57 protein-coding genes, 5 tRNA genes, 1 rRNA gene, 1 pseudogene and 1 riboswitch (1 of these 65 running past the window's edge) are annotated in these 57,671 nt (G+C 49.2%); of the genes and pseudogenes, 59 read left to right on the forward strand and 5 right to left on the reverse strand.

Annotated features, from left to right (window positions below):
- The first annotated feature begins 69 nt into the window (after positions 1-69).
- The 26 genes from rrf (at position 70) to FZ040_RS10605 (ending at position 20,687) form a co-directional block, all read left to right on the forward strand.
- Positions 70-186: ribosomal RNA gene (gene rrf, locus FZ040_RS10485) — 5S ribosomal RNA — on the forward strand.
- A gap of 6 nt (positions 187-192) precedes the next feature.
- A tRNA-His gene (locus tag FZ040_RS10490) sits at positions 193-268 on the forward strand.
- Between the two features lie 11 nt (positions 269-279).
- Positions 280-355 (forward strand) — tRNA-Trp (locus tag FZ040_RS10495).
- 7 nt (positions 356-362) lie between these two features.
- Positions 363-453 (forward strand) — tRNA-Ser (locus FZ040_RS10500).
- Positions 454-576: 123 nt separating this feature from the next.
- A riboswitch (purine riboswitch) is annotated at positions 577-680 on the forward strand.
- Positions 681-765: 85 nt separating this feature from the next.
- Positions 766-2,100: an NCS2 family permease gene (locus tag FZ040_RS10505; RefSeq protein ID WP_149171941.1), complete on the forward strand. Its 1,335-nt coding sequence runs from the start codon at positions 766-768 to the stop codon at positions 2,098-2,100.
- Between the two features lie 146 nt (positions 2,101-2,246).
- On the forward strand, positions 2,247-4,217 hold the full coding sequence (locus FZ040_RS10510; protein ID WP_149171942.1) for a methyl-accepting chemotaxis protein: 1,971 nt from the start codon (positions 2,247-2,249) through the stop codon (positions 4,215-4,217).
- Positions 4,218-4,460: 243 nt separating this feature from the next.
- Positions 4,461-4,772 carry a 50S ribosomal protein L21 gene (gene rplU, locus FZ040_RS10515; protein WP_033170341.1) on the forward strand — a complete coding sequence of 104 codons (312 nt, stop codon included), beginning with the start codon at positions 4,461-4,463 and terminating at the stop codon, positions 4,770-4,772.
- 3 nt (positions 4,773-4,775) lie between these two features.
- Positions 4,776-5,087 (forward strand): ribosomal-processing cysteine protease Prp, encoded by a 312-nt coding sequence (locus FZ040_RS10520; protein ID WP_149171943.1) that lies wholly within the window; start codon positions 4,776-4,778, stop codon positions 5,085-5,087.
- A gap of 14 nt (positions 5,088-5,101) precedes the next feature.
- Complete coding sequence (gene rpmA, locus FZ040_RS10525) at positions 5,102-5,398, forward strand: 50S ribosomal protein L27 (RefSeq protein WP_149171999.1); 297 nt, start codon at positions 5,102-5,104, stop codon at positions 5,396-5,398.
- A 182-nt stretch (positions 5,399-5,580) separates the two neighbouring features.
- Positions 5,581-6,861 (forward strand): GTPase ObgE, encoded by a 1,281-nt coding sequence (gene obgE / locus FZ040_RS10530; protein ID WP_149171944.1) that lies wholly within the window; start codon positions 5,581-5,583, stop codon positions 6,859-6,861.
- 23 nt (positions 6,862-6,884) lie between these two features.
- Complete coding sequence (gene yhbY / locus FZ040_RS10535; RefSeq protein ID WP_074515807.1) at positions 6,885-7,187, forward strand: ribosome assembly RNA-binding protein YhbY; 303 nt, start codon at positions 6,885-6,887, stop codon at positions 7,185-7,187.
- A 15-nt stretch (positions 7,188-7,202) separates the two neighbouring features.
- Positions 7,203-8,330 (forward strand): glutamate 5-kinase, encoded by a 1,128-nt coding sequence (proB, locus tag FZ040_RS10540; protein WP_149171945.1) that lies wholly within the window; start codon positions 7,203-7,205, stop codon positions 8,328-8,330.
- A gap of 21 nt (positions 8,331-8,351) precedes the next feature.
- Entirely contained in the window at positions 8,352-9,608 is a 1,257-nt protein-coding gene (locus FZ040_RS10545) for a glutamate-5-semialdehyde dehydrogenase (RefSeq protein WP_149171946.1), read from the forward strand.
- The gene (locus tag FZ040_RS14005; protein WP_187620306.1) at positions 9,605-9,763 is read left to right on the forward strand and encodes a hypothetical protein; all 159 of its coding nucleotides are present in this window, start codon (positions 9,605-9,607) and stop codon (positions 9,761-9,763) included. The genes FZ040_RS10545 and FZ040_RS14005 overlap by 4 nt, the downstream gene beginning before the upstream one ends.
- Before the next feature lie 4 nt (positions 9,764-9,767).
- Complete coding sequence (gene nadD, locus FZ040_RS10550; protein WP_149171947.1) at positions 9,768-10,391, forward strand: nicotinate-nucleotide adenylyltransferase; 624 nt, start codon at positions 9,768-9,770, stop codon at positions 10,389-10,391.
- Positions 10,388-10,972 (forward strand): bis(5'-nucleosyl)-tetraphosphatase (symmetrical) YqeK, encoded by a 585-nt coding sequence (gene yqeK, locus FZ040_RS10555; RefSeq protein WP_255448846.1) that lies wholly within the window; start codon positions 10,388-10,390, stop codon positions 10,970-10,972. Before nadD ends, yqeK begins: the two co-directional genes overlap by 4 nt.
- 31 nt (positions 10,973-11,003) lie before the next feature.
- Positions 11,004-12,038 (forward strand): LCP family protein, encoded by a 1,035-nt coding sequence (locus FZ040_RS10560; RefSeq protein WP_149171948.1) that lies wholly within the window; start codon positions 11,004-11,006, stop codon positions 12,036-12,038.
- Between the two features lie 29 nt (positions 12,039-12,067).
- A complete protein-coding gene (rsfS, locus tag FZ040_RS10565) occupies positions 12,068-12,397 on the forward strand; it encodes a ribosome silencing factor (protein WP_143558764.1) in 330 nt (109 codons plus the stop codon).
- Positions 12,398-12,408: 11 nt separating this feature from the next.
- Positions 12,409-13,284, forward strand: a complete 876-nt coding sequence (locus FZ040_RS10570; RefSeq protein WP_149171949.1) for a CvfB family protein — start codon at positions 12,409-12,411, stop codon at positions 13,282-13,284.
- Between the two features lie 114 nt (positions 13,285-13,398).
- Positions 13,399-14,349: a chemotaxis protein gene (locus FZ040_RS10575; RefSeq protein WP_149171950.1), complete on the forward strand. Its 951-nt coding sequence runs from the start codon at positions 13,399-13,401 to the stop codon at positions 14,347-14,349.
- Positions 14,350-14,458: 109 nt separating this feature from the next.
- Positions 14,459-15,499 (forward strand): ABC transporter substrate-binding protein, encoded by a 1,041-nt coding sequence (locus FZ040_RS10580; protein ID WP_149171951.1) that lies wholly within the window; start codon positions 14,459-14,461, stop codon positions 15,497-15,499.
- Between the two features lie 86 nt (positions 15,500-15,585).
- Complete coding sequence (gene rimO / locus FZ040_RS10585) at positions 15,586-16,917, forward strand: 30S ribosomal protein S12 methylthiotransferase RimO (RefSeq protein ID WP_149171952.1); 1,332 nt, start codon at positions 15,586-15,588, stop codon at positions 16,915-16,917.
- 14 nt (positions 16,918-16,931) lie between these two features.
- The gene (locus FZ040_RS10590; protein WP_255448847.1) at positions 16,932-17,414 is read left to right on the forward strand and encodes a CinA family protein; all 483 of its coding nucleotides are present in this window, start codon (positions 16,932-16,934) and stop codon (positions 17,412-17,414) included.
- Positions 17,411-18,991, forward strand: coding sequence for a DEAD/DEAH box helicase (locus FZ040_RS10595; protein ID WP_149171954.1), 1,581 nt, complete (start codon positions 17,411-17,413; stop codon positions 18,989-18,991). The genes FZ040_RS10590 and FZ040_RS10595 overlap by 4 nt, the downstream gene beginning before the upstream one ends.
- 28 nt (positions 18,992-19,019) lie before the next feature.
- Positions 19,020-19,658, forward strand: a complete 639-nt coding sequence (locus tag FZ040_RS10600) for a hypothetical protein (RefSeq protein ID WP_149171955.1) — start codon at positions 19,020-19,022, stop codon at positions 19,656-19,658.
- A gap of 135 nt (positions 19,659-19,793) precedes the next feature.
- Positions 19,794-20,687, forward strand: coding sequence for a hypothetical protein (locus FZ040_RS10605; RefSeq protein ID WP_149171956.1), 894 nt, complete (start codon positions 19,794-19,796; stop codon positions 20,685-20,687).
- A gap of 97 nt (positions 20,688-20,784) precedes the next feature.
- Here the strand turns inward: FZ040_RS10605 and FZ040_RS10610 are convergent.
- Both FZ040_RS10610 and FZ040_RS10615 read right to left on the reverse strand, forming a co-directional pair.
- Positions 20,785-20,860 (reverse strand) — tRNA-Gln (locus FZ040_RS10610).
- 84 nt (positions 20,861-20,944) lie between these two features.
- The gene (locus FZ040_RS10615; protein WP_255448849.1) at positions 20,945-22,624 is read right to left on the reverse strand and encodes a DUF4127 family protein; all 1,680 of its coding nucleotides are present in this window, start codon (positions 22,622-22,624) and stop codon (positions 20,945-20,947) included.
- Positions 22,625-22,787: 163 nt separating this feature from the next.
- Here FZ040_RS10615 and rsmD point away from each other — a divergent pair, with 163 nt between their 5' ends.
- Genes rsmD through FZ040_RS10630 form a run of 3 tightly spaced genes read left to right on the forward strand, consistent with a single transcriptional unit; the run spans position 22,788 to position 24,458 of the window.
- Positions 22,788-23,363, forward strand: coding sequence for a 16S rRNA (guanine(966)-N(2))-methyltransferase RsmD (gene rsmD / locus FZ040_RS10620; RefSeq protein WP_149171957.1), 576 nt, complete (start codon positions 22,788-22,790; stop codon positions 23,361-23,363).
- On the forward strand, positions 23,360-23,848 hold the full coding sequence (gene coaD, locus FZ040_RS10625) for a pantetheine-phosphate adenylyltransferase (protein WP_149171958.1): 489 nt from the start codon (positions 23,360-23,362) through the stop codon (positions 23,846-23,848). The genes rsmD and coaD overlap by 4 nt, the downstream gene beginning before the upstream one ends.
- Positions 23,849-23,855: 7 nt before the next feature.
- The gene (locus tag FZ040_RS10630; protein ID WP_255448850.1) at positions 23,856-24,458 is read left to right on the forward strand and encodes an ATPase; all 603 of its coding nucleotides are present in this window, start codon (positions 23,856-23,858) and stop codon (positions 24,456-24,458) included.
- Between the two features lie 123 nt (positions 24,459-24,581).
- Here FZ040_RS10630 and FZ040_RS10635 read toward each other — a convergent pair whose 3' ends face one another.
- Positions 24,582-26,066 carry an AcpB/EbpR/MafR family transcriptional regulator gene (locus tag FZ040_RS10635; protein ID WP_149171959.1) on the reverse strand — a complete coding sequence of 495 codons (1,485 nt, stop codon included), beginning with the start codon at positions 26,064-26,066 and terminating at the stop codon, positions 24,582-24,584.
- A gap of 176 nt (positions 26,067-26,242) precedes the next feature.
- Between FZ040_RS10635 and larA the strand changes: the two genes are divergently transcribed.
- The 17 genes from larA (at position 26,243) to FZ040_RS10720 (ending at position 40,378) form a co-directional block, all read left to right on the forward strand.
- Positions 26,243-27,517, forward strand: coding sequence for a nickel-dependent lactate racemase (gene larA / locus FZ040_RS10640; protein WP_149171960.1), 1,275 nt, complete (start codon positions 26,243-26,245; stop codon positions 27,515-27,517).
- A 19-nt stretch (positions 27,518-27,536) separates the two neighbouring features.
- Positions 27,537-28,259, forward strand: coding sequence for a D/L-lactic acid transporter LarD (gene larD, locus FZ040_RS10645; RefSeq protein ID WP_149171961.1), 723 nt, complete (start codon positions 27,537-27,539; stop codon positions 28,257-28,259).
- Positions 28,260-28,366: 107 nt separating this feature from the next.
- Positions 28,367-29,125 carry a nickel pincer cofactor biosynthesis protein LarB gene (gene larB, locus FZ040_RS10650; RefSeq protein ID WP_149171962.1) on the forward strand — a complete coding sequence of 253 codons (759 nt, stop codon included), beginning with the start codon at positions 28,367-28,369 and terminating at the stop codon, positions 29,123-29,125.
- A gap of 4 nt (positions 29,126-29,129) precedes the next feature.
- The gene (larC, locus tag FZ040_RS10655) at positions 29,130-30,341 is read left to right on the forward strand and encodes a nickel pincer cofactor biosynthesis protein LarC (RefSeq protein WP_149171963.1); all 1,212 of its coding nucleotides are present in this window, start codon (positions 29,130-29,132) and stop codon (positions 30,339-30,341) included.
- A 91-nt stretch (positions 30,342-30,432) separates the two neighbouring features.
- On the forward strand, positions 30,433-30,894 hold the full coding sequence (locus tag FZ040_RS10660) for an RpiB/LacA/LacB family sugar-phosphate isomerase (protein WP_149171964.1): 462 nt from the start codon (positions 30,433-30,435) through the stop codon (positions 30,892-30,894).
- A gap of 84 nt (positions 30,895-30,978) precedes the next feature.
- Positions 30,979-31,482: a YceD family protein gene (locus FZ040_RS10665; protein WP_149171965.1), complete on the forward strand. Its 504-nt coding sequence runs from the start codon at positions 30,979-30,981 to the stop codon at positions 31,480-31,482.
- A 42-nt stretch (positions 31,483-31,524) separates the two neighbouring features.
- Entirely contained in the window at positions 31,525-31,704 is a 180-nt protein-coding gene (gene rpmF / locus FZ040_RS10670) for a 50S ribosomal protein L32 (protein ID WP_033170368.1), read from the forward strand.
- A 139-nt stretch (positions 31,705-31,843) separates the two neighbouring features.
- Positions 31,844-32,404, forward strand: a complete 561-nt coding sequence (gene fapR, locus FZ040_RS10675; RefSeq protein WP_033170369.1) for a transcription factor FapR — start codon at positions 31,844-31,846, stop codon at positions 32,402-32,404.
- A gap of 15 nt (positions 32,405-32,419) precedes the next feature.
- The gene (gene plsX, locus FZ040_RS10680; protein ID WP_149171966.1) at positions 32,420-33,448 is read left to right on the forward strand and encodes a phosphate acyltransferase PlsX; all 1,029 of its coding nucleotides are present in this window, start codon (positions 32,420-32,422) and stop codon (positions 33,446-33,448) included.
- A 22-nt stretch (positions 33,449-33,470) separates the two neighbouring features.
- Complete coding sequence (gene fabK / locus FZ040_RS10685; protein WP_149171967.1) at positions 33,471-34,418, forward strand: enoyl-[acyl-carrier-protein] reductase FabK; 948 nt, start codon at positions 33,471-33,473, stop codon at positions 34,416-34,418.
- Between the two features lie 16 nt (positions 34,419-34,434).
- Entirely contained in the window at positions 34,435-35,379 is a 945-nt protein-coding gene (gene fabD / locus FZ040_RS10690) for an ACP S-malonyltransferase (protein ID WP_149171968.1), read from the forward strand.
- A gap of 1 nt (position 35,380) precedes the next feature.
- A complete protein-coding gene (gene fabG / locus FZ040_RS10695) occupies positions 35,381-36,124 on the forward strand; it encodes a 3-oxoacyl-[acyl-carrier-protein] reductase (RefSeq protein WP_149171969.1) in 744 nt (247 codons plus the stop codon).
- 42 nt (positions 36,125-36,166) lie between these two features.
- Positions 36,167-36,397 carry an acyl carrier protein gene (locus tag FZ040_RS10700; RefSeq protein WP_033170374.1) on the forward strand — a complete coding sequence of 77 codons (231 nt, stop codon included), beginning with the start codon at positions 36,167-36,169 and terminating at the stop codon, positions 36,395-36,397.
- 84 nt (positions 36,398-36,481) lie between these two features.
- Positions 36,482-37,426: an NAD(P)H-dependent flavin oxidoreductase gene (locus FZ040_RS10705; RefSeq protein ID WP_149171970.1), complete on the forward strand. Its 945-nt coding sequence runs from the start codon at positions 36,482-36,484 to the stop codon at positions 37,424-37,426.
- Between the two features lie 46 nt (positions 37,427-37,472).
- A complete protein-coding gene (fabF, locus tag FZ040_RS10710; RefSeq protein ID WP_149171971.1) occupies positions 37,473-38,717 on the forward strand; it encodes a beta-ketoacyl-ACP synthase II in 1,245 nt (414 codons plus the stop codon).
- 12 nt (positions 38,718-38,729) lie between these two features.
- The gene (gene rnc / locus FZ040_RS10715; protein WP_149171972.1) at positions 38,730-39,446 is read left to right on the forward strand and encodes a ribonuclease III; all 717 of its coding nucleotides are present in this window, start codon (positions 38,730-38,732) and stop codon (positions 39,444-39,446) included.
- A 125-nt stretch (positions 39,447-39,571) separates the two neighbouring features.
- Positions 39,572-40,378 carry an MBL fold metallo-hydrolase gene (locus tag FZ040_RS10720; RefSeq protein WP_149171973.1) on the forward strand — a complete coding sequence of 269 codons (807 nt, stop codon included), beginning with the start codon at positions 39,572-39,574 and terminating at the stop codon, positions 40,376-40,378.
- Between the two features lie 43 nt (positions 40,379-40,421).
- On the opposite strand, the gene FZ040_RS10725 is transcribed toward FZ040_RS10720, so the two are convergent.
- Entirely contained in the window at positions 40,422-40,859 is a 438-nt protein-coding gene (locus FZ040_RS10725; protein ID WP_255448856.1) for a MarR family winged helix-turn-helix transcriptional regulator, read from the reverse strand.
- A gap of 236 nt (positions 40,860-41,095) precedes the next feature.
- On the opposite strand from FZ040_RS10725, the gene FZ040_RS10730 reads away from it, so the two are divergent.
- From FZ040_RS10730 to FZ040_RS10780, 11 genes and pseudogenes are all read left to right on the forward strand, one after another.
- Positions 41,096-42,307: an efflux RND transporter periplasmic adaptor subunit gene (locus tag FZ040_RS10730; protein WP_255448852.1), complete on the forward strand. Its 1,212-nt coding sequence runs from the start codon at positions 41,096-41,098 to the stop codon at positions 42,305-42,307.
- 12 nt (positions 42,308-42,319) lie between these two features.
- Entirely contained in the window at positions 42,320-45,508 is a 3,189-nt protein-coding gene (locus tag FZ040_RS10735) for an efflux RND transporter permease subunit (protein WP_149171975.1), read from the forward strand.
- Positions 45,509-45,654: 146 nt separating this feature from the next.
- Positions 45,655-46,698 carry a recombinase RecA gene (recA, locus tag FZ040_RS10740; protein WP_149171976.1) on the forward strand — a complete coding sequence of 348 codons (1,044 nt, stop codon included), beginning with the start codon at positions 45,655-45,657 and terminating at the stop codon, positions 46,696-46,698.
- 90 nt (positions 46,699-46,788) lie between these two features.
- On the forward strand, positions 46,789-47,223 hold the full coding sequence (locus tag FZ040_RS10745; protein ID WP_149172003.1) for a regulatory protein RecX: 435 nt from the start codon (positions 46,789-46,791) through the stop codon (positions 47,221-47,223).
- Between the two features lie 131 nt (positions 47,224-47,354).
- Complete coding sequence (gene guaA, locus FZ040_RS10750) at positions 47,355-48,887, forward strand: glutamine-hydrolyzing GMP synthase (protein WP_149172004.1); 1,533 nt, start codon at positions 47,355-47,357, stop codon at positions 48,885-48,887.
- A 79-nt stretch (positions 48,888-48,966) separates the two neighbouring features.
- Positions 48,967-49,043 (forward strand) — tRNA-Pro (locus FZ040_RS10755).
- Positions 49,044-49,192: 149 nt separating this feature from the next.
- Positions 49,193-49,792, forward strand: a pseudogene (gene bla / locus FZ040_RS10760) (class A beta-lactamase); the annotation flags it as partial.
- 262 nt (positions 49,793-50,054) lie between these two features.
- A complete protein-coding gene (locus tag FZ040_RS10765; RefSeq protein WP_149171977.1) occupies positions 50,055-50,411 on the forward strand; it encodes a cupin domain-containing protein in 357 nt (118 codons plus the stop codon).
- A gap of 218 nt (positions 50,412-50,629) precedes the next feature.
- Positions 50,630-51,484 carry an ACI family class A beta-lactamase gene (blaACI, locus tag FZ040_RS10770; protein ID WP_149171978.1) on the forward strand — a complete coding sequence of 285 codons (855 nt, stop codon included), beginning with the start codon at positions 50,630-50,632 and terminating at the stop codon, positions 51,482-51,484.
- Positions 51,485-51,978: 494 nt separating this feature from the next.
- The gene (locus FZ040_RS10775; protein ID WP_222930961.1) at positions 51,979-52,704 is read left to right on the forward strand and encodes a J domain-containing protein; all 726 of its coding nucleotides are present in this window, start codon (positions 51,979-51,981) and stop codon (positions 52,702-52,704) included.
- A 13-nt stretch (positions 52,705-52,717) separates the two neighbouring features.
- Positions 52,718-54,274 carry an ABC-F family ATP-binding cassette domain-containing protein gene (locus FZ040_RS10780; RefSeq protein WP_149171979.1) on the forward strand — a complete coding sequence of 519 codons (1,557 nt, stop codon included), beginning with the start codon at positions 52,718-52,720 and terminating at the stop codon, positions 54,272-54,274.
- 67 nt (positions 54,275-54,341) lie between these two features.
- On the opposite strand, the gene FZ040_RS10785 is transcribed toward FZ040_RS10780, so the two are convergent.
- Positions 54,342-55,190 carry an AraC family transcriptional regulator gene (locus FZ040_RS10785; RefSeq protein ID WP_149171980.1) on the reverse strand — a complete coding sequence of 283 codons (849 nt, stop codon included), beginning with the start codon at positions 55,188-55,190 and terminating at the stop codon, positions 54,342-54,344.
- Positions 55,191-55,447: 257 nt separating this feature from the next.
- On the opposite strand from FZ040_RS10785, the gene FZ040_RS10790 reads away from it, so the two are divergent.
- The gene (locus FZ040_RS10790) at positions 55,448-56,815 is read left to right on the forward strand and encodes an MFS transporter (RefSeq protein WP_149171981.1); all 1,368 of its coding nucleotides are present in this window, start codon (positions 55,448-55,450) and stop codon (positions 56,813-56,815) included.
- 90 nt (positions 56,816-56,905) lie between these two features.
- Positions 56,906-57,671, forward strand: the 5' end (the start) of a protein-coding gene (locus FZ040_RS10795) for a metallophosphoesterase (protein WP_255448853.1). The gene runs 2,150 nt beyond the window's last position; the window shows 766 of its 2,916 coding nt (coding positions 1-766); the start codon lies at positions 56,906-56,908; its stop codon lies off the right edge, out of view.

The raw sequence follows: 57,671 nt of genomic DNA on the forward strand, positions 1-57,671 counted from the left end.
AAGAGCTAAAATGTTTGACATAATATCTTCTGTATAGTTTTGAGTGGACATAGTTCATTCAACTGAATATCCGGTAACGATAGCTATGTGGTTCCACCTGTTCCCATACCGAACACAGTAGTTAAGCACATAAACGCCGAAAGTACTTGTCTGGAGACGGACTGGGAGGATAGGTAGTTGCCGGTTTTAATGGCGGCTTTGGTGAAGCGGTTAACACACTGGATTGTGGCTCCAGCATGCATGGGTTCGATCCCCATAAGTCGCCCCATTTTAACTATTAGGGGTATAGCTCAATTGGTAGAGCAACGGTCTCCAAAACCGTAGGTTGTGAGTTCGATTCTTACTGCCCCTGCCATATATATGGAGTGGTACTCAAGAGGCTGAAGAGGACGGTTTGCTAAATCGTTAGGCTGGGTAACCGGTGCGGAGGTTCGAATCCTCTCCACTCCGCCACTTGCGAATTAAAGCTCTGATTTTTCAGGGCTTTTTTTTATGCAAAAATGGATATATATTATAGTAATTATTAGAAAATTGCCGGTTATTTTTCAAATTGACATAGGTCTTTTTCTTTGTTATTCTTTTAACTGTCATATTACTTGTATAAGCCCGCTGATACGGTGCGGGCGTTTCTACCAGGCAGCCGTAAACTGTCACAGTCTACAAGGGAAATTGCGCATGATTATTTATGGGATTATTAATCATTGGAGTCTTTTCTTTTTGGGCTGAGCATTTATGGAAGCCCAGAAAGAGGAGGCTTTTATTTTTATGCAAGCACAAACGGGTCAGCCGACCTTCCTGGAGCGTTTCTTTAAAATCCGGGAGAAGCAGTCAACAGTTAGGACAGAAATCCTTGCTGGTTTTACGACATTTATTGCCCTGTCGTATATCATGTTTGTCAATCCGAATATTTTAGCTGATGCAGGTATTCCAAAAGATGCTGCGATTGCCTCGACAATTTGGATTGCTGCGCTCTCGACGATGGTAATGGGTGTTTTTGCCAATTACCCGGTAGCCTTAGCTCCGGGCATGGGACTTAATGCCTTCTTTGCTTATTACGTTTGCGGTGTTTTGCATTTGCACTGGACGGTAGCATTGGGAGCGGTTTTCTTCTCGGGTGTTTTATTTTTGCTGCTGACAATCAGTCACATCCGTCAGGCTATCATCAATGCGGTGCCGCAGAACCTCCGCGTTGCCATTGGCGTTGGTATTGGTCTGTTCATTGCCTTCATTGGTTTGAAGGGCACAGGGCTTATTGTAAGTGACCCGGCGACTTTTATCACGCTTGGCCATGTAACGAATCCGACTACGGCCCTGTCGATGTTTGGTCTTGTTGTCACGGGTGCACTTATGGCCCGTAATGTTCAAGGTTCGATTCTGATTGGTATCGTACTGACGACGCTGCTTTCCATGGCTATGGGATATTCGCCGGTTCCGCATTCGTTTGCTGATGTCATCAGCCCGTCCCTGCCGCATATGGGTGAGACGTTTGGCCAGCTCGATATCGCCGGCGCCTGGAACTACGGAATCGTTTCAATTATCTTTACGTTCACGGTCGTAGAGCTTTTCGATAATATGGGAACGCTGATTGGTCTTACATCAAAAGCCAAGATGGTAAAGCCAAATGGTGAGATTGAAAACATCGACCGCGCCTTGACTACGGATGCAGTTGGTACGATTTGCAGTTCGATTTTTGGTACTTCGACGGTTACTTCCTATATTGAAAGTGCAGCTGGTATCGCCGCTGGCGGCAAGACTGGTCTTACGGCGGTTACGGTTGCCGTTCTTTTCTTGATTTCGCTGTTGTTTGCACCGCTTATTGGCTTGGTTCCAGGCTTTGCAACTGCTCCGCCGCTAATTCTGGTCGGTGCTTTGATGATGAGCGAAGTTGGCAAGATTAATTTCCAGGATTTCACGGATGCGCTGCCGGCATTTTTGACCATCATCATGATGCCGTTGACGTCTTCTATTGCCAATGGCTTTGCTTTTGGTTTTATCAGCTTTTCCTTCATCAAGACTTTAGGCGGTAAATGGCGTGAGGTCAGCCTGATTATGTGGCTGGTCAGCATCGCATTCCTCATCAATTTGTTTATGCGGGCATGATAGTTAAAACTCCGTTGGGACTTTTCGTCCTGACGGAGTTTTTTTATTCTTCCTTTGAGTCGCTAGGATTTTAAATAAATATGGCGAATAAGATAATTAGCAAAATATATTCTTGTACAAAGGATGTTTAAAGGGGGAAAGTGTATATGGGGTTGAAGAAAAAATTTATGTTGTTGTCGGGAATAATGGGATTCCTGATGGCAGTAGTTGCTATTGTGGGCTATTGGATGGCCAGCAGGGAGCTGCAACAGAGTGTAGACAGTGAGCTTAGAGCTACCGTTTCCCGTGAAGCTATGGAGCTTGATGGCTGGCTGAAGGAAAAAAAGGCTTTTGGTGTGGCTACGACAAACTATATGACCAGCCTGAACGGCAATTATGACATTATGCACCGCAAGGAGACACTCGGTACGACGATTACCGATAAGGAAATCCTTGAGATGACAGGTGGTACGGAAGACGGCTGGTGGGTTGGCTACTATACGGGAGATAAGACTGGCAAGCGTGACCCGCGTCAGCGTCCGTGGTATAAAGAAGCAAAAGCTCAGGATAAAGCCTTGTTCACGGAAGCGTATGTAGCTGCCAGCACGGGAAAACTGGTTGTCTCCGTAGCGGCTCCGGTTAAGGCAGATGGTAAATTCATCGGTGCAACTTGCGTAGATATTACGCTCGATGCGATTACGGATCAGGTTAATAAGATGAAGTATCATGGCGAAGGCGCTGGCATCGTCATGGAGAAGAGTGGCAATATCCTCGCAACTTCGGGGGCAGGAGAACCTATGAAGAGCTTTAAGGATATTGATGGCCTTGGCAATCATTTTGATGAAATGGTCAAGAACGGCGAAGGGTATTTCGAGACGACGATTAATGGCGAAGAAAAAGTGTTTGCCTATCAGACGGTACCTTCTACTGGCTGGATAATGGGAATTTCTGTACCGACCTCGTTTGTGTTTGCGCCATTGCGTCATTTGAAAATCATCTTTGCAATACTTACGGTGATTGGACTCCTGCTGGCACTGGGAATTTGCCGTTCTTTTGCCGGCCGTATCGTAACGCCGGTTTCCCGGCTGGAATCTCATGCAACGCAGCTGGCTGATGGCAATTTGTCAATGAAAAAACTGCCTGTGGAGTCATCTGACGAGATTGGCGCTTTGACATCTGCCTTCAATACAATGAGTGAGAATTTGCGCAAACTCATCACGAAGATGGCAGCAACCAGTGAGCAGGTAGCGGCTTCTTCGGAGGAGCTGACGGCAAATGCACAGCAATCAGCGGAAGCTTCGGTGCATGTAGCTGAAACGGTAGCCGATGTTTCAAACAGCATGGAACAGCAGCTAAGTGATATCGATGGCGCCAAAAAAGATGTCGATAAAGTTTATGCTGACGTATCGGTTATGGCTGAGAAGGCACAGACGGTTACGGAGACCTCCAATCGCACGGCCGAGGCTGCACAAAAAGGTTCGCAGCTGATGGAAAATGCGGTAAACCGCATGGGCAATATCGAGCGCAGCGTTATCGCATCGGCCGAAGTGGTCCAAAAGCTCGGCGAAAACAGCAATCAGATTGGCCAGATTGTAGAAGCGATTTCGTCGATTGCCGAACAGACGAATCTCCTGTCGCTCAATGCAGCTATTGAGGCTGCCCGTGCTGGCGAGCATGGAAGGGGATTTGCCGTTGTAGCGGAGGAAGTGCGCAAACTCGCAGCTGAATCGCAGGAGTCGGCTGAACAGATTAAGGCGCGGATTGCTTCGATTCAGAAGGATACCTTTGAGGCCGTCAACGCTATGCAGTCTGGCACAGACGAAGTGAAAATTGGTACGGATGCAATCCGTGAGGTTGGCGAGCAATTTGAGGGAATTCTTTCCATGGTCAATGGAATCAAGTCGCAAATGGGAGAAATCAATGCTTCGGTAGAAAAGGTTTCCACGGGAGCCAATAACATTGTGGCGGCCGTGGATTCGATTGATACAATCAGCCGCAAGACTTCGGACCATACGCAGGTGATTTCGGCAGCTGCCGAAGAACAATCGGCTTCTAATGAAGAGATTGCGGCAGCATCGCAGGCCCTGGCAAATATGGCTACGGATATGCAGTCGGCTATTGGAAAGTTTAAACTATAAGCAGGATTACACAAACAGGCAATCGTTTGATTTGCCTGTTTGTTTTTTCGTGGAAACATGTGCAGGTAACCGCGAGTTTTTGCTTGACATCACCTAGGGGCTATGATAAACTTTTCTACTGTAGATGCATTGTGCGTCTATTGGGCTTTATGCCCATCCCCAACCGCACAGCGGGGTTCCTAAAATCAGCTGGCGAGTTCAGCTGTACCGCAGCTGGCGAGTAATCTATAGGGAGGTGTTTTTATGTACGCTATTATCAAAACTGGTGGCAAGCAGTACAAGGTTTCCGAGGGTGATGTAATCACGGTTGAGAAGCTGGCTGCTAACGAAGGTGAAGCTGTTGTTTTTGACGAAGTCCTGACGGTTGTCGAGGGCGCTGATGTCAAAGTCGGCAAACCGGTTGTTGAAGGTGCCAAAGTAACGGGTAAAGTCGAGGCTCAGGGCAAAGATAAGAAGATTCTTGTTTTCAAATACAAGGCTAAATCCAACTATCGTAAACGTCAGGGGCATCGTCAGCCGTTCACGAAGGTTGTTATCGAGAAAATCGAAGCTTAATGCATGATTGAAATTCGTGTTTTTTCAAAATCAGATGGGAAGATAACTGGTTTTTCTGTATCCGGCCATAGCGGCACGGCAGAGCATGGCCAGGATATTGTCTGTGCGGGAGTTTCCTCGCTTACGCAGACGGCACTTTTGGGCATAATGGAGTACCTGCATCGCGAAGTCGATTATGATGTTGCGAGTGGAAAGCTCTTGGTAGAGCTCAAGTGCGATCCCGATGATCTCACGGAAGCAATTTTGCAGTCGATGCTTCTAGGACTGATAGAGATTCAGAAGCTCAGTCCGGAGGCTGTTCGTATCCTGAAATAACGGAGGTGAATATGATGTTCGTTTTTGATTTACAGTTATTCGCTCACAAAAAGGGTGTTAGCTCCACGCGTAATGGCCGCGACAGCGAGTCCAAACGTCTGGGCGTCAAGGAGCATGCCGGCACGGTCGTAACGGCTGGCAGCATCCTCGTCCGTCAGCGTGGTACGCATTTCCACCCGGGCCACAATGTTGGTATCGGTAAGGACGATACGCTGTTCGCAAAGGTTGCCGGCAAGGTAGCTTTTGAGCGCAAAGGCCGCTACAACCGTCAGGTTAGCGTCTACACGGCTGAAGAACAGGCTGCTATGTAAGCCAAGATATATAGGTACCTGCGCATTCTTTTGGTCTGCGCAGGTATTGTTATATTGAACATATAGTAACGGCGTTAAGTTGCGTTGTGGTGCATAAAGGTAAGAGCCGGTATTGAACACAATGCCGGCTTTTACTTTTATTCATCACAAGGCAGGAAAGTGTAAGGAAAAGGAGGCAAATCATGCAATTTATTGATCGCACGAAGGTCATTTGCAAAGCTGGTGATGGCGGACATGGAAAATCTGCATTTCGCCGCGAGAAATTCGTGCCGAATGGAGGTCCGTCTGGCGGCGATGGCGGCCGCGGCGGAGATGTGATTTTTGTTGTCGACCCGAATATGAATACGCTGCTGGATTTCCGGTTTCATCGTAAATTCAACGGCAAGAACGGTGAAAATGGCGATATCAAGAATCAGTATGGAGCCAATGCGCCAGCATGTTATGTAAAGGTTCCCGCAGGAACTATCGTAAAAGATGAGGAAACGGGAGAAGTTTTGGCGGATCTCACCGAAATCGGCCAGGAAGCTGTTATCTGCAAAGGCGGCCGCGGGGGACGCGGCAATGCGAAGTTTGCCAATTCCGCGAACCGCGCTCCGACGTTTGCCGAGTTTGGTGAACCGGGTGAAGCACGCAATCTGATTTTGGAGTTGAAACTTTTGGCCGATGTTGGCTTGGTCGGGTATCCGAGCGTCGGTAAGTCGAGCTTGGTGGCCAGCTGTTCCGCTGCCAGACCGGAAATTGCGGAGTATCACTTTACGACGATTACGCCGGTTTTGGGCGTTGTAAAGACCGACTATGAGAAGAGCTTTGTCATGGCGGATATTCCGGGTCTTATCGAAGGGGCCGCTGACGGCGTTGGCCTCGGTCATGATTTCCTGCGCCATGTAGAACGCACGAAACTGATCCTGCACATTGTCGATGCATCGGGGCTTGAAGGCCGCGATCCGGTAGAGGATTATTATAAAATCAATGCTGAGCTGAAAAAATACAGTGAGAAGATTGCACGCCGTACGCAGATTCTGGTGGCCAATAAGATGGATATTCCTGAAGCTGCCGAAAATATTCCGCGGCTTAAGAAACTGGCCGAAGAAGAAGGCTTGAAATTCTTTGAGATTTCTGCCGCAACCCGTCAGGGCGTTGCCGAACTCATCAGCTATGTTGGTGAATGGCTGGACAATTATGTGGAAGAGCCAGAGACGGAAGATGACGTAAAAGTCTATGATGAAAATGCGGAAGACCCGGAGAAAGTGACGATTTCGCGAGACATCAGCGGCGATTTCGTCGTATCGGGCAAATCGCTGGAGAAGCTCGTGGCGATGACGAACTTCCTCAATGATGAGGCAGTTCGCCGTTTCCAGTATATCTGGCGCATTAAAGGTATTGACAGTAAGTTGAAGGCCAAGGGAATCAAAGAAGGCGATACGGTTCATATCGGTGCTATGGAATTTGAGTTCCGCGAGTAAGAGAAAATACAGGAGGATATATTTTGCTTAGAAATTCATTGACCGGCAAGCAGAAGAGTTTTCTGCGTTCGATGGGTCATAAACTGGAGCCGGTAGTCATGATGGGCAAGGAAGGCGTTACGCCATCGGTTGTTCAGGCTGCCCGCGAGGCCATTAAAAAGCGCGAGTTAATCAAGGTCCGCGTTTTGCAGAATTGCCTGGAAGAACCGGAAGATGCCATCACGATGCTGGCTGAGCGCGCAGATGTCAATCTCATCCAGATTATTGGACGTAATGGACTGCTTTACAAGAAAAACTTTGAGAATCCGAAAATCGAACTGCCGTAAAACGGGGGCGAGCCTATGAACGCAAGAGAGCGGCTGCGCGAAGCAAAGCGCATCGTTGTCAAGGTGGGAACCAGTACGCTGGCACATGAGACTGGCAAGCTGGATCTCTACCGCATTGACCATTTGATCCGCGAGTTAGCGGATCTACGCAACCAAGGTAAGGAAATGGTGTTGGTTTCTTCGGGAGCCATTGCCGCTGGCCTGGGGAAACTGGGACTTTCCAAAAAGCCGGATTCGATTCCGGAAAAACAGGCTATTGCTGCAATTGGTCAGGGTGTGCTCATGCATATCTACGAGAAATTGTTTGCCGAATACGGGCAGACGATGGGGCAGGTCCTTTTGACCAAGGAGAATTCTGTCCGCCATCATCAATATATTCATTCGCGCAATTCGCTTTTAGCGCTGCTCTCAATGGGAGCAATTCCGGTAATCAATGAGAATGATGCCGTGGCCGTTGATGAGATAAAGATTGGCGACAATGACAATCTTTCTGCAATGGTGGCTACGCTTATTGATGCCGATGCGTTGATTATCCTTTCGGATATTGAGGGACTTTATACGGCGAATCCGTCGACGAATCCCGATGCAAAGCTCATTTATGAGATTCCGGAAATCACGCCGGAAGTGGAGCAGATTGCTGGTGGTGCCGGTTCAAGACTGGGAACTGGCGGCATGATGACCAAAATTCAGGCCGCCCAGATTGCCATGAGTGCCGGCGTTACGATGGTTATTGCTTCCGGGTCAAGAGAAGGCGCTATTCGCGGTATTTTGGCTGGCGAGCAAATTGGGACGGTATTTCCGGCGCGGGAATCGCATCTGCGGGTACGCAAAAGCTGGCTGGCCTTTGGCAAGCGGCTGGCAGGCGAAATCGTGGTGGACGATGGCTGCGCAGAGGCTATGTGCGAAAACGGCTCGAGTCTATTGGCTGCCGGTGTCCTGGAATGTGAAGGCGATTTTTGCGAAGGCAATACCGTACGCGTGCTTAATACAAAGCGGCAGGAGATTGCCCGTGGCATCGTGAATTATAAAGCAGATATTCTGCGAAAGTTGTTGGGGCATAAAACGGAAGAATTTGCCACCTTGGTAGATGGCGATATTCCTGAAGAAGTCATTCATCGAGACAATATGGTTTTGATGGTCTGATTACCAGAGGAGGAATTTTGGATGGATATCGAAGCAGTGATGAGAACAAAGGCAGAAGAAGCCCGCAAAGCCAGTCGTAAATTGGGCGTATTGTCGACTAGCGTGAAAAACAAGGCGCTCATGGCCATGGCGGATGTGTTGGAAAAGCGCAGCGCCATGATCCTGGCTGCCAACGAGCAGGATCTGGAAGATGCGCGTCAAAAAGGGTTAAAACGCTCCTATCTTGACCGGCTGATGCTCAATGAGACGAGGATTCGTCAAATGGCAGAAGGACTTCGCCAGACGGCTGCTCTGCCCGATCCTGTTTGCCAGGGCAACTATTCGACCATCCGTCCCAATGGTTTGGAGATTCGCCGCGTGCGCGTTCCTCTGGGCGTCATCGGCATTATCTACGAGGCGCGGCCAAATGTGACTGCTGATGCAGCCGGCCTTTGCCTGAAATCAGGCAATGCCGTTATCCTGCGCGGTGGTTCTGAGGCAATCCGTTCCAATACGGCAATCAGCTCCCTGCTGGCCCAAGCTGCGTATGAAAATGGAATCCCCGAAGGCGCACTGCAATTCGTTGAGATTACCGACCGGGCTGCGGTAGACGTCATGACGCATTTATCCGGTCTGCTCGATGTAATCATTCCGCGCGGTGGTGCCGGACTCATTAACCATATTGTGAAAAACAGCTCGGTACCTGTTATTCAGACGGGAACTGGTGTCTGCCACACTTTTGTGGATGATTCTGCGGATCAGGATATGGCCATCCGCATTGCCGTTAATGCCAAAACGTCACATCCATCGGTATGCAATGCGATGGAGACACTGCTTGTCCATGAGGCGGTGGCGGATGAATTCCTGCCGAAGCTCGTGGAAGCAATGCAGGCGAAGAAAGTCGAGCTGCGTGGCTGCGCGAGCTGCCAGGCAATTTCGGAGGCTTTCCTGCCAGCGGCTGAGGAAGACTGGTCTACGGAATATGGCGATTTGATTTTGTCTGTCAAAGTCGTAAGGGATATTGATGAGGCAATCGCCCATATCAATCAGTATAATACGGGCCATTCGGAATCGATTGTGACGCGTAATCTTACCAATGCGCACCGGTTCCAGCGGGAAGTGGATGCTTCGGCGGTATATGTCAATGCTTCGACGCGGTTTACGGATGGTTTTGAATTTGGGTTCGGGGCTGAAATCGGCATCAGTACCCAGAAACTTCATGCCAGAGGGCCGATGGGGCTGGAAGAACTTACCAGCATGAAGTATCTCATCTATGGAGAGGGGCAGATTCGCGAATGAACAGCCTCTACGGCTATATTCGTACGGTAAAACAGTATCTGGCTACGCCGAAAGGGAGTCATGATGCCAAAGATTATGGAAGGGCTGTCCTTCTGATTGTAATGACCATTGGGGTTGTGCTGGCAATCCTCATGGGGATGAAAGGGAGGCTTTGATGCCATGGACGATGCGTTGCAGCCGGTTCGTCGGATCGGCATTATGGGAGGAACGTTCGATCCTATCCATATAGCACATCTGGCAATTGCCGAACAGGTCCGGGAAGCTTTTGCGCTTGACCTGGTCCTGTTTATCCCCGCGGCGAATCCGCCGCATAAACAGGGGCGCAAAGTGGTTCCGGCCTATCATCGTTTGATGATGACCCAGCTGGCAGTCTGTTCGAATCCTGGGTTCCATGTATCGAAACAGGAATTGGAGCGGAAAGGGCCGTCTTATTCCCTGCTGACCGTACGGGAACTGCAGGAACGGTATGGCGCCAATGCGGAATTGTATTTCATCACTGGCTCGGATACCATCAATGAACTGCACACCTGGTATCATATCGACGAACTGCTGGCAAGTTGTCATTTCGTCGGGACAACGAGACCGGGGGCTCCTGTAGATAAGGAAGATTTGCGGAAGCGCTTTGGCCAGCTTGCAGAAGAAAAGATTCATTTTTTGGCTGTGCCGGAACTTGAGATTTCTTCGACCGATATCCGTGAGCGGGTCCGTGACGGCAAAAGCATTAAGTACTTGGTGCCGGCGGCAGTGGAAGCATATATAATAAAAGAAGGTTTATATCGATGAGTTTTGGCATGAGTTATGAAGCCATGAAGGAAGAGCTGGCAAAGCGTCTCAAGCCGGGGCGGTTTGCCCATTCGGTGGGTGTGTCAGAGACTGCTGTATTTCTGGCGGAGCGGTTTGGTGTGGATAAACAGCAGGCCCGGGTGGCTGGCCTTTTGCATGATTGTGCCCGGGAATTTGCCAATGAAGATATGATTGACGAGGCGCAAAAGCGCAATATCGTCATTGGCCCTGTCGAACAGGCGATGCCGCTGCTGCTGCATGCTTATATCGGGGCAAAACGCGTCCGGGAAATCTATCAGGTTGAGGATGCAGAAGTGGAACAGGCAATCTGGCGCCATACAGTTGGCGGCTCAAAGATGACGGATTTGGATAAAATCATTTGGTTCGCAGACATGATTGAGCCAGGCCGTGATTATCCGGGCGTGGAGAAACTGCGGCAGTTAGCCGCGGAAGCGCCATTAGATGATATGATGCTGGCAGGATTCAGCCAGTCGATTCAGTTTGTAGTGGCCAAGGGCCATCTGATTCATCCGGATACGGTGCTGGCACGAAACGAGCTGCTGCTGAAAAAAATCCGGTAAGGACTGGAGAATAAGCAAAGAAGGAAAGCCTATGGGAAAGGAACAGTATACGAGTACGCGGGAAAACATCCTGCGCAAACGAAAAATACAGGCCAGACGACGGCGTAAGGCTTTGCTGCGTTTGTTTTTCCTGTTGGTGTTTCTTGGCGCCATTATGGCAGGAATATTGTACGTCGGTTATACGGTGGTTTCCTGGGGCGGCAGGATTTATCAGGAATACCAGGATATGTATGCCGGATATACGGAACGCCAGCAGGAACGGCGTGGCGAGATAGACCCCAGGTTTGACGGGTATACGAATATACTGGTCATGGGGCTGGATGATGGTGCCGATGAAACCGGGGGGCAGGAAAAACGAGCCGATACGATTCTGTTGATAAGCCTTGAGAACGATACGGGCAAAGTTCGTTTTATCAATATTCCCCGGGATACTTGGATAGAACTGCCAGAACGTGGCGGCCAGATGAAACTTAAAAGTGTTTATGCCCTGGGCGGACCGTCGATGATGGTGCGCCAGGTGAGCAGTTTACTGGGGGTGTCGGTTCATCAGTATATAGCACTTGATATGGCCACGTTTGCCAAGCTGGTGGATGTACTTGGGGGAATAGACCTTTATGTGGAAGGCAATATGGAATATGAAGACCCCGAGGCGGGGCTTTCGATTCATATCCGGCAAGGCTACCAGCATTTGGATGGTGAACATGCAGGGCAGTATCTGCGTTACCGCAGTGAAGAACTGGGTGATGTAGGCCGGGTACAGCGGCAGCAAAAATTTGTCAAGGCGATGTACCAAAAGCTATTGCAGTTTGAGACCATACCGAAGCTGCCAGCCGTGGCGGAGATTTTCAAACAACAGATGGAGACCAGTGCCGAGATTTTTGATTCGGCGCATCTGGCTAACGTGCTGCGGAGCATGAGCAGTGACCCCCCTGTCAGCATCATGCTGCCAGGCGCGGTGGCGGAAGGTGATGATACCATTTGGGTTCCGGACGAAGCGGCGATACAAAAACGCATGCAGGAGCTATTTCCTGCTGAGACATTAGAGCAGGCGAAGGATAATGACTAAGAGGAGGAATTATTTTGACGATTAAGGAAATGACGAAAGTCATCTGTGAAGCAGCCAGCGACAAAAAGGCACGTGATATTGTAGTAATGGATATGCAGGGATTGACGTCGTCGACTGATTATTTTGTGATTTGTTCGGCCAATACGGCAACGCAGGTCCGGGCAATTGCCGACAACGTAGAGGAAGAAATGGATAAAGCGGGAATTTCCTTCGACCATAAGGAAGGCTATCGCGAAGGCGAGTGGGTTCTCATGGATTATGGCGATGTCGTCGTTCATGTCTTTATGCAGGAAGCCCGTGAATACTACGCCTTGGAGCACCTTTGGGGTGATGCCGAGCTGACTCCTTATGAAGACTGATTGAGGATGCTATGGAAGAGAGAAAAAAACGGAAATACGGGCCGAGCACGGTGGTCACGTTAAAAGTTGCCCGTTTGGGAGAAATGGGAGCATTTCTCGATGCAGAAACGGGCAACACATCGGATGATATTTTGCTTCACAAGACGCAGCAGACAGCACCGGTTAAAGTCGGAGACGAGGTTACGGTGTTCCTGTATCTTGACCCCAAACGCCGTTTGACTGCCAGCATGAGGGTCCCGCGGATGAAAGAGGGACAGATTGCCAGACTGAAGGTAATCAACACCAGCCGCGATGGTGCTTTCCTGGATGTTGGGGCTGAGCGCGGTATCTTTATGCCGTATGCCGGCATGCGCGGCCGTCCGCAGATTGGCGAAGTCGTATGGGCGAAGCTCTATACGGATAAGTCGGGCCGATTGGCTGTGACGATGGAAGTCGAAGATGAAATGCGCCGCGCTTCGCAGCCGGCTGTTGGTGTCCGCGTGGGCGATAAGGTCACGGGGGCGATCTATAACTACACGGACAGCGGCGCCTTTATGTTCAGCAATGAGCGCTATATCGTCTTCATTGACAATAAGGAAATAAAGACCCGTCCGCGTGTCGGTGAAATCGTTACTGCCCGGGTAACTTATGTGCGGCAGGATGGGCGTTTGAATGCGTCCCTGCGCGAAGTAAAGGAAAAAGCGCTGATTACCGATTCGGAACGCATATTGGAACTGTTGGCGAGCCGCAATGGCAAAATGCCGTATAGTGATGAGACATCACCGGAAGTCATCCGGGATAAGTTCCAGATTTCCAAAGCAGCGTTTAAGCGGGCCTTGGGACATCTCATGCGTGAGGGCCGTATTGTAGAACAAGATGGATGGACGTACTTGAAAGAAAATGATTGATTCGTTGGACTTTTTTCATACGAATAGAAGGATTTTAACTTTCTAGCGCGAATTATGACATCAAGAGATGAAATTATAATGGGATATTACGAATCCGAGTATGGGGGCGATTTAATGGCAGCAGAGACGAGTGGAGATAAAAAAGGAATTCTTCTTGAGACGGGTACCAATGAATTTGAAATTGTAGAATTCAGCATTGGTCAAGTCAATTATGGTATCAATGTTGCAAAGGTCAGAGAAGTTATCACGAGTGCACCGGTGACGACGATGCCGCAGGCACATCCGTATGTTGATGGTTTATTTACGCTGCGTGGCAAAGCTATTCCTTTGGTCAATTTACCGCGCTGCCTCAATGTGCAGTCGAATGCAGAGCCGAAGAATATCATTGTAACGGAAATCAACAATTACAACATTGGCTTCCTGGTTGAGAACGTATCGCGTATTCACCGCATTTCCTGGAAGGATATGGAGCCAGCTCCGGAAGTTGGCGACCAGTCCCGCGTGGTTGGCCTGGTCAAGATGAAAGACCGTATTGTTCTTCTGTTGGATTTTGAGACCATTATTGCGGAAATCAATCCGGAAATCAATGCCAAGCTCACGACGTATGAAGAGGCTACGGAAGACGTTAAAACGAAGCGCTCCAACGTACATGTTGTGGTGGCGGAAGATTCGCCGATGCTTCGCGACCTGCTGGTTACGACGCTTCATGAGTCCGGTTATCGGTTTATTCGCGATTTCGGTAATGGTCAGGATGCGTGGAACTACTTGCAGGAGCTTTCGCAGCGTGAAGGCAATATCGAAGATCATGTCGGCGTTATCGTATCGGATGTTGAGATGCCGAAAATGGATGGCCATCGTCTGTTGAAACTGGTTCGTGAAGATGAGCGCTTAGGCAAGGTTCCTTTGGTACTGTTCTCATCGCTGATTAGCGATGAGATGCGTCTTAAAGGCGATCAGCTTGGCGCGTCGGGCCAGATTGCCAAACCGGAAATCAATCAGCTTATCGGTTTGCTCGATAACCTGATTTTCGGCACGCCGATCAAAAATGAACATTCGAATGGATGATTTTTGCTAATTCAAGAGAGAATAGGGACTGCCGCTGTATTGCGGTGGTCCTTTTCTTATGATAGAATGATACTAATTAGTTTTGTCTTTTGGGATGAGGTTTTCTTTCATGAGAAGATATACATCACTCCTGTTGACGTCATTTTTGCTGCTTTTGATTGTGGTGACTGGTTCTGCCTATTTGGCAGGTGCCGGCCATGATACGGAACGGCGTCCTATGCAGGAGTTTACCGTTTATACAACACTGCCGGCTGAGCATGTATCAATCCTTACCGCTGCGTATGAGAAACAGCATGGGGTAAGGGTTAATTTTGTGCCGCTATCGTCCGACAAAATCCTAAGCCGCCTTAAGGAACAGGCGGAGGGGGATACTGGCCCCTGTGCGATGGTATTGGCAGACCGTGAAACCCTTATGAAGGCCGCTGCAGCTGGTGAGCTTAAACCGTATTTGTCCCAGGCGGGCGACCAGGTAGCTTCGGATTTCCGCGAGGAGAATGGTTACTGGGTGGGGGTCTGGTATGACCCAATCGTCTTTTGTGTCAACAGGGATTATCTGAAAACGCAGCAGCAAATCCCGGACACTTGGGCAGAGTTAGCCCGAAAGAAACAGGTTCGCATTGGTGTGACGGATTTTTTGGCCGCCGATGCTTCGGCGAATCTGCTCATCAGCATGATTGCCCAATTTGGCGATGCGGCTGCTTATGATATCTGGCGGCAGATTCACCCCAAGGTGGTACAGTATGCGCGCTATTTGTCCAATCCGGTCCGTCAGGCCGGAATGGGCGAAGTCGACATTTCGATTGCGGTCGAGAGTGAGACTATCCGTTATATGCAGGACGGCTATCCGTTACAGGTAGTATACCCTGCGGATGGAACCGCGGCTATGGTGACTGGTACCGCCATGGCGGTCAAGGCGGGTGAGAAAGATGCCGCAGCGGCCAAGGAGTTTTCGGATTGGCTGCTTACGGATGAGGCTCAACTGGCTTTGCAGGAGCAGGGCTTCTATTTTGTGCCAACGAATCCGGGAACGCTTGCGTACAAGTCGTTTGCGGGCAAAAATATGATTCTCTTTAACCAGCCGGGACTGTTCAGTACCGAACAAAAACATGATTTTCTTGACCGCTGGGTGAAGGAGATTCGCTTCAAATGATTGGCTAAAACAGAGGATGCGGCCTGTAGATACGGGCAGTATCCTCTGTGTCTTGTTTTGGGAAATAGAAATTAGGAGGCAAAAAAGTGAAAGCAGGTTTTATTAGTCTTGGCTGTTCCAAGAATTTGGTAGATACGGAGGTCATGCTCGGAGAACTCAAGGCACATGGCATTGAGCTGACGTCCGACCCAGCCGAGGCAGATATTCTCATCGTCAATACGTGTGCGTTTATCCAGTCGGCAAAAGAGGAATCCATCACGACGGTTCTCAACATGGCCGATTACAAGGAGACCGGGCGGTGCCGCAGTTTGATTGTTGCCGGCTGTCTGGGTCAGCGGTATAAGCAGGAACTCCTCGATGAGTTGCCAGAGGCTGATGCCATCCTCGGGACTGGTGCCTGGAGCCGTATTATGGAAGCAGTCGAGGAAACGCTTAAGGGACACCGCGTAGTCATTGCTGATAACGATGATACACTCTACGATGAAAAGACGCCGCGTATTACGACAACGCCAGACTATACGGCCTATGTCAAGATTGCAGAAGGCTGTGACAATCATTGTGCATTTTGTGCGATTCCGCAGATTCGCGGCCATTACCGCAGCCGCCGCATCGAAGATATCTGTAAGGAGATTGAGCATCTCACCGAAAAAGGTGTGCGGGAAGTCGTTTTGATTGCCCAGGACAGCACAATGTACGGCAAGGATATTTATGGCAAACCGTCGTTGGCAGAACTCTTGCGGAATGTGGTCAAGGTGCCGAAACTCAAATGGGTTCGCACGCTGTACCTCTATCCGAAATTCTTTACGGATGAGCTCATCGATGTATATGCCTCGGAGCCGAAAATCTGCAAGTATGTTGATTTGCCGCTCCAGCATGCGGACAATGACCTCTTGCGCTCCATGCATCGTCCGGATACGCGTGAGGAGATGGTCGCCTTGCTCGAGAAACTCCGCAAGAGAATTCCAGGCGTTACCATCCGCTCGACGTTTATCGTTGGTTTCCCTGGCGAAACGGATGAGCAGTTCCAGACCCTGCGCAATTTCCTGGAAGAGCAGCGTTTGGACAAAGTGGGCGTCTTTACCTATTCCCGCGAGGAAGACACGCCCGCCTATGACATGCCGAATCAGGTGCCCGAAGAAGTCATGCAGGAGCGCTATCATGACCTCATGAGTCTGCAGAGCAAGATTTCGGAGGAGGTAAACCAATCTTTCGAGGGCAAAGAACTCGAGGTCTTGGTGGAAGGCCGTGACGAGGAACAGCCGAATATCTGTGTTGGCCGTTCTTACCGCGAAGCGCCGGAAGTCGATGGACAGGTATATGTGGAAAATGATACGGACAGCAAGCCAGGTGATATCATCAAGGTGAAAGTCCTGCAGGGCTTCACCTATGATGTGGTAGGCGAAAAACTGCCGGAGTAATGGGAGGCATAACCATGGAAACGATGGAGGAGACGGCAGGCAGGCTGCTCATGGACAGTCAGCAAACAATCGCCTGTGCAGAGTCGTGTACCGGCGGGCTGCTTACGAGTAGGCTGACCGATGTTCCGGGAAGTTCGGCTTACGTTATGGGCTCAGTGGTATCGTACACCAATCCGATAAAAGAGCGGCTGGTCGGGGTCAATCCGGCGACGATTGCCGCCTATACCGAAGTGTCGGCTGAGACTGCTGGCGAAATGGCCGAAGGCATCCGCCGCGTAATCGGCACGGACCTTGGCGTTGGCATAACCGGTATTGCCGGACCGGGGGGAGGCACGAGCGAGCGGCCTGTGGGACTGGTTTATATTGCTGTTGCCGGCAGCAGGGGAACCAGAGTCTGCGAAAATCATTTTCATGGGGAACGTAAGGAAATCAAGCAGCAAAGTGCAGAGAAGGCTCTGCAAATGATCGTAACGTATTTATCAGGAGGATTTTTTTGAAACAGGAATTAAAACAATTTGGTGAGATAAACCTTAGCCGCAAAATCCTGCAGGCGGTAGAGGCCATGGGCTTTGAGGAGCCATCGCCGATTCAGGCACAGACGATTCCCTTGGCTTTGGAAGGTCATGATGTCATCGGTCAGGCACAGACAGGAACTGGCAAAACAGCGGCGTTTGGCATTCCAACTGTCGAAAAGGTGATGGAAAAAAATCATCGCATTCAGGCGCTGGTTTTGACACCAACCCGTGAACTGGCGATTCAGACGGCCGAGGAATTGAACAAAATCGGCAAATTCAAGCGCGTCCGCACGCTTCCTATTTATGGTGGACAGTCCATCGACCGCCAGATTCGCGCGCTGAAACGGGGCGTTCATATTATCGTGGGAACGCCGGGCCGCCTGCTGGACCATCTGCACCGTGAAACGATCCGTTTAGGCGATGTCCAGACGCTGGTGCTGGATGAGGCAGACGAAATGCTGGATATGGGCTTTATCGAGGATATCGAAACGATTATCCGCAATCTGCCGGAAGAGCGCCAGACGCTGCTGTTCTCGGCTACGATGCCAGGTCCGATTGAAAAGCTTTCGCGCCGCTATATGAAAAATCCGCAGCAGGTGACGATTACGCGCGAAAATTTGACCGTGCCATTGATTGACCAGGTGTATTATGAGACCCGCCAGAAATTTGATGGACTTTGCCGCGTCCTCGATGTTGAAGAGACCGGCAAGCTCATCATATTCTGCCGCACGAAGCGCGCGGTGGATGATTTGGCAGCTTCGCTCGATGCTCGTGGCTATTCAGCGGGCGGTCTTCATGGGGACCTGTCGCAGATTCAGCGTGACCGCGTGATGAAGAAGTTCCGCGAAGGGCGTATCGACGTGCTGATTGCTACGGATGTAGCCGCCCGCGGCATTGACATCGATGATATCACCCATGTCATCAACTATGATATTCCGCAGGACCATGAGTCTTATGTTCATCGCATCGGGCGTACGGGCCGTGCTGGCCGCACCGGTGTGGCTATGACTTTTATTGAACCGAAGGAGTATCGGCAGCTCCGCTTGATTATGAAGCTGGCCCATACGAAGATTCAGCGCCGGGAACTTCCTTCCGCTTCGGATATTCTGGAACGGCAGAAGGATTTGGTTCAGGAGCGGCTGATTAAGACACTGCAGCAGAATCATTACGATGATTATCATACCATCATTTCAGATGTAGCAGATGAAGGCTTCGATATGGTGGATATTGCTGCAGCGGCCTTGAAACTTTCGCTGGAGGGATTCAAGGAGGAAAGTCCGAAAGATAAAGACGGCTTTGGGGATACGGGCGGAGCTCCTGGCATGGTGCGCTTGTTCTTGAACATTGGACGCAGCCAGAAGATTCGTCCGTCGGATATCGTGCGGGCTATTGCCGGCGAGGCGGATATCCCGGGAGATACCATTGGCGTCATCAATATCTACGACCGTTTTACTTTCGTAGAGGTACCAGAAAATGTAGCAGAGCGGGTCATGAATGTCATGCACCGTAATACGGTTAAGGGCTACAAAATAAATGTTGAACCAGCGCGCAAGCGTTGAGATTCGTAGGGGAAAGAAGGCATGATTCATGAATTGGAAAAAAGGCATGATGATGATTGGCTGTCTGGCTGTTTCGCTGCTGATCGCGGGCGGAGTGCAGACCGCAGAGGCGAAGAAAGATAAAGCAGCCGCTGTGTCGCAAACAGCAACAGCCGAAGGCTATCTTTATACGAGCAAGAACTATGGCTATACGATAGTATGCCCGAAAAAGCCCAATGTCATTCCTGCCAGCCTGCTGATGGAAGGCCGGAAAGGTGAGGTATTGATTTTTGATAACGATGGCTACAATATCAAAAATGCCTGGATCGTGCTGGCGGATGCTTTCGACAAGAAGAAAACGCCGGATTTCAATAAAATGAATGAAGCTGAAGCAAAAAAATATCTGGAAGGCATCATGCAGAGCAATCCCTATGAGGGTGTTATGGTAGTAAATCTTACCAAGAACAACAAAGCCATCTATGCGCTGACTGCGAAGGAAGTAGAACTGGATACGGATGGGGATGGCAAGCCGGACGTAACGGCAAAAGCTGATACGCAGATGGCGGTGCTGTTCTTCCGCGGCAACAAAGGCGGCTGCTATTCCCTGCAGCTCATTGATAATCCCGTGCTTCGCGACAGTGAAATTGTCAAATTCCAGAACGGTGCTATGAGCTTCAATGAAAAATAAACGATAGACAAAAAGAGACTGCGAAATCACGCAGTCTCTTTTTGTCAGCTAAGAAGGATTTTTTCCGTGTTTGCCGAATTAAATAAAAGATAAAATGAATTTACGCATCATTACGATATATTGGGGGCTAACCGGATGAATTATACAAAACGGACGAAGGCGGCACTGATGGTGGCGGTCATGGCAATGATATCGTCGACCTGTTACGCAGGCGTGGATATGAGCGATGTAGATGCGCAGCAGCAGGGAAATCAGGCTGATTTTCGTTGGGAAGCGGTACAACAAGAAGCAAAAAAGATGACGGTGGAAACACCGCAGGCAGAAGTGGCAGCGGAGAAGGCCGTTCCTATCATTATTACGGCGGCAGATGTCGATGCAGGCAAGAAAAAGCGCATTCATCCGCAAAACCCGGGAGCAGGTACAGCCGGCTGGCAGGCAGGCATTAATACCCCAGGCGGGAATATTACCAGCGGCAATGGGAATGCCGGCAGCAATGGCTTTGACAGTCCGGGCGGAGCAGGTACTTCCGCAGGAAATTCTGCCGGAGCGGGCCTGGCGGGAAGTGATGCTGGCGTAAATGGCAGCTTGAAGCCAGATGGTTCAGGAAGCGGCGCTGAAGCAGCGTGGGGAAGCGGCACCTATTCAGCGGGAACAAGTGGACAGCAAGCTATTGATGATTCGGATACGGATTTGCGCATCTATCCGCTGCGCGGGGATGGCACAATCGGGAGCATTGGCAAAGTATCTGAAGGAAACGTAGTAGCACTGCCAGAACCGGAGCCAGTTGCGGCTGCGCAGCATGCGAAAAAACAGACGGGGAATGTGTCCGCAGCTGGTAAGACCGTGCCGCTGCCGCCAGTCCAACCCGTTCAGCCTGCTCAGCTGGTTCACGGCGAGGTCCAGGCGCTTCCTCCGGTGGAGGCCGTAGGAAAGGCTGTGGAATTGCCGCCAATTGAAAAAGTTGCCGAGGCGCATGGGCAAGGCACGGAAAAGATTGTAGAGCTGCCACCTATCCATTCTGTGAAATAAAAATGTGGCGAGGATTTTCGAAATGATTATCCTTGCCACTTTTTGTTTGTTTTGGGTACAAAAAAACCGCTATCAGCCGATAGCGGTAAAATTTCTATGGCAGGGGTAGCTGGACTCGAACCAACGCATGCGGGATTCAGAGACCCGTGCCTTACCAACTTGGCGATACCCCTGTATATCCGGCAACAAGTGCCGTCAACATTTATAAATTATATCGGATGATGATGCGATTGTCAACACCTAAAAAGAAATTATTCTTACTGGGGAATGGCGAAGGATGGAGCAGCCTGGAGCCAGATTTCAAAAGTTCTTGGCCAGGGATAGCTGAGCTCTACGGTTAAGTCCTGCATCATCAGCGAGAAATCGCCGGCAGGTGTGGAGAATTTTACCGGTGTGCGGGCGGATTTTGTCTGCTTGTAGCTGGCAACGTGCTGCTGCATGGTGGTTTGTACCATGCGATTGGCCCAGCGGTAATTATGCTCGAGGTCAAGGTCGGCTGTATTGTGGTAGCCGGCTTTTTTTAGATTTTGATTGACCAGTTCGATATCATCTTTGAGATAAAAATAATCTTCGAGAATACGGCTCTGGAGAAACGTGAGGTTGGCGGCAGTAAGGCCAATCATTTCCTGACGGTCATCGGTCTGCTGCCGGGAAGCTTCGTAGAGGCTGGCTTGGGCAAGGGCAGTTCCAATGGCATTGCTGGTCGTGTTCCAGCCTGCGTAAGCGATGAGACTATTCAAGGGATAGTCCGCTTCGATAAGCAGGGGAAGAACGGTTTCATTGGCTTCAAAATGTTTGCTGAGATCAACCAGGGCCGTGGGAATACCTTCCTGCTGATTCGCCAGAAGCTGGTGTACGGCCGTTTGCCGTGCTGTGACATCGCCGGTATCCTTGTCACAGGCCGATAGATAGAGCGTAAAGTCGGCATCTTCCGCACTGGTAGTCTCTTCACCGCCCAGCAGGGCAATTTTTTCCTTGACGGTTTCATCAATGGAAACCGCCATATAGGGCATGATGCGCGCTGACATGTCAGGCGCGGCATACTGGATGAAAACGCGTGGCTTGAATCCGGCACGGCGGTTTTGAATAAGCGACAGCAGCGAGAGGGCGATTTCGTCAGCGCCATGGGTTAAAAAAACTTTGTCCGCTGGAAGGTTTTGCTCCTGAATATAGCGTTGCAGCTGCTTCTTTTCGATGTTGGGAATCGTGTAGGGTTCTCCATCGTCCTGTCCAAGTACGAGCTGCGTGAGCACACCGTCTTTGGTGAGCTGGATGAGTTCTTCGTTCAGCAGGCGGTTTTCTTCAAAATGAGCTAAATAGCGGGCAAGGCTTTCAGCGGGAATGGATTCTTCCAGCTTTTGCAGTTCTTCGGTGGAAACGGGAAGCCCCTCAGCCTGGCGTCCCTTCAAGCGCGAATAAGCCAATAGATTACGCCGCTCCCAATACCCATCGATGGTGTCCTGGGGCGTTTGGCGCGGGAGGATACTAAAGGCGTAAATGGGAACGTCAGGATGTTCGTTGTGGAGCTGGCGCAGAAAAGCAATCAGCTGCTGCCGTTCTTCCGGTGTCTTTTCTTTTTCCCGGGCGGTAAGCAGTCCACCGTAGAGCAGCTGGTCGATAGACAGGATGACAGCCTGGCTGTTTCCGATGTTCGCGGAAAGCCACTGCTTCATCCCTTCGGTGTCACCTGGCTGGGAATAATAGTCCTGTAATTCATGCGGGGGCGGGGCAACCAAAAGACCGGCGATGCGGCCGGCATCGATTACGAACTGACGGCAGGGTGGTCTGCCGTCAAGCGGAACCAGCAGGATTTTTGCCGTTTCCTGACGGGCGGGGTCGGCTGTGATGGCCACTGGTGCCGGGCGGCACAGATGCCAGGCGGCCAGCAGCAGGATGAGCAGCCCCAGCAGTGTCAGATATTTATAGCTTTGTTTCACAATATACTCCTGTATAAAATAGTAGTAGAATCTTTGAATATTATACCATACGGATAGTTCACTATTCGGAGAAAATATGTTAAAATGTATTTGTTTGCTGTAAGTTTGTCTTTGTCAAGGATGAACATTACAGAAACCATAAGGACAGGATGGAGTGGAACCTATGAGAATCATCACGGGATCAGCCCGGGGCTGCCGGCTGAAAACGCCAAAAGGCTGGAATACGAGGCCTACTGCTGACCGGGTAAAGGAATCGCTTTTTAATATCCTGGGACAAAAAGTCATAGACCGCAAGGTACTGGATATCTTTGCGGGAACTGGTAATTTGGGCTTGGAGGCTTTATCGCGTGGTGCCAAGGCATGTGTGATGGTCGACAAGGCTACGGCGGATATCATGCAGGAGAATGTCCGGCTGACGCGTATGCAGGATAGAGCAGTGGTGCGAGGCGGCGATGTATTCGCTGAACTGGGCCGCTTGTCTGCAAGCCGGGAATCGTTCAATTTGATTTTTTGCGACCCGCCGTATCACGTTGGGCTTTGGGAAAAGGCGCTTTTGATAATTGACCAGTCAACAGGTCTTATGGCCCGCAACGGAATTTTAGTTATCGAGCATGGTGCCGATGAAAATGAGATTCCCAAGCTTAACTCATTGGTTCAGGTCATGAACCGCCGCTATGGGCATACAACGCAGCTGAGTTTCTATCAGTGGCGCGAGTATGTTGAGGAGGTGGAGTCATGAGACGGGCTGTGTGCTCGGGAAGCTTTGACCCCGTGACAAATGGTCATATAGACGTATTTGAGCGGGCAAGTACGATGTTCGATGAGCTGATAATCTGTGTGTTTCACAACGTACAGAAAAAGGGATTTTTTCCGATTGACCAGCGGGTGGAACTGCTTCGGCAATCGGTCAGCCATTTGACAAACGTCAAGGTCATGTCATTTGAGGGACTCATTACGGATTTTATGAAGAAACATGATGCCCGGATTATTGTGCGTGGCATTCGTTCGGTCAAAGATCTCGAATATGAGGAAAATGAGGCGTATATGATTCGCCATATTGAGCCTTCGATTGATACGATTTTTCTTTTGACGCGTCCCGATTACTCCTTTGTGAGTTCTTCGGGGGTCCGGGAGTTGTTCCGGTTTCATGGGGATATCCATGGACTGGTGCCGGAATGCGTTGAGCAGGCGATGATGAATTTAGATGATAGAGAAAGGAAGTAAGCGGAATATGTCAGTACGCGATACCTTAGATAAATTAGAAAATATGGTAGTTGGAGCTTCGCATTTTCCTTTTACGGAAAAAACGCTGATTAATGATAATGAACTGATTCATTACGTTGATGAGCTGCGCAACGACCTTCCGAAAGAACTCAATCGTGCCGATGAAATCATGAAGAATCGGGATGAGATTATCCGCAATGCTGAAAAAGAGGCTGAGCAGATTAAGAAGGAAGCAAAAGAATATGCCAACCGCGTGACGGATGAGAGCGAAATCGTCCTGCAGGCGAAGGAAAAGGCAAAGACCATCCTGCAGCAGACGCAGCAGCAGGAAAAAGAAATCATGGAGCGCACGCAGAAAAATGCGATGCAGCTGCAGAGCGATGCGGATGCTTATGCCAATCAGGTATTTGACCAATTGATTTCGCATGTGACGGGAACGTTCCAGGGGGTTCAGCAGGCTCAGCAGGGTCTCCAGCAGGCACTTAATGTGCTCAAGCAGGCGAAAGCACAGATGAATCAGCAGGCCGCACGGCAGGCACAGCAGTCGGCAGTGGCCGCTGCAGCACCCGAGGGGGCTGCACAGGTGGAAAAAGTTGCAAAGAACAAATGACAGGGATTTACTCTTTGCGAGGATTCTTTGCTTTTAACAAAAGGATAAGTATGGCCGTGGCAAATACAACGGGGCTGTGAAAAATAAGTAATTATTTTTCACAGCCCCGTTGTATTTGTATTTTTAGAGGGATTTTATATTTGATGCTTTTTGTGCGCGGATATGGGTTAGTAATTCTTCGAGTATTTTCCACTCTCGTAAATTGAAAGCGTTATGGATAGACATGGTGAGATGATCGGGAGGGTGAATGGGGGCTGGCAGATTGGTAATCAACAAATCATAAGCTAGGTGAGTAGGAACAAATTTTATATGGAAGTTATCCTGAAACCGTGAGAATATTTCCTGTTTGATTTTTTCTTCGTATATGGGGCCGTAATCTGTCAGCATCGATAAAGATATAACGGATTCTGTAGCTGTTAAATCAAAGTATTGGCTGCATAATAAGATGTAGTGCGGGAGCAGGTAACGGGCGTCGGTGAAACAACGGCCGCAGGGGTGTGGGGCCAGTGCTTGATAGAGGTTTTGGATATGTGTAGCGAAATTGGGATAGGTGGTTTGATAAGTCTTGAGAAATGGATAACGTTCGGGAAGATCGGAACTACCGCTGAATAAGGCCCCATGAAAATGGAGACGGTGTAATTTTTGACGAAAGCTAGGTGCACCCATACCAACCCAGTCAGGGAAATTGCGGGCAAAAACAGCCATGAAATGGTCGGTGGCTGTAAGTGGCAGACAGTCAAAACCGCGGGCATCGCGGGCTGCGGCAAAAAGACATTGTTGGATATTTTCGCCAAAGGGGAATGCATGGAGCAGGTAAAAGATAAATTGACATTCGGCGGTAATGATGGGGAGACGGAAGCGCTGAAAAAAGCGTTGGATGGCAGGCAGGCAAGTTTTGTAGGCTTCATTATTAAGTCCTAATTCGACAGGAATGGGGGACGAAAGCGGGTGGCGTAGCGTCAAACGGTGCGCGATGATGGCCAGCCAATAGGAAAAATGCTTACGATCGTTGATAGACATGGGAAAATCAAGAGCATTTAAAATGTCCTCGATGGCATTCATGATGCGTTGACGTGATATGCCTGGAAAGGGCCAATCGTAGCCACGATAGATTTGCAGATAAAAATTGTTGAAGAAGTAGCGAATTTGCATTTCTTCGCCGGAAAGTCGCATATTAGCGATGTCGAGCGATAATGAAAAGGCAGAAATCGCATCGCGCATAGGGGAAAGTGTACGATAAAGGGAAGCTGGACTAAGGTAATGGGTTAGGCAGAACGCGGTTGTCGAATCAGCTGTTTCTAAAAATATCGTATGGAAAAAGGAATAGGTCATCGATTCCTGGGCCAATTTCGTGTAGATGGTGTGAATGTTAAGCCAAGGGGCACGATATAGCCGTATCCCAAGTGCAGTACTGCGTTCAATATGGAAGTCCTTGTCGTAGTGTTCGCGCAAGAGCTCGGTAAGGTTTTTGAGATGTTTGTGAATGGTTCGCTCGGAAAGTCCGAGTTTTTGGGCCAGTTCTTGACAGGAAAAGTAACAGTCGTTCGAATCTAAAAGACTGAGCAAGGCATATTCTTTTTGCTGGGATTTGTCGAGAATGGGTAGCAAGAGAATCCTTCTTTCTGAATGTCGTGAGGGTTTGCAGTTTTTACGGTAACATACTGTAAGTATTGATGAAACAAATTAATTGGCTTATGTTACGCTATATTTGTCTTGCGGAAGACAGTTTGTGTTAAATCTTATTGTACTCAAAATGGAAGCATTTGGAAAGAGAGGTTTTTACAATGGAAATTTCGTTGCCGTATGACAAAGGAGCAATTAAGGCTGAAATAGCTGATGAAAATTTATTGGCGGTATTAGAGTCCAAGGCGGCAGGATATAAAGCCGATAAGGGACAAGAGAAGCTAGTGGAAGAGTCGTTGGATAATCCTATTGGTTCTCCACGGTTAGAGGAATTGGTAAAAGGGAAGAAAAAAATAACGATTATTAGCTCGGATCATACGCGTCCAGTTCCGTCACATATTACGATGCCGATTCTCTTGCGTCGAATTCGTTCGGTTGAGCCGGAGGCACAAATCAGTATTCTGGTGGCTACAGGATTCCATCGTCCGTCAACACATGAAGAGCTGGTGGCCAAGTACGGGGAAGAAATCGTACGTAACGAAAACATCGTCATGCATGTATCAACGGATGATTCCTCTATGACAAAAATTGGAACATTGCCAAGTGGTGGTGAATGCATCGTCAATCGCACAGCTGTTGAGGCCGATTTGTTAATTGCAGAAGGCTTTATTGAGTCGCATTTTTTTGCCGGTTTTTCGGGCGGGCGTAAGTCAGTTCTACCAGGCGTTGCTTCGTATAAGACGATTATGGCTAATCACTGTGGTGAGTTCATTAATTCGAATTTTGCGCGTACGGGCAATTTGCTGGATAATCCGATTCATCGCGATATGGTTTATGCAGCACGTACAGCTGGGTTAACGTTTATCTTAAATGTTGTGCTTAATGAAGATAAAGAAATCATTGGTTCGTTTGCTGGCGATCTCGAGCGAGCCCATGAAAAGGGGTGTGCATTTGTAGCAGATTTGGCACATGTGCCACCCGTACAGGCTGACATTACGATATCAACCAATGGCGGTTACCCGCTTGACCAGAATATTTATCAGGCAGTTAAGGGCATGACAGCTGCCGAAGCGGCTAACAAGGATGGCGGTACGATTGTTATGGTAGCTGGCTGCGCTGATGGTCATGGTGGTGAGGGGTTCTATCATAATCTGGCGGATGTGCAAACGCCACAGGAATTTTTGCAGAAAGCGATAAGCACGCCACGTCTTGAGACAATTCCCGACCAGTGGACGTCGCAGATTTTGGCGAGAATACTTTCGCATCATCGCGTCATTGTTGTGTCGGATCTGGTTCAGGCACATCTTATTACGGACATGCATATGGAATTGGCCAAAAGTTTTGATGAAGCAATGAACATGGCGTATAAATATGAAGGAAACGAAGCAAAGGTAGCTGTCATTCCGGATGGACTAGCTGTTATTGTAGGGGAATAAAAGGATAGGAGAATGATTTATGGAACATCAATTGTTGGCAGAATTTATGGGGACAGCCCTGATGATTATTTTTGGTATTGGCGTACATTGCGATGACACGCTGTTACATACGAAATATAATGGCTCAGGCCATATCTTTGCGATAACAACCTGGTCATTTGGTATTACGGTTTCGCTATATTTGTTTGGTGATGTTTGCATCAATCCGGCAATGGTATTGGCACAGGCAATTCTTGGAAATATTTCTTGGGGGATGGTGTTGCCGATTTCTTTGGTGGAACTTGCTGGTGGCTTTTTTGGTGCGGCGATTATGTGGTTTTGTTATGCGGATCATTTTAAAGCTTCGGTGGGAAAAATCGACCCAGTACGCATTCGTAATATTTTTTCGACGACACCAGGCATTCGCAATTTACCACGTAATTTCTTTTGCGAGTTTTTTGCAACTTTTATTTTTATATCCGGTATTTTAGGGATTTTGCAGGCTTGTCAGGGGACTGCAGCAATGTTGGCGCCGATTGCTATTGGGCTATTAGTTTGGGCTATTGGTATGGGAATGGGTGGTACCACTGGATTTGCGATGAACCTTGCTCGTGATATGGGACCGCGCCTGGCTCATGCGGTTTTACCGATTCAGAATAAGGCAGATAACGATTGGCAATATGGTATTCTGGTTCCAGGAATTGCTCCGTTCTTTGGTGCTGCTGCGGCGGCGATTTTTATGCGTGGATTCTTTGGGATTTGATTGGATGGACAAAACCTTCCCTATGGGGAAGGTTTTGTTGTCGAAAGGATTTTTCATCTTTAGCGCGAATAGATGTAATTGGTTAGATATAGAATTGAGGTGGCCGAATGACTGAGGCAGAGATAATCCATTTGTTGCAAGAATATAAAGCTGGAACAATTACCGAAGACGATGCCGTAAAAAAAATTGTGGATGTTCCCTTTGAGGAAATGCGGTTTGCCGAGGTGGACCATCATCGTGAGCTGCGGCAGGGAATGCCCGAAGTTATTTATGCGGCGGGAAAAACGCCAGCGCAGGTGCGGGATATCTTTTATTCCCTTTATACGCATAGTGAGGGGAACCTTTTGGCGACCAGGGCGGAGCGGGAACATTATGAAAAGGTGCGGGAGAAAGTGCCTGAGGCGGTATACGATGAAACGGCCCGCATGATTTATCTGGACCGCGACGAGAGAATCCAGCGCGATGAGGCGCATAAAATCCTGATTCTGACGGCTGGTACCAGCGATATTCCCGTAGCCGAGGAGGCACGGCTGACGGCTTATCTCTTCGGCAATTATGTGACGGCTTGTTACGATTGCGGTGTAGCGGGAATCCATCGGCTCTTTGCCCATTTGCCCGCGATAAAGGAGGCAAATGTTCTCGTGGTCATTGCGGGAATGGAGGGAGCCTTGGCCAGCGTAGTGGGCGGACTTACGGACAAGCCGGTAATTGCCGTGCCGACAAGTGTCGGTTATGGAGCGTCTTTCCATGGCGTGGCGGCACTGCTGTCGATGCTTAACAGTTGTGCTATGGGAGTATCGGTGGTTAATATTGATAATGGCTTTGGTGCCGGGGCACTGGCCAGCAAGATAAACAAATTGAGGTGAAACAATGCGCGCAATATATCTGGATTGCTTTGCCGGAATCAGCGGCAACATGTTTTTGGGAGCTATGCTTCAGGCCGGTGTGCCAGCCGCTGTGCTGGAAAAAGAATTAGTGAAATTACCCATCGGGGATGAATTCTTTTTGAAGGTTTCTGATGTTGTCCGGAATGGTATTCATGCTGCGTATGTCGAGGTAAAAGAAACAAAAGCAATAAATCACGAGCATGAACATCACCATCATCATCATGAGCATCGTACGATGCGGGATATCCGGGAAATGCTGGAGCAGTCGTCACTGGCAATGCCGATTAAGCAGCAGGCTTTGGCAATTTTTATGGAAATAGCCAAAGCAGAGGGGAAGGTTCATGGAAAGCCAGCTGATGAGGTGGCCTTTCATGAAGTCGGTGCAGTTGATTCGGTGGTGGATATCGTTGGCGCAGCCATTTGCCTGGATTACCTGGGCATCGAGCGCGTTTTCGTTTCGCCGCTGACTTTGGGCAGTGGCTTCGTCTCCTGCGCCCATGGGCTCATGCCTATACCAGCGCCAGCCGTCGCTGAGCTTTTGCTGGGGTGGCAGACAATGCCTGGGACGGAAAAGAAGGAATTGGTGACGCCAACTGGCGCGGGAATTGTTAAAGCGTTAGGCGTTTACAGCGAAGGTCTTCCAAAGGGATTTGAAGCAGAATGTATTGGCTATGGCGCTGGCAGCCATGAGCTGACGATTCCCAATGTCCTGCGGCTTTACGTTGGGGAATACCGCGGAACGGAAAGCGGCAATCTGTCAATCCTTGAGGCAAATATCGATGATATGAATCCGCAGCTATATGGTTATCTCTTTGACAAATTATTCGCAGCGGGAGCGCTGGACGTTTGGACGACGCCAATATTAATGAAGAAAAACCGTCCGGCCCAGAAGCTGTCGGTCCTGGTCGACGAAGCCGGAAAAGATGCCTGCGTGAATCTCATCTTCACCGAGTCGACAAGTATCGGCGTGCGGGTCATGCCCGTGGCAAAACGGCTGGAAGCGTCCCGCCATATTGCCAAAGTCGAAACGAAATACGGTGTGGTAAACTGCAAGGTAAGTGCCTGGAAGGGGAAACTTTGCAGCTTGTCGCCGGAATACGAGGACTGCCGCCGGCTCGCAGAAGAAAAGACCGTCCCGTTAAAGGAAGTACAGCAGGAAGCCGTGCGGGTATTCAAAGAACGTCTCGGCGAATGATCGGACATCACGCCTGCTAGTCAAGTTGACAAATAAGAAACCTCTCGTTACAATCAAAGTATTATTTCTGATGGTAACGGGAGGTATTTTTATGAAAATTGCAATGGCAAATGACCATGCGGGTACGAATTTTAAAAAGGAAATCAAGGCGTATTTGGAGAATGAAGGCCATGAAGTAAAGGATTTTGGTACCTATGACGAAGAGTCCTGCGACTTGTCGGATTTTGTCTATCCGGCCGCTATGGCAGTGGCTACGGGCGAATGCGACCGGGGGATTTTTGTCGATGGTGTCGGTTACGGCAGTGCGATGATTGCCAACAAATTAAACGGCATCTATGCGGTAGTCTGCCAGGATCCGTTCTGTGCACAGCTGGCCCGTCAGCACAATGACAGCAACGTTTTGTGCCTGGGTGGCAAAATCATCGGCGGTGCCATCGCGATGGAGACGGTAAAGACCTGGATGCACACGGACCCGTTGACGGCTGAGAAATATGTCCGCCGCGTTCAGAAGGTCAAAGAAATCAATGACAAGCACTGTGTGCCGGTAAAATAAGACCTGTGGTCTGAGGGGCCAGTCAAGGAGAATTTCTTGACAAACGATAGGCCGGTCGCTATAATGGATTGAGGTTGATGCTGAATGATGAATGTTAATATTGCTGAATTAAATACCGATTTAGGCAGGGAGCTTCCCTTTTCCTTTACGACGACTGCCGAAGAACTGGATGCCGTAAGCGATGATTATGCGTTCGAAGGGCCGATTGAGGTCACGGGAACGGTGGTCTATACGGGCACCTGTTGGCGTGTGTCGGGGAATATTAAAGTCGTGAAGACTTTTGTCTGTGGTCGGTGCCTGACGGATTGCCGCGAGAATCAGTCGTATGATTTTTCGGAGGATTATAGTCGGGAAGCAGCGGAAACAGAAGACTTAGTCAATGTGTTTGAGGGAGATATGCTGGATATCCAGGATATGGTCCGGGATACCCTGCTTGCGGCCCAGCCGCTCAGTAATATCTGCAAGCCCGATTGTAAGGGGCTTTGTCCGGTGTGCGGCCATAATCTGAACGAAGGCGATTGCGAGTGTGATCGTTTTGTTCCAGACCCGCGCATGGCAGCATTACAGCAATTATTGAAAAAAGACTAAGTTCCCCATAGGAACACAAAGACTTAAGGAGGTGTATCCGACATGGCAGTACCAAAGCGTAAAACTTCTAAAGCTCGCCGCGACCAGCGTCGTGCTAACTGGAAATTGGAGGCTCCGGGTTTCGTTTCTTGCCCGCAGTGCCACGAGCCGAAGATGCCTCATCATGTATGCCCGGAATGCGGCTATTATGATGGCAAAGAGGTTGTCAAGGCAGCAGAATAATTAGAAGCTGTATAAGCAGGACTATGTTGTCCTGCTTATTTTATTTCTGAGGCACTTGCATTTTTAGGACATACCATTTATAATAGACCATTATATGAGATTGTAGTAGCAGGTACTAAAAATGCAAGGGGGTGTTTGGATGGCACGAGTCAAAAAAAAGGAGCGTCAACGGCTGCTTTTGGAACAAGTCAAGACGAAACCTTTTTTGACAGATGAAGAGCTGGCAAAATACTTGGAAGTCAGTGTTCAGACGATTCGTTTGGACCGCCTGGAACTCGGCATACCGGAACTGCGGGGACGCATACGGAATATGGCAGAAAAGGCGCAGAATAAAGTAAAATCCATTCAAAGCGGTGAGGTCGTTGGTGAGCTCATCGATTTGGAGCTCGGTCATTCAGGTATTTCCCTGCTGCGGGTAACCGATGATATGGTGTTTGCTAAGACTCAGATTGCCAAAGGGCACTACATGTTTTCCCAGGCAAATTCCTTGGCGTTAGCTGTGATTGATGCACCGATGGCCGTCACTGGTGTGGCTAACGTAAAATACAAGGTACCAGTTCATGTCGGGGAGAAGTTGATTGCCAAGGCGGAAATCGTAAAAGTTCGCGGCAATAAGTATTTTGTATGGGTAAAGACCCATAATGAAACCCAGGAAGTTTTCCGCGCGAAATTCATCATGGTTTCGTGGGGGGAGAAGTAAGGGGGATAAGGACTCTTGAAAATTGCAGTTGACGCCATGGGTGGCGATTACGCACCGGAACAGATTGTGTTTGGTGCGGTACGTGCAGCGAAGAAATATCACTGTGATATTGTGCTGGTCGGTGATGAACAGAAAATCCGGGATGTGCTCAAACATGAAAATGGTTGGGAGAATCTGGGAATTACGATTCATCATACGACGGAAGTTATTGAAATGGATGAACACCCTGCTGAGGCGGTTCGCAGCAAAAAGGATTCCTCGCTGGTGGTAGCAACCCGGCTGGTGAAGGAAGGCGAGTGTGATGCCGTTCTGTCGGCAGGAAGTACCGGCGCTGCGGTTACAGCGGCACAGCTGATTCTGAAACGAATCCGCGGCATTGGCCGTCCGACGATTGCCACGCCGATTCCAACGCCCAAAGGAGCAACGCTGCTCCTGGATTCCGGTGCCAATGTGGACTCCAAACCGATTCATCTGGTGCAGAGCGGTATGATGGGCGCGATTTATGCGGAATACGTATTCGGAACGAAAAATCCGAAGGTAGGACTGCTCAACATAGGAGAAGAAGAGACTAAGGGAAATGAACAGGCGAAAGAGACGTATGCACTGTTAAAGGAGATGCATACGATCAATTTTGGCGGCAATGCAGAAGGCCGTGATATCCCGAAGGGAAACTTTGATGTTGTAATTTGTGATGGATTTGTTGGCAATGTTGTGCTAAAATTTGCAGAGGGACTGGCAAAGACCATCATGAAGCTTATCAAAGAAGCTATCAAAGATGGCGGCGTTTTAGCAAAGCTTGGTGCGCTTATGCTGATGCCAACGTTGAAGAAGCTGGGGAAACGTCTTGATGCGTCAGAATATGGTGGTGCACCGCTTTTGGGAGTCAATGGAGTATGCATCATCAGCCATGGATCGTCAAATGCTAAGTCAATCTGCAGTGCAATCGGAGTCGCGAACGATTATGTGAACGGCAACGTCCTGGAACATATTCGGGATGCACTGACTCAAGAAGAGGTACTGGCAGACGAGGGTGAGAAAAAATAACGCCTGAGGAGGACTAATTTTAATGTTTGAAAACAATGCAATCTGTAAACTACTGAACATAAAGTACCCGATTTTCCAGGGCGGTATGGCCTGGATCGGTACGGCAGAATTGGCTTCGGCTGTATCTAACGCTGGTGGCCTTGGCATCATTGGTGCTGGTCACATGCCGCCGGATATTCTGCGTGCAGAGATTCAGAAATGCAAAGGCTGGACGGATAAGCCGTTCGGTGTCAATATTATGCTCATGAGCCCGTTTGTAAAAGAGGTCATGCAGGTCGTCATTGATGAGAAAGTTCCAGTTGTTACGACTGGTGCAGGCAACCCTGGCGAATATGTTCCGGCCCTCAAGGAAATCGGCACGAAGGTCATTCCGGTTGTTGCTTCGGTAGCACTGGCAAAACGCCTGGTGCGCAGCGGTGCTGATGCTGTTATTGCTGAGGGCACGGAGTCCGGCGGTCATATTGGTGAAATCACGACGATGGCACTTCTGCCGCAGGTCGTTGATGCTGTTGATGTTCCGGTCATTGGTGCTGGCGGTATTGCCGATTCCCGTGGTGTCGCTGCTGCCTTTGCCCTTGGTGCTCAGGCTGTTCAGATGGGTTCCCGCTTTGTCATGAGTGAGGAATGCATTGCCCATCCGGACTACAAGAAAATGGTCAAACATGCGAAGGATCGTTCCACGGTGGTTACGGGCCGTAAGCTTGGTCATCCAGCGCGTGTACTTGCGAACAAGCTCACGCGTAAGTTTGAGGAACTCGAGGCAGCTGGTGCTTCCAACGAGGAACTCGAGAAGCTCGGTGTTGGCTCGCTGCACCGTGCAACGCACGAGGGCGATGTCCAGAATGGTTCCGTCATGATTGGCGAAATCTCAGGTATGCTTAATGATATCAAACCGGTAAAACAGATTATTGAAGAAATCGTAGCTGGTCTGCCAAAAGTCATTGACACGATTCAGCAGGATTGCAAATAATTGGAGGTAATTGACGGTGAGTAAACTTGCATTTGTATTCCCTGGCCAGGGAGCTCAGACTGTTGGCATGGGCAAAGATTTCTGCCAGCAGTACGATGTAGCAAAAAAACTGTTCCAGCAGGCTGATGAGGCTCTGGGATACTCCATCAAGGAAATGTGCTTTGAAGGACCGGCTGAGGACCTTCAGCTGACGGCAAATACGCAGCCGGCAATCCTCACCATGAGCGTTATCGCAAGTGAGATTCTCAAGGAACACGGTATTCAGCCGGAGGTAACGGGCGGTCACAGTCTCGGTGAATATTCGGCACTGGTTGCCGCTGGTGTCCTGGATTTCCAGGATGCTGTTCTTCTCGTACACAAGCGCGGCCAGTTCATGCAGGAAGCTGTACCGGTTGGACAGGGCGGCATGGCTGCTATTATCGGTCTTGCCGACGAAGTCATCGTTGATGCCTGCGAGAAGGCAACCAAGACTGCTGGCGAAGTTCAGGCAGTAAACTTCAACTGCCCGGGCCAGACGGTTATCGCTGGTACGACGGCAGGCGTTGAAGCTGCTGTTGAGACGCTCAAGGAAGCTGGCGCCAAGAAGGCAGTAATTCTGCCGGTATCGGCACCGTTCCATTCCACGCTGATGAAACCGGCCGCTGAGAAACTGGCTGTTGAGCTTGACAAAGTTACGATTCGCGATGCCAAGATTCCAGTGGTTTCGAACTTCACGGGTGAACTCGAGACCAAGGCTGAGGAGATCAAAGCAAACCTCGTAGCTCAGGCAGATCATCCAGTAAAATGGATTGCCTGCGTCAACACGATGAAGGAGTTCGGGGCAGAGACCTTTGTTGAGGCTGGCCCGGGCAAAACCCTCTGTGGCTTCAACCGCCGGATCGACAAGGCTCTCAAGAGCATGAACGTAGAAAATCTGGAAAGTTTGCAAAAAACGCTTGACTATTTCAAGGAGGTCCGCTAATATGCTTTTAGACGGAAAGGTCGCACTGGTTACTGGTGCTTCGCGTGGCATTGGCCGTGCCATTGCAGTCCGCCTGGCAAGTGAGGGCGCTAAGGTAGCAATCAATTATGCCGGCAATACGGCTAAGGCTGAAGAGGTCAAAGCAGAAATCGAAAAGAACGGTGGCGAGGCAATTCTCGTTCAGGCTGACATTTCGAGCGCTGAGGCTGTCGATGCGATGATTGAAAAGGTCACAGAGGCCTTTGGCCAGATTGATATTCTGGTAAACAATGCGGGCATCACTCGCGATGGGCTTCTCATGCGCATGAAGGATGAGGATTTCGAGGCAGTTATCAATACCAACCTTAAGGGTGTGTTCTACTGCACGAAGGCTGTGTCCAAGCTCATGATGAAAAAGCGCAGCGGCCGTATTGTCAATATGGCATCGGTTGTCGGGCTCATGGGAAATGCCGGTCAGGCAAATTATGCGGCAGCGAAGGCAGGCGTTATCGGTTTCTCGAAGTCAGCTGCGAAAGAGCTGGCTGCCCGTGGCATTAACGTTAACGTAGTGGCACCGGGATTCATTGCTACGGATATGACGGCAGCAATGACGGACAAAGCCAAAGAGGCCACGCTGGCGGGTATTCCGCTCAAGCGCATGGGCCAGCCGGAAGACGTCGCCAATGCGGTGCTCTTCCTGGTATCGGATTATGCATCCTATATCACAGGTCAGATCGTCAATGTAGACGGCGGCATGGTTATGTGATATAACTATATAGGAACTTTCATTTTAAGGAGGTGAAACTTCATGTCGACTTTTGAAAAAGTTAGAGATATCGTTGTTGAGCAGTTAGGTGTTGAGGCTGACGAGGTTGCACTCGAGTCTACCTTCATCGATGATTTAGGTGCTGACTCCCTGGATATCGTTGAGCTGATCATGGCTTTCGAGGAGGAATTCAATATTGAGATTCCGGACGAGGCTGCTGAGAAGATCAAGAGCGTTCAGGACGTAGTTTCCTACATAGACCAGAACAAATAAGTTTGAGCGTCTTACCTGTTTGAAAATCCCGTGAAGCTTGTTTCACGGGATTTTCTCAAGGTAGGATTGATTGGAGGAGTAACATTGAAACTTCCAGAGCTGAAAATTGGCAATAAAATCGCAAAAGTTCCTATCCAGCAGGGTGGTATGGCGATTCGCTTGTCAACGGCCCGTCTGGCGGCAGCTGTAGCGAACGAGGGCGGTATCGGCCTCATTGCCGCATCTGGTATGAGCCACGACGAACTGCGTTATGAAATCCGGCTCGCACGTTCGCTTACGTCTGGTATCATCGGCATCAATATCATGGTAGCAGCCGCAGATTTTGCTGAGGTTGTCAGAACCGCAATCGATGAGGGGATTGACCTCGTGGTTGCTGGTGCAGGTTTTTCCCGTGATATGTTTGCTCTCGGCAAGGAATCCGGAACGCCGATTGTTCCGATTGTTTCTTCCGTAAAATTAGCTAAAATTTCAGAGCGTCTTGGTGCAGCTGCTATTGTCCTCGAGGGCAAGGAAGCAGGCGGTCATCTCGGTACGGACACGTCGGTACGTGACCTTATCGCAGATGTCAGCGCAGCGGTAAATATTCCGGTCATTGCGGCCGGTGGTGTACTGCATGGCCAGGACATCGTTGATTTGATAAAAGCGGGCGCTGCTGGCGTCCAGATGGGATCCCGTTTTGCGGCTTGTGAAGAGTCGAATGCGGCTCCCGCACTCAAGGAATACTATCTGAAATCAAAACCAGAGGATATCGTGGTAATCCACAGTCCTGTTGGCCTTCCGGGACGTGCTGTGCGCACGCCATTCTCGGCCAAAGTCATGGAAGGTCCTGTTCCGCCGACGAAATGTGATGCCTGCCTCAAGGCATGTAAGCACAATTTCTGCATTATCCGTGCACTGACGCGGGCACAGCAGGGCGATGTGGAGACTGGTCTGGTATTTACCGGCGAGTATATGCCGAAGATTGATAAAATCATGACGGTCCACGAGATCTTTGAGCAGCTCAAGGCTGAAGCTGAGGCTGCCAACTGAGCAGACGTCTTATAAACGACTAAATAATTGAGAGGAGCTATTCGTTTTGAGTAATCGTGTAGTAATCACTGGTCTGGGCGCAATCACCCCGATTGGTATGGGTAAGGAAGAATTCTGGAATGGTCTGATGGAAGGCCGCAATGGTATCGATAAGATTACCCGTTTTGATGCGTCGGAATATGGTGCACAGATTGCTGGTGAAGTTAAGGACTTTGACCCGGCTGCTTATATCGATAAAAAAGAATCGAAACGCATGGACCGTTACACGCAGTTTGCAGTAGCAGCTGCTGGTATGGCTATCGAAGATGCGAAACTCGACCTCGAGAAAGAGGATCTGGACCGCATCGGTACGTTTGTCGGTGCAGGTATCGGCGGTATCGAGACGATGCATTCCCAGTATGAGAAACTGTTTGCCAAGGGCCCAGGCCGCATCAGCCCGTTCTTCATCCCGATGATGATTGCGAACATGGCTGCTGGTCAGGTTTCCATCACGTACAAGCTGCATGGTCCGTCCAGCTGCATCGTAACGGCTTGCGCTACGGGTTCCAACTGCATCGGTGATGCGTTCCGTGTTATCCAGCGCGGCGACGCAGATGTCATGATTGCTGGTGGTACGGAAGCTGCTATTTCTGAGGCTGCTGTCGCTGGCTTTGCTGCTATGAAGGCCCTTTGCATGGATCACAACGATGACCCGGCACATGCTTCCCGTCCGTTCGACAAGAACCGCAGCGGTTTTGTCATGGGTGAGGGTGCAGGCCTTGTCGTCCTTGAGAGCCTCGAGCATGCAAAAGCACGTGGCGCTCATATCTATGCTGAGGTTGTCGGCTATGGTGCTAACTCCGATGCCTACCATATCACGAGCCCGGCTCCGGGTGGCGAATACCAGGCAAAATGCATGCAGGCAGCTCTTGATGATGCCGGCATGAAGGCTTCGGAAGTTGATTACGTCAATGCACATGGTACGTCCACGCACATGAACGATGAAGGCGAGACGATGGCTATCAAGTCCGTTTGGGGCGAAGCTGCCAAAGATGTTTCGGTTTCTTCCATTAAGTCCATGACGGGTCATCTGCTCGGTGCTGCCGGTGGTGTTGAGTGCATTGCTACGGCACTGGCTATCGAAAACGACATGCTGCCGCCGACGATGAACTACGAGACCCAGGATGAGGGCCTCGACCTCGACTACGTTCCGAACAAGGCAAAAGCTAAGACGGTTCGTGCGGCTATGTCCAACAACTTCGGTTTTGGCGGTCACAATGCCTGCCTGCTGCTGAAAAAATACGCAGAGTAATGGAGGCTGACGATGGAAAACATTCTGTCGGAAGAGCGCAAACAATCGCTTCGTGAGCTGGCCAAGGTCCTGGGAGTGGAATTTCACAACCTGAATTTCCTCCAGCAGGCGCTGGTTCATACATCCTACGCGAATGAATCCAAAGGGAACATCGTCCATAATGAACGTCTCGAATTTTTAGGAGATGCTGTGCTGGAGCTTGCCTCCAGCACTTATCTTTATCAGCACTTTCCGCAGATGCCGGAAGGCCAGCTGACAAAGACCAGAGCCAGCATCGTCTGCTCAGCAACGCTGGCAAAGCTGGCAGCGGGGCTTCATCTTGGGGATTACCTGCTTTTAGGTCATGGCGAAGAGATGGGCGGCGGACGTACGCGTCAGACGAATCTTGAAGATGCATTCGAATCTGTTATCGGGGCAATCTATCTCGACCAGGGCTGGGAAGCAGCTCAGGCTTATGTATTGCGCCAGCTTGAATCGGAATTTGAGCTTGCCAAGCGCGGAGCAATTCTGAAGGATTACAAGACTATCCTTCAGGAGGAAGTCTATCAGCATGAGGGACAGAGCGTTGTTTATGAACTGGTAGCAGAAGAAGGCCCAGATCATGATAAGAGCTTTACGTTTCAGGTCCGTATTACTGGACGAGTAATGGGACAGGGAACGGGGCACAGCAAAAAAGAAGCGGAACAGCACGCAGCCCGTGAAGCATTGGAAAAACTCAAGCTGAAATAAAAAAAGCGCAGGCAAAAGCTTGCGCCTTTTTTATTGTGAGAAGAATAAAGGTTACGCGATCGTTTTGCCTATGGCAAAAGCGGGTCAGCAGCGTTATAATGAAGAAAACAAAAGGGGGAATTGCGATGCGGAAATTGACAATCCTTGGAACCGGGTTTGCTATGGCAACAAAGTGTTTCAATACGTGTTTCTTTTTGGAATTGGAGGATGGCAGCCTGTTTTTGACAGATGCCGGTGGCGGCAACGGCATCCTGCGGCAGCTGGAGGTCACGGGATTTGACTATCAGAAGTGTCATCACATGTTTGTGACGCATGGGCACACGGACCATGTCCTGGGTGTTATCTGGATTATGCGTAAAGTGGCAGACCTCATGAATAAGGGAAAATATGAAGGCACTTTTCATATTTATTGCCACGATGTGGTCAAGGAAATGCTGCTTACGATGACGAAGATGACTTTGAAGAAAAAGGACTTTGCCCGTGTCGGAACAGATATTGTGATTCATGAGATGAAGGATGGCCAGAGTGTTGAGGTTCCGACCGCAAAACTGACGGCCTTTGACATTCTGTCAACCAAAGCAAAGCAGTTTGGATATTGCCTGAATTTCGCTGATGGCATGAAGTTCACCTGCCTGGGGGATGAGCCTTACAATGAACATGACCGCGTCTATGCGGAGCAGGCGGATTGGCTGCTGGCTGAAGCCTTTTGCCAGTATAAGGACCGCGAGGTTTTCAAACCGTATGAGAAGAATCACAGTACGGTGAAGGAAGCCAGCGAATTGGCAGAACAACTGGGGGTTAAAAATCTGGTGCTCTACCATACGGAGGATAAGCATCTAGATACCCGTAAACAGGAGTATTCGGCTGAGGCTGGAAAATATTATCATGGCAATGTCTATGTTCCTGATGATTTGGAGGTAATTCCCTTATAAGAAAGAGCTGCAGCAAGAGTGAGGAACTCTTGTTGCAGCTCTTTTAGTTCGCAAACATTTTTTCAACCAGTGAATTGAAATTAGAAATTGCATCACCGAGCTTGGCTTTTTCGGCTGCGGTGAGGTGTTGGATGCGTTCGGTAAAGCGTTTGCGGACAATTTCGTTTTGGTCATCGATGATCTGTTTTCCCGCCGGAGTCAGTGTTATGACAAAGCGGCGTCGGTCATTGATATCGGCTTGTTTTTGAACGAGCCTGTTTTTTACGAGTTTGTCGATAACGGTGGTCATCTGCTGTTTGGAAATCTTGAGGATGTGGCTGATTTCAGTAATCGAGACAGCTTCTTCGGTTAATACGATCATTAGAACACCAAATTGATTCAATGGAATAGGAACTTTAGTCTGTCGATAGAAGTTGTTATGTATGAGCATCAACGTTTCAATGAATTTTTGTGATAGATTCGGCGTCGATAGAGTTTCCATAATCAAAAAATTACTCCTTTAATTAAATAATCATTAAATCTTGGAGAATGGAGGCTTAGGAGATGTCATTTCCTTGACTTTTCATTAAATATAATATACTATATATCTCATCAATAGTAAACATTTATTTACTATTTCAATGAAGCATGGCTTCTTTCGAGATGGGAATGGAATGTTTTGTAGGCAGTGGAGGAGACTGTCTCTTTTGTTGTCTATAGCAAAAGGAGGTTAATACTTTGTTTTTGGTGAAAAGCAAGAAGACGAAGGCACTGATGATTGGCATTTCGCTGGCCATTTCTTCAAGCTTTATCGTGGCGGGCTGCGGGCAGAATAAACAACAGCAACAGCAGGGAACCCAGGTAAAGGCCATGCAGGTCATTCAACAGGATACGCCGCTGACCAGTGAGTTTGCCGGTCAGATTGTGGGAAAGGACGAGGTAAAGGTACAGTCCAAGGTATCTGGCAATGTCGTCGATAAGTATGTGACTGGCGGCCAATACGTAGAGGCGGGCCAGCCGCTCTATAAGATTGACTCGCGTCAGTATGAATCGGCTGTTTTGCAGGCGCAGGCCAATCTGTCGCAGTCGCAGGCAACACTTAGCAATGCGGTGACGGATTTGGGACGCTATCAGCAGCTGTTATCGGCTCAGGCGATTTCCGAGCAGACGGTGGCCAATCAGCAGGCAAATGTCAATGCGTATAGCGCCGCTGCCGCTGCCAATGACGCGCTTTTGCGCAAAGCGCAGCAGGACCTTGCCGATACGGTTATTTATGCGCCGATGAGCGGACAGCTTTCGGTTGATGATGTTGCCGTAGGAACGTTTGCGGCAGCTGGCAGCACGAATCTCGTCACGATTGGTTCGTCCAATCCGGTGTTTGCCCAGTTCAGCATTTCCGAAAGCGATTATTTGAAGTTCTCAAATTATGCGTCGCAGAATGGCAATGGCATGTCGCCGACGGTTTCCATCACGCTTTCCGATGGTACGCAGTATCCGATTGAGGGCAAAATTGTCCAGACGGACCGTGCGCTGTCCTCGAATACTGGTACGCTGACGGTTAAGGCGCTGTTTGATAACCCGGATGGTTTGCTGCTGCCGGGGATGTTTGCACGCATCCGCCTGTCCGGTGAAGTTGTTCCAAATGCAATTCTCGTTCCGCAGCGTGCCGTACAGCAGCTTCTGGGCAAATCCTTTGTCATGGTTGTCGGGGAAGACGGCAAATCGGAAGCGCGTACCGTAACGCTTGGCGATAAGGTCGGCAGCTATTACATCATCAAAGATGGCCTGACGGCAGCTGATGTCGTTGTCGTTGAAGGCTTGTCGAACCTGCAGGAAGGCGTCAGCCTTGCTGTTACCATGGTCACGGCAGATGATATGGGATTCTCCCTGACTACGGACAATAGCAAATTTGATGCGAACGAGATTGCAGCTTCTGATTCGAACAAGTAAGGGGGCGGCATCTTGTCAAAATTCTTTATACACCGCCCGATATTTGCTATCGTCATTTCTGTCATCATTGTCATTGTCGGTGTCCTGGCAGCGTTCCAGCTGCCGATTGCCCAATATCCACAGATTTCGCCGCCAACGGTATCGGTAAGCACTACCTATACCGGTGCGAATGCGTCGGTTGTCAATGAGACGGTAGCACAGATTGTCGAGCAACAGATTAACGGTACGCAGGGCATGGATTATATGTCCTCCAACTCGGATGACACGGGCCGGTACAGCCTCAAGGTCGTATTTGAAACGGGCACTGATGGCGATATGGACTCCGTCAAGGTCCAGAACAATGCGGCGACGGCAACGGCCAGCCTGCCCTCGGATGTACAGACTGTTGGCCTCACGACGCGCAAGTCTTCCAATGATATGGCGTATATGCTTTCGCTGTATTCGCCAGACGGTTCCTATGACCGTGCTTTTATGAAGAACTATGCAGATATCTATCTGTTGGATGAGCTCAAGCGTGTTCCCGGTGTCGGCGATGTCCAAATCTTCGGTTCAGACTATGCGATGCGGGTATGGCTCAATCCGGATAAGCTCGCCGAGCTTAACCTGACGGTGGCAGATGTCACGTCGGCTATCAAGGAGCAGAATGTTCAGGCTCCGGCTGGTACAGTCGGTGCAATGCCGGTCAACAATGGCCAGGAGAAGCAGTATACGGGCAAGATTTCCGGCCGTCTGGTAACGCCAGAGGAATTTGGCAATGTTATCCTGCGCTCGGATAATGGCAAGTTTGTCCGTCTGAAGGATGTTGCCCGCGTTGAAACGGGCGAAAAATCCAGCTCGATTGTTTCGAAATTCAACGGCTATCCTTCGGTAGGTTTCGGTATTAACCTGACCAGTGATGCCAACGCGATGGAGACGGTAGCTGGCGTCCGCAAGGTCTTGGAGAAGGCGGAGCCGAATTTGCCGCCAAACCTCAAGATGTCGCAGATTTTTGATTCGACGAACTACATCAAGGCCTCGATTAAAGAGGTTTTGGAGACGTTCCTGGAGGCATTGGCACTGGTCGTTCTCGTTATCTTCCTGTTTCTGCAGAATTGGCGGGCAACGATTATTCCGCTGCTGGCCGTTCCGGTATCGCTTATCGGTACGCTGGCTGCCTTTATCGTATTGGACTTTTCCATCAATACGCTGACACTTTTTGCCATGGTTTTGGCGATCGGCTTGGTTGTCGATGATGCTATCGTCGTAATCGAGAATGTCGAGAAGCACATGGAAGAAGGCCTTGAGCCGGTGGATGCTACCGAGCGCGCAATGGATGAAGTCCAGGGCCCGGTTGTGGCTATCGCCTTCGTCTTGGCCGCCGTATTCGTACCGGTTGCCTTCCTCGGTGGCATGACTGGTGTGCTGTACAAACAGTTCGCGTTAACGATTGCTGTTTCTATGGCTCTGTCGGCTTTCGTCGCCTTGACGCTGACGCCGGCACTTTGTGCGATGATTCTCAAACGTCATGAAGAAAAAGACGATGAGGGTGCGCTGGGAAGATTCTTTGTGAAGTTCAATAACTGGTTTGAACGCACCAAACGCGGTTATATGGGGATCGTTGCCAAGTTTATCCGCCGTACGCGGTTGGCGATTTTATTCATGGTCATCGTCTGCATTGCCGCTGGTGCCGTGTACAAGATTATGCCATCGACCTTCGTTCCCAGCGAAGACCAGGGCTATCTCTTTACGGTAGTCCAATTGCCTGAGGGCACGTCGATGAACCAAACCCAGAAATCCATTGACAAGGTAGCGAAAGCAGCTATGGAAAATGTCGATGGGGTAGAGAACGTCATGGCTATCACAGGCTTTGATATCTTGTCTGGCGGCGCTAAGCCAAGTGCAGGTATGGTCGTCCTGGGGATGAAAGACTGGAGTCAGCGTACGGCTCCGGGAACCTCGGTTGATGCCGCTGTCGGAAAAATGTTTGGTCTGGGGGCAAAGGTCGCTCCGGAGGCAACGGTCATCGCCATGAATCCGCCGGCTTTGCCAGGCCTTGGTTCAGTAGGCGGTTGGTCGCTGGAACTTCAGGATATGTCCGGTCATACGGATAAAGAGCTCTCAGATATCACGAACAAGATTGTAGCAGCAGCTAATCAACGGCCGGAACTTCAAGGTGTCCGTACGACGTTTAAGATGACGGCGCCGAGTTATGAATTTGAAATTGACCGCGAACGCGTCAAACAGTTAGGGGTACAGCTTTCGGATGTATTCACTGCGATGCAGGTCAACTTTGGTGGTACGCAGGTCAATGACTTTAACCAGTTTGGTCGTTCGTATAAGGTAATGCTTCAGGCCGATACACAGTATCGCAGTGAAGCAGATGCTGCGAAGTTTATCTTCGTCAAGAGCAGCAGTGGTACGATGGTTCCGTTGGATACGCTATTGAAACCGAAACTCAGCTCGGGACCGACGTCGATTTCCCGTTTCAATGGGGCACGTTCGGTCACGATTCAGGGTAACGCTGGCCAGGGATATTCTTCCGGTCAGGCTATGGCAGCGATTCAGGAAATCGTTAAGCAGAATACCGATAATGGTTTCAATATCGAGTGGTCCGGTCAGAGCCGTGAGGAATCGAAGGCATCGAGTTCAACGCTTCAGGTCTTAGGTTTGGCCTTGGTGTTCGTATTCCTCTGCTTGGCAGCACTTTACGAGAGCTGGAGCGTACCGTTTGCGGTATTGCTTACGGTACCGACTGGTATCATGGGCGCATTGGTTTCCGAGTATGGTCTTTCCATGCTGGAGGCAATGTTTGGCCATGTAAATGCTGGCCTTCAGAATAGCGTCTACATGCAGATCGGTATCATCATGATTATCGGTCTGGCTGCTAAGAACGCTATCCTGATCGTTGAGTTTGCGAAGGTTCGTGTGGACCGTGGTATGGAGCCGGTAAAGGCAGCGATTGAAGCTGCAGGCTTGCGTTTGCGTCCAATTCTTATGACGTCGTTTGCCTTCATCATTGGTTGTTTGCCGTTGGCTGTTGCCAGCGGTGCTGGTGCGGCAGCGCGTAATGGTATGGGCGTAGCCGTTGTAGGCGGTATGCTCTTTGCGACGGTATTGGGAATTTTCCTGATTCCGGTATTCTTTGTCGCTATGGAATGGATCGCAGCAAAACTGGGAATGTTCAAACAACAGAAAAAGAAAACAACGGCCGATTACATGTAATCCAGCCAGGAATTGTTACTTCCCCTCTCCTTGGAGAGGGGGAGTTTTTTCGTTATCGGTTCGAAAATATTCCTTGCAAAAAGAACGGTTGTTTTATATAATAGCTAAAGAGATAAAACGTGAACGTGAAAGGAGCGGATATACGGATGGCAACAGATAAAAAGGAAGCATTGGCCAATGCGCTGAAACAGATTGAGAAAGATTTCGGCAAGGGATCCATTATGCGCCTTGGTGATGCGAAGGCAAATATGAATGTGGAGGTTATTTCCACAGGTATTTTGCCATTGGATGTTGCATTGGGGGTAGGCGGTGTTCCCCGTGGCCGTATCATTGAGGTATATGGGCCGGAGTCGTCTGGTAAGACGACGGTCACGCTGCACATGATTGCTGAGGCTCAGAAGGCTGGCGGCATTGCTGCCTTTATCGATGCCGAGCATGCTTTGGACCCGGTATATGCACAAAAGCTTGGGGTAAACATCGATGATTTGCTGATTTCCCAGCCGGATACTGGCGAGCAGGCCTTAGACATTGTCGATGCACTGGTTCGCAGCGGTGCCATCGACATTATCGTTGTCGATTCTGTAGCAGCGCTCGTGCCGAAGGCAGAGATTGAGGGCGAGATGGGCGACAGCCATGTCGGCCTTCATGCCCGTCTCATGAGCCAGGCAATGCGTAAGCTCACCGGTATTATCAGCAAGAGCCAGACGGTAGCTATCTTCATTAACCAGATTCGCGAGAAGGTTGGCGTTATGTTTGGCAATCCGGAGACTACGACGGGCGGCCGTGCACTGAAGTTCTATTCTTCTGTCCGTCTGGATGTACGCAAAATCGATAAGATTACGCAGGGGCAGGATGTAGTCGGAAGCCGCACGCGCATCAAAGTCGTCAAGAACAAAGTCGCGCCGCCGTTCAAGATGGCCGAGTTTGATATCATGTATGGCGAGGGCGTTTCCAAGATGTCCAGCATCATTGACATGGGCGTTGAGATGGATATTGTCGATAAGAGCGGTGCCTGGTTCTCGTATGAAGGCACGCGCCTTGGCCAGGGCAAAGAGAACGCCAAGCAGGCATTGCGGGAACAGCCGGAGCTTTGTGCTGAGATTGAGGCAAAGATACGCGCAAAGCTTTTGGCAACGCAGGAGATACTCGAAGCAGACGAACAGCCGGAAACTCCGGAAACCGAGGCGTAAGGTATCGTGTGGCGTTATAGGTGGTATGGCAGTGAGGCGGATGCTGCCGAGGAAGAGCAGCGTCCCCGCAAGCCGAAGAAGACAGCTTTGATGGTGGCGGTAGATTTGCTGGCCCGTCAGGAGCAGAGTGAAAACAAGCTGCGGGAAAAGCTGGCACGAAAGGGCTATGCCGAAGAAGAAATTCAGCAGGCAATCCATCGTTTGGAAGAAATGCATTACTTAAATGATGAGGATGCCTGTGCGCGGCAGTTTGCGTTCCTTTATGAAGAAAGTCGCAGCTCTGTGCGGCAGATTTGCGTCAAGCTGATGCAGCGGGGCTTTGACTCGTCGCTCGTGAAGGCGTGTATTCCTGCCGATACCTTTGAACGTGAGAAGGCGGCTGCCTTGCGGGTCCTGTCGCTGAAGTTCAAGCCCGCGGCTGACCGGCAGAAGATGATGGCAAATCTCTACCGCAAGGGATTTGATTCATCGGCAATCCGGGCGGCTGTTGAGACATTTTGCCAGGAAGAAGAAAACAACGATTGAAAGAAAGGCCTTGTGCGTTTTGCAACCGCGCAAGGCTTTTAAAATACAAGCGCTTGTGATATAATCGTTAAAAAGCTTTACACGTTTTGTACTTAGAGGAGGAACAAATTTTGAGCAAGCCTGCCAATGAAATGATTCTGGTTTTGGATTTTGGTGGTCAGTACAATCAGCTGATTGCACGCCGCGTTCGTGAGAACCATGTCTATTGTGAGGTTCATCCGCATACGCTGAGCCTGGACAAGATTCGTGAGATGGCACCGAAAGGTATCATTCTGACTGGTGGCCCGAACAGCGTCTACAAAGCGGATTCGGCCAGCTGCAGTCCGGAGCTCTTTGAACTTGGCATTCCGGTCATGGGCATCTGCTATGGTTCGCAGCTCATGTCGCATCTGCTCGGCGGCAAGGTCGCCACGGCACCGACGAGTGAATACGGCAAGACCGAAGTCACGATTGATGAGCAGGGCTCAAAACTCTTCCAGGGCGTAGACAAGAAGACGATTTGCTGGATGAGCCACACCGACTATATCGCCGAGGCCCCGGCAGGCTTCACGGTGACGGCTTCGACGCCGGTGTGCCCAGTGGCTGCCATGGAAAATGCGGCTAAGAATCTCTATGCCACGCAGTTCCATCCGGAAGTCATGCATACGGTTCAGGGCAAGACGATGCTCAAGAACTTCGTCTATGAAGTCTGCGGATGTGCTGGCGAGTGGAAGATGGATTCCTTTGTCAAGACGACGGTCGAAGAGCTCAAGGCAAAAATCGGCAATGGTCGTGCACTCTGCGCTCTGTCGGGCGGTGTTGATTCCTCGGTAGCAGCTGTCCTGCTGTCTAAGGCAATCGGCAAGCAGCTGACCTGCGTATTTGTCGATCATGGCCTGTTGCGCAAAGATGAAGGCGACCAGGTTGAGGCGGTATTTGGCCCGAATGGTTCGTATGATGTCAACTTCATCCGCGTTAATGCCAAAGACCGTTTCTATGCTAAACTAGCTGGTGTTACGGAGCCGGAGCAGAAACGCAAGATCATCGGCGAGGAGTTCATTCGCGTATTCGAGGAAGAGGCGAAGAAAATCGGCGCTGTCGATTACCTCGTACAGGGTACGATTTACCCCGATGTCATCGAAAGCGGCCTTGGCAAATCGGCTGTCATCAAATCGCATCACAACGTCGGCGGTCTGCCAGATTATGTCGATTTCAAGGAAATCGTCGAGCCGCTGCGTCTGCTGTTCAAGGATGAAGTCCGAGCAGCTGGCCGCGAACTCGGCATCCCCGAGTATCTTGTCAACCGTCAGCCGTTCCCAGGTCCGGGTCTTGGTATCCGCATTATCGGCGAGGTAACGGAAGAAAAGGTCAAGATTGTCCAGGAGGCCGATGCCATCTATCGTGAAGAAGTGGCAAAAGCAGGGGCAGACAAGAACCTTGGCCAGTACTTTGCCGCACTCACGAACATGCGCAGTGTTGGCGTCATGGGCGATGGCCGCACTTATGATTATGCCATTGCCCTGCGTGCGGTCATGACGAGTGATTTCATGACGGCAGAAAGCGCGCAGCTGCCATGGGATGTCCTGCAGAAGACCACGACCCGTATCGTCAATGAGGTAAAAGGCGTCAATCGCGTCATGTACGACTGCACGGGCAAACCGCCAGCAACGATTGAGTTTGAATAAGAAAGAGAGCTCGCTTGTCAAGGCAATGCGAGGATAAGCCTTTACAAATAAAACAAAATACCGTATAATATATTTTGTTCGGGACGTAGCGCAGTTTGGTAGCGCGCTTCCTTGGGGTGGAAGAGGTCGTGGGTTCAAATCCCGTCGTTCCGACCATTTCTTTAATAATAAGGCTTGAGAGTCGTTCATGTAGTAAATGAATGACTCTCTTTTTTTATGTCTTGAAATAATATTTCCAACAGGCAAGGCTAAGGGGGGCATGGCGTTAAGGACTTCTTTGGGGGATCCTTAGTGTTTAGCTCATTTCCTACTGCTCGACGCACAAAGTTTTTACGGCTGCAGAATTGCTAAGACTAAAAAATACCTCCGATTTGAATGAAATTCGTAAGTTTTCGGCGGAAGATATTTTGTCCTACGCGCCAATCACCAAAGACTATGTTGCTGATGGCATGACGCTGGCGGAAATTTGTTCGGCATCGATCAGGTGGAGTGACAACACGGCGGCAAATTTAATTTTGCAGGAGATCGGCGGCGTGGAAAATTTCAAGGTGGCACTAAAAAATATTGGCGACAAAACTACCAAACCTGCGCGAAATGAACCTGAACTTAATCTTTTCAATCCGAAAGATAATCGTGATACTAGCACGCCGAGACAGATGGTAAAAAATTTGCAAGTCTATATATTCGGCGATATTTTGAGCGACGACAAGAAAAAACTGCTGATTGATTGGATGAGCGACAATTCTATAACCGACACGCTTATCAAGGCAGAAACTCCGCAAGGTTGGAAAGTTATCGACAAGAGCGGTTCAGGCGATTATGGGGCGCGGAATGATATTGCCGTGATTTATCCGCCCAATCGCAACCCCATTGTCATGGCGATAATGTCGCGCCGTTCAACAAAAATGGGCTATGGGAAAAAACTTCAACAAGGACATTAAATGTGATATAATTTTGGGGTGTAGAGTGACTGCATCTTTGATTGTATGAAGTGAGGTATTAGTAATGGCAATAAGAGTACTGATTGCTGATGATCACGCTCTATTGAGCCAATACGACCCGCTGAATTTGGCGGGTCGTTCAACTTAACATTACAACAAATTAATGTTACTATCTCATTGCAATCAAGTTAGTTACAACGAAAAAGCATTTTAGGAGGAAAACAAAATGAAAAATTTCAACAAAACTAATGTAGTAAATGATGCAAGAACCGAATTACACGACACTTTACAGCTTACCGGTGCTGAAATCAGCGTAAATAACCTTCCAGCCGGGGCCAGCAATCCTTTTGTTCACTATCACAAAAAGAATGAAGAAATCTACTTTATCACCAACGGCAAGGGTAAGGCCGTAATAGACGGTGAAGCTGTTGAACTGACAGCCGGTGACTGGCTTCGTATCTCCCCTGCTGGCCGCCGTCAGTTTTTTGCGGCTGCTGATGAAGGTATCAGCTATGTTTGCATTCAGGTTAGGGAGAATTCCTTGGAGGAATATACCCTTGATGATGGTGCCATTGAAAAATAAGCTCAATTGATAATAAGATTCATTGTAATAACATGATTTACAATGAGTCTTTTGTTTTAAGGAGAATTATTATGCAGTTTTCATTTCGCATGCCAGTGGCAGTACAAATATTGTTGTGTATCGCCAAATTTGATGGTGTCTTCAAAACCACCTCTACCTTTCTGCCAATACGACCCGCTGAATTTGGCGGGTCGTTCAACAGATAGTAGGAGGTTATTATGAAGAAATTTTGTTTTTTGTTTTTGATAATCTGTGGCTTGATGGTTTTCTGTCTTCAGGATTGTCAAGCGCGGCAGAAATTAAATCTTGCTGATCTGGAAAATAAATATAACGCCGTGATTGGTGTTTACGCCGTTGACATGGAGAATGGAAAAAAAATTTGCTACAAACCTGATACGCGTTTTTCCTACTGCTCGACGCACAAAGTTTTTACGGCTGCAGAATTGCTAAGACAAAAAAATACCTCCGATTTGAATGAAATTCGTAAGTTTTCGGCGGAAGATATTTTGTCCTACGCGCCAATCACCAAAGACCATGTTGCTGATGGCATGACGCTGGCGGAAATTTGTTCGGCATCGATCAGGTGGAGTGACAACACGGCGGCAAATTTAATTTTGCAGGAGATCGGCGGCGTGGAAAATTTCAAGGTGGCACTAAAAAATATTGGCGACAAAACTACCAAACCTGCGCGAAATGAACCTGAACTTAATCTTTTCGATCCAAAAGATAATCGTGATACTAGCACGCCGAGACAGATGGTAAAAAATTTGCAAGTCTATATATTCGGCGATATTTTGAGCGACGACAAGAAAAAACTGCTGATTGATTGGATGAGCGACAATTCCATAACCGACACGCTTATCAAGGCAGAAACTCCGCAAGGTTGGAAAGTTATCGACAAGAGCGGTTCAGGCGATTATGGGGCGCGGAATGATATTGCCGTGATTTATCCGCCCAATCGCAACCCCATTGTCATGGCGATAATGTCGCGCCGCACGGAAAAAAATGCAAAATTTGACGACGCTATGATTGCGGAGGCGGCAAAACGAATTTTTGATAATTTAGTATTTTAAAGGGGCTTGATAGCATCGGTATTGCCGATGGGCAGAGAGGGCCATCACGCAAAAATATTTCGCTAGGCCGTCAAAGAAAAATCTGCAACAGGGTCGCTATGACGAATCGCTCATTCATTATGTGAAATAGGTGCTGATGACTTACCGAAGGGGGCAAATGTGCCCCCTTCTCTTTTTGCCGAATCCCTGTCCTATGCGGATCAGTACTAGGGATGTATCGTTAGATTGTATCAGAATGATTGGTAAAGGGAGTTCTTTCTGACCGTATTGCGCTCTATAATACCTTCATTGTCGCTTAGATTTATGATACAATGGAGACGTTATACAACAATGATATTTAGAATCGGATTGAAGACTACCACTTTTTAATCATAAATAATGGGGCTCAAGGCTTAAAGCAACTTTGGGAAGAAAGAGGTTGTGGGGGAAGTCCCGTTGTTCCGACCATTATATGATATTAAAAGTGATGATTAACGCAGGATGAGGTGATACCGGTGATTAAGGATTACTATGAGCTGTTGCAGGTTCATCCGAAAGCGTCAGCGGATATTATAAAGAAAGCCTATCAGACTTTGGCGAAAAAATATCATCCGGATTTATCGAAGCTGCCGCCTGAAGAGGCCAGCCGTCATATGAGTGAGTTAAATGAGGCTTACCGGATTTTGTCGGATCCGTCAGCCCGCAGAGCGTATGATGAGGCAAGACGGCAGGAACAACACCAGGTGCGGGAACTGCCACGGGAACAACAGGCGGTTCATCAAGATAAAATTCCGCCACGGTCTGCCCGCCGTCACCATAGTCACAAACAGGAAACGGCGAAGGTTCATGACTTAGCGGGCCGTAAGCTGAAGCTTATTCTTATCGCCGTAATCGTTCTCCTGCTGGGGGGGATGATATGGTTCCTCTTTGCCGGTGATGAAGATGGCGAAGTCCATTATAAGAGCTTAAAGGGAAATCCATCGGTAGAGGAGCGCCCGCGGGAAAATAGCAGACCTGCCCCAGCCCCATCGTATGATTCCAATGAGGAGAAACTTCATCCGGGAAATCCGAACCGGAATGGTAATGTGTCTGGTGGAACGGTCGAGGTCGATGGAAAAGGAACAGTTCCCGCTGGTGGCACAGATCAGAACGCGAAAGCGGAAGATACAGAGAAACCAAAGACAGAGCGAAATGACTCGGTCGGCGGTGGTGGAACAGTTCCGGGGTTAGAACAACTTTGAAAGGAAGTAATATATGAGCATATTAAACGTATCCCATTTATCCCATAGCTATGGAGGCCGTGAGATTTTTGAGGACGTTAGTTTTCGTCTGCTGAAGGGCGAACATGTTGCCTTGGTTGGTGCCAATGGTGAGGGAAAATCAACGTTTTTGTCCATCATCACCGGCCAGCTTACGCCGGATGCCGGTACGATTGAATGGGCAAAGCGCGTTAAGGTAGGTTATCTGGACCAGCACGCGGTACTGAAAGCTGGGATGACGATTCGCGATACCCTCCGGACGGCTTTTGAAGATATGGTACAGGCGGAGCAGGAAATGCTGGCTGCTTATGACAAGATGGGGGACGCGACGCCGGAAGAGGTCGATAAGCTCATGAAGGATGTTGGCGATATCCAGGACATGTTGGAAGCTGGCAGTTACTACACGCTTGATGCGCGGATCGAGGAAGTTGCTGCAGGCCTCGGCCTTCGCGACATTGGCCTTGACCGTACCGTTGATGAGCTCTCGGGTGGCCAGCGTACCAAGGTATTGCTCACCAAGCTTTTGCTGCAGAATCCAGAAATCTTGATTCTCGATGAGCCGACGAATTATCTGGATGTGGAACATATCAACTGGCTGACGAACTATCTGCAGAATTACGAGAATGCCTTCATTCTCGTCTCGCATGATGTGCCGTTCCTCAATGCAGTTACCAATGTAATCTATCATGTGGATAATTTAAGTCTGGACCGCTATACGGGAAGCTATGAAAAATTTGAGGAAATGGCTGCGCTGAAACGCCGTCAGGAAGAAGCTGCGTATGAGCGCCAGCAGGCAGAAATCAAAAAAGAGCAGGATTTTATCCAGCGCAACAAGGCGCGGGTCGCTACCCGCGGTATGGCAAACAGCCGTCAAAAGCGCCTCGACAAAATGGAAGTCTTGACAAAACGTCAGGAGAAACCGAAACCGCATTTTCACTTTCAATCAGATCGTACGCCGTCGCGGTTTGTCATCGAGGGCAAGCGGCTGGTTCTGGGGTATGATACGCCGCTCACCAATCCCGTTGACATCCGCGTGGAGCGCAACAAGAAAATTGCGATTCGGGGGACAAACGGCTTAGGTAAATCCACGTTGCTCAAAACCATGTTGGGGATGATTCCCGCTATTTCTGGCAATGTGGAACTGGGCGAGTTCGTTTCGGTTGGCTATTTTGAGCAGGAAAGCGCTTCGGGGAATCCGAACACGGCTTTGGAAGAGCTATGGCAGGAATATCCGGGTATGAGCAATTTTGAGGTCCGGGCGGCGTTGGCTTCATGCGGCCTGACCAATGAGCATATCACCACGAAGATGATGGCACTATCGGGTGGTGAAGCGGCGAAAGTACGTCTCTGTAAAATCATGCAGAAGCCAGTCAATCTGCTGGTACTCGACGAGCCTACGAATCATTTGGATGTAGAGGCCAAAAAAGAACTCAAGCGGGCAATCAAAGAGTATAAGGGAACAGTTCTGCTGGTTTCCCATGAACCGGATTTTTATGAGGATATCGTGGATTCGGTTTGGAATATTGAAAACTGGTCAACCAAGATTATTTAACCGCAGAGAAAAAATGAGCCAAAAAGAAGGTGGACAAAATGCAAACGCATTTTGTCCACCTTCTTTTTTATGTCTGCTTCCAAGTATTGCGGTATTTTCCAGGTGGCATACCAACCAATTTGTTGAAGACAGATTGAAAGTAGTTGGAATTATTATAGCCGCATTGCATGGCTATCGTGGTAATGCTTTGTTTCGTGGAGAGCAACAGATTCTGGGCTTCAGAGATACGCAATTGGGTAATGTATTGCATGGGAGAACATCCCGTGCATTCCTTGAAAATATGTGACAGATAGTAAGGGCTGATGTGTAAGTTCTGCGCAATTTGAGACAGGGAAAGTTCTTCTAGATAGTGACTGTCCAGATAGGTCTTGATATGCTGTCCTAAGGTATAGGCAGAATCGTGATTAGCAACGACAGTGTGATTATATTGTTCTAATATCAGCAGTATAAGCGCCTGGGCTAGATGATTGCATGCTTCTTGATGAAGTTGAGAAGGGAGACTGATAATTACTTTCTTTATCTGCTGAAGGAGCTGGGCGATCAATGGATAAGCGTGCCCTGCGTGGATGATGGGGATGGCTTCTGAGGGAAGAAAATGTCCCTGAGGCAAACCTTTAAGCTGCAGGTGCTTAAAACCCAGCGATGAGGTCTGTGTGGCGGTGCCATTTTGGGGCGAAAAGGAATGCAGGCAGCCCTGACTGATGAGGACAATATCGCCCCTGCTTACCGGATGGGAAGTGTTGTGGATGGTGCAAGTGCCGCTGCCCTTCATAATAAAGAGAATTTCTGCCTGGCCACAACAATCTGCAGGCAGTGGCAGCGTATCGGAGGATAGGAAGCGGAGATAAGACAGTTGTACCTTTTGTTCTGAGGGAAATATTGGATTCGTCGCAGGATTAAAAGTAAGTATTGACATAAAATCGCCCTTTTCTAATGATAGCAAGAATATGTAATATGAATAAAAACAAAGCAAAATAATGGAGAATAAGCAGAAATAATTGTAATATAATAATCATCAAAGGATGGTTGATGGTTATGTTATGGTTGAGTAGGACATCATTTACTCAAAACTTACCTAATCATTATACTAAAAAAACACCATAAAAGCCAGTATTTTCAGAAAAGAATAAGAATTACTGGCGGAATCATTTATTAAAAAAGGAGAGTGTGCTTATGTTTAAATGGTTTCTGACCAATCCGGATAAGCCAAGGATTCATGATGAGGAACTGGTTAAGAAAATGTATCATTCGGCCAGGCTTCAAGCTGTCACAGCGATGATTCTGGGTTATGGCATGTACTATGTGATGAGGATGACACTGGGCGTGGCTAAAAAACCGATGATTGAAGAGGGATTTACCCCTACGGAATTAGGTGCCATGGGAGCAGGTATGATGGTAGCCATCGCCATTGGTAAATGTGCCAACGGCTTTATTGCGGACCATTGTAATATCAAGAAAATCGTTCCTTTAGGACTGCTGGGGGCGGCTATCGTCAATGCTATTTTGGGCTTTAGCAATGCCTATTGGGTATTCTTGGCGCTGTGGATTGTCAATGGTGTCTTCCAGTCCATGGGTTCAGCGCCCTGTATTGTATCTTTGGCTCAATGGTTTTCCAAGAGTCAGCTGGCAACCTATTATGGGGTGTTCAGTATTGCCCATTATGTAGGCGAAGGTGCTACTTATTTGGGAACGGCCATGATAATCGTAGCTTTTGGATGGCATGCAGCATTCTTTCTTCCCGGGGTAGCCTGCATCGTGTTGGCTTTCATCATGTACCGCTTTATGCGTGATCGGCCAGAGTCTTATGGTTTGCCCTCTGCCAACGAATTCGAAGGTGAGATTGTTCAGGAACAGAAGGAACAGGAAGTTTCAACGAAAGAAGCCCAGATGATGGTTATCAAAAACCCTTATGTTTGGCTTTTGGCAGCGGCGGCAATCTGTCTGGGGATTTCGCGGTATTCCATCAGCAGCTGGGGCGTCATTTTCTTGCAGGAAGCTAAGGGATTGGACCTGGTTACAGCGGGGAGTATTATGTCCTTGTCGCCGATTTTGGGTGGGGTAGGTTCTTTCTTTTCGGGAATCATATCGGATAAGATTTTTAAATCGCGCCATTCTGTCACTACGATAGTGTTTGGCTTGGTTATGCTGGCAGGGATTATTGGTGTTTGCTTTGTACCTGCCGGAAATACTACGTTAGCCGCAGTTTGTATCGCTGTATTTGGTTTTGGTTTGGGGGTCATTCTTTGCTTTGTCGGTGGACTGCTGGCTGTTGACCTTTGCCCGCGTAAAGCAACAGGTGCAGCTATGGGAGTTATTGGCCTATTGGCTTATGGTGGTGCTGCTTTGCAGGATATTGTAAACGGCATGTTGATGGATTCTGCTAAGGTAGTGGTAGATGGTGTTACCACTTATCAGTTCGGTACGATCACCACTTTTTGGATTGGTTCGGTAGTGTTGATGACATTACTCATCGTACCTACCTTGTGGGCCAAAAAGAACAGGAGTGAGGAGGCACATGAAACGCATCACGCGGCAGCTTAAGGCAGGATTTTGGACAGCGGCCGAGAAGGATTAAGAAGATTTATGCACAAGGCAGCTATGCCAAGGCCAAAGTAATGGAGGCAGATAATTATGGAGCAGCAGATGAAGATAAGCAATGGCCCCTATCTATTGGGGCTGGCCGCAACGCATGTTTTGCTGGCTTGGGAAACAGAAAGACCGGGGAATTACACGGTATATTATGACAGCAAAATTGGGGAGAGAAAGGTCTCGGCAGTATTTGAACGGGAACCGTCATATCGGGAAAATGCCGATGGGGGGTGTCTATATACGGCGAAGCTCACAGACCTATCTCCGGAAACTAAAGTCAGTTATCGGATTTGTTATCAGGAGCAGATTCTTTCCCAGGGGAGTTTCTGCTCGTTAGCTGATTCCCCCCAGGCACTGCATATCATTACCTTATCGGATTCGCATTTGTTTAATGCGGCATCGCAGTTTGCAGATGCTGTCAGACGGGAAAAACCGGACTTTATCATCCATGGAGGAGATATTCCTCCGGGAACTGGCTATCAGCATGAGCACTATGCTCGTCACTGGTTCCAGAAAATTCCCGATATCCTTCGGGAAGTGCCCGTTTGTTATATTCCTGGCAATCACGACGATGGTCCTTTTTTCGATAGTTTCTTCGCTAGGCCCCAGTCTAAAATACTGCATGCGATGCCAGATGGACGTGTTTTTTCCTTTGCGGTAGGGCCGGCGTTCTTCCTGTTTGCCGATAGCAATCCCTGGGGGTTGTTGGAGATGAATGCGGTTAATTCCGGTGTGCAGCTGCCGGAGAAGGAGCATCGGCATATAGCGGAAATACTTGCCTGGATAGAGGATGAGTTGCAAAGCAGCC

The organism is Pseudoselenomonas ruminis (assembly GCF_008271295.1).
Taxonomy (GTDB): domain Bacteria; phylum Bacillota; class Negativicutes; order Selenomonadales; family Selenomonadaceae; genus Selenomonas_A; species Selenomonas_A ruminis.

Bases quoted from the DNA above. Each gene is read 5' to 3' on its own strand.
- fapR (WP_033170369.1), top strand. From the start codon at position 31,844: ATGGCACGAGTCAAAAAAAAGGAGCGTCAACGGCTGCTTTTGGAACAA.
- FZ040_RS10630 (WP_255448850.1), top strand. From the start codon at position 23,856: ATGTCAGTACGCGATACCTTAGATAAATTAGAAAATATGGTAGTTGGA.
- rsmD (WP_149171957.1), top strand. From the start codon at position 22,788: ATGAGAATCATCACGGGATCAGCCCGGGGCTGCCGGCTGAAAACGCCA.
- FZ040_RS10580 (WP_149171951.1), top strand. From the start codon at position 14,459: ATGAGAAGATATACATCACTCCTGTTGACGTCATTTTTGCTGCTTTTG.
- FZ040_RS10700 (WP_033170374.1), top strand. From the start codon at position 36,167: ATGTCGACTTTTGAAAAAGTTAGAGATATCGTTGTTGAGCAGTTAGGT.
- FZ040_RS10520 (WP_149171943.1), top strand. From the start codon at position 4,776: ATGATTGAAATTCGTGTTTTTTCAAAATCAGATGGGAAGATAACTGGT.
- FZ040_RS14005 (WP_187620306.1), top strand. From the start codon at position 9,605: ATGAACAGCCTCTACGGCTATATTCGTACGGTAAAACAGTATCTGGCT.
- FZ040_RS10780 (WP_149171979.1), top strand. From the start codon at position 52,718: ATGAGCATATTAAACGTATCCCATTTATCCCATAGCTATGGAGGCCGT.
- obgE (WP_149171944.1), top strand. From the start codon at position 5,581: ATGCAATTTATTGATCGCACGAAGGTCATTTGCAAAGCTGGTGATGGC.
- FZ040_RS10570 (WP_149171949.1), top strand. From the start codon at position 12,409: ATGGAAGAGAGAAAAAAACGGAAATACGGGCCGAGCACGGTGGTCACG.
- rnc (WP_149171972.1), top strand. From the start codon at position 38,730: ATGGAAAACATTCTGTCGGAAGAGCGCAAACAATCGCTTCGTGAGCTG.
- FZ040_RS10720 (WP_149171973.1), top strand. From the start codon at position 39,572: ATGCGGAAATTGACAATCCTTGGAACCGGGTTTGCTATGGCAACAAAG.
- FZ040_RS10785 (WP_149171980.1), bottom strand. From the start codon at position 55,190: ATGTCAATACTTACTTTTAATCCTGCGACGAATCCAATATTTCCCTCA.
- rplU (WP_033170341.1), top strand. From the start codon at position 4,461: ATGTACGCTATTATCAAAACTGGTGGCAAGCAGTACAAGGTTTCCGAG.
- FZ040_RS10725 (WP_255448856.1), bottom strand. From the start codon at position 40,859: ATGGAAACTCTATCGACGCCGAATCTATCACAAAAATTCATTGAAACG.
- coaD (WP_149171958.1), top strand. From the start codon at position 23,360: ATGAGACGGGCTGTGTGCTCGGGAAGCTTTGACCCCGTGACAAATGGT.
- recA (WP_149171976.1), top strand. From the start codon at position 45,655: ATGGCAACAGATAAAAAGGAAGCATTGGCCAATGCGCTGAAACAGATT.
- larC (WP_149171963.1), top strand. From the start codon at position 29,130: ATGCGCGCAATATATCTGGATTGCTTTGCCGGAATCAGCGGCAACATG.
- FZ040_RS10765 (WP_149171977.1), top strand. From the start codon at position 50,055: ATGAAAAATTTCAACAAAACTAATGTAGTAAATGATGCAAGAACCGAA.
- blaACI (WP_149171978.1), top strand. From the start codon at position 50,630: ATGAAGAAATTTTGTTTTTTGTTTTTGATAATCTGTGGCTTGATGGTT.
- FZ040_RS10590 (WP_255448847.1), top strand. From the start codon at position 16,932: ATGGAAACGATGGAGGAGACGGCAGGCAGGCTGCTCATGGACAGTCAG.
- proB (WP_149171945.1), top strand. From the start codon at position 7,203: ATGAACGCAAGAGAGCGGCTGCGCGAAGCAAAGCGCATCGTTGTCAAG.
- larD (WP_149171961.1), top strand. From the start codon at position 27,537: ATGGAACATCAATTGTTGGCAGAATTTATGGGGACAGCCCTGATGATT.
- FZ040_RS10665 (WP_149171965.1), top strand. From the start codon at position 30,979: ATGATGAATGTTAATATTGCTGAATTAAATACCGATTTAGGCAGGGAG.
- FZ040_RS10600 (WP_149171955.1), top strand. From the start codon at position 19,020: ATGAATTGGAAAAAAGGCATGATGATGATTGGCTGTCTGGCTGTTTCG.
- FZ040_RS10560 (WP_149171948.1), top strand. From the start codon at position 11,004: ATGGGAAAGGAACAGTATACGAGTACGCGGGAAAACATCCTGCGCAAA.
- fabK (WP_149171967.1), top strand. From the start codon at position 33,471: ATGTTTGAAAACAATGCAATCTGTAAACTACTGAACATAAAGTACCCG.
- guaA (WP_149172004.1), top strand. From the start codon at position 47,355: ATGATTCTGGTTTTGGATTTTGGTGGTCAGTACAATCAGCTGATTGCA.
- larB (WP_149171962.1), top strand. From the start codon at position 28,367: ATGACTGAGGCAGAGATAATCCATTTGTTGCAAGAATATAAAGCTGGA.
- FZ040_RS10545 (WP_149171946.1), top strand. From the start codon at position 8,352: ATGGATATCGAAGCAGTGATGAGAACAAAGGCAGAAGAAGCCCGCAAA.
- FZ040_RS10660 (WP_149171964.1), top strand. From the start codon at position 30,433: ATGAAAATTGCAATGGCAAATGACCATGCGGGTACGAATTTTAAAAAG.
- FZ040_RS10605 (WP_149171956.1), top strand. From the start codon at position 19,794: ATGAATTATACAAAACGGACGAAGGCGGCACTGATGGTGGCGGTCATG.
- FZ040_RS10745 (WP_149172003.1), top strand. From the start codon at position 46,789: ATGGTGGCGGTAGATTTGCTGGCCCGTCAGGAGCAGAGTGAAAACAAG.
- rsfS (WP_143558764.1), top strand. From the start codon at position 12,068: ATGACGAAAGTCATCTGTGAAGCAGCCAGCGACAAAAAGGCACGTGAT.
- FZ040_RS10575 (WP_149171950.1), top strand. From the start codon at position 13,399: ATGGCAGCAGAGACGAGTGGAGATAAAAAAGGAATTCTTCTTGAGACG.
- larA (WP_149171960.1), top strand. From the start codon at position 26,243: ATGGAAATTTCGTTGCCGTATGACAAAGGAGCAATTAAGGCTGAAATA.
- FZ040_RS10790 (WP_149171981.1), top strand. From the start codon at position 55,448: ATGTTTAAATGGTTTCTGACCAATCCGGATAAGCCAAGGATTCATGAT.
- rpmF (WP_033170368.1), top strand. From the start codon at position 31,525: ATGGCAGTACCAAAGCGTAAAACTTCTAAAGCTCGCCGCGACCAGCGT.
- FZ040_RS10510 (WP_149171942.1), top strand. From the start codon at position 2,247: ATGGGGTTGAAGAAAAAATTTATGTTGTTGTCGGGAATAATGGGATTC.
- yqeK (WP_255448846.1), top strand. From the start codon at position 10,388: ATGAGTTTTGGCATGAGTTATGAAGCCATGAAGGAAGAGCTGGCAAAG.
- rpmA (WP_149171999.1), top strand. From the start codon at position 5,102: ATGTTCGTTTTTGATTTACAGTTATTCGCTCACAAAAAGGGTGTTAGC.
- nadD (WP_149171947.1), top strand. From the start codon at position 9,768: ATGGACGATGCGTTGCAGCCGGTTCGTCGGATCGGCATTATGGGAGGA.
- fabG (WP_149171969.1), top strand. From the start codon at position 35,381: ATGCTTTTAGACGGAAAGGTCGCACTGGTTACTGGTGCTTCGCGTGGC.
- FZ040_RS10505 (WP_149171941.1), top strand. From the start codon at position 766: ATGCAAGCACAAACGGGTCAGCCGACCTTCCTGGAGCGTTTCTTTAAA.